We start from the raw sequence: 57671 nt of genomic DNA, 5'->3' as shown, positions 1-57671 counted from the left end.
TTCGTTCAGAATATCGGTAATACTTGCTGCTGACATATCAACTGATATGTCTTTCACATCTTTAACATCATCGGTCTGATAAATGAATACCACACTCGATTCTTCTTGCAATTGCCATAACAATTCAGACAGTTGCATGTTCTCCACCTGAACATTCAGCTTACCATTTTGGGCATGCACACTGGCACTTAATTGTAAAACTCCTACCAACAGGAACATTAGGGTCAGTTTCATAGCTCGAAACATTTTAATCCACTTCTGCTTTATTGAACAGAAGCATTCTGATTTTTTTTCCATAAATTTGTACTGGTTAGATTGTGTTACACATATAATTTAACTAACAGGGAAAATGATAGTTCCAGTATCATTTTCCCATTTTTCATTTATTATCTGACATGCCTTATTTTGGCATGTAATTTACAATCGGACACTACATGTCATGTCCCTACGGTTTTACTACAATAGCATTTTTATTGATTTCAAATCGAACACGATTCGTTAATTCCATTTGATCCAACAAAGTTTGTATGTCGCCATAGCGATTTGTACTGATAGAGAACCTTCTGTCTTTCAATTCTTCAGTTCGATAGAAAACAGAAACATCATACCATCTTGACAGGGAATTCATGATATCCTCCAAGCGTTCATCTTTAAACATCATTTTGCCTTTTACCCAGGCAGAATAGATGGAAGCATCTACTATCTGTTTCTTGAAAGCCTTGGTATTATTATTCAAAACCAACTGTTCATCAGGTTGAAGAACTTCGCTCATCTCACCCTTAAACACATGCACCTTCCCTTCATTCAGAGTCGCATAGGTAAATTCATCATCATCGTATGCCTTCACATTAAAGTGTGTTCCCAAAACCCTTACATCCATATTGTTCGTTCTCACAACAAATGGTTGCTCAGGATTCTTGGATACCTCAAAATAAGCTTCCCCTTCCAAATGCACAATTCTTTGTTTGCCTGTAAATTTGGAATGGAATCCCAACTGAGAACCGGAGTTTATCCAAACCTTTGTTCCATCTGATAGTACCACAAAGAACTCTCCATTACGAGGTACGTTTATTCTGTGATATTCTACTTTCTGGTTTTGAGCTTCGGAAGAAGAATATACAATTCTTCCTGAATCCAGCTCTGCTTTCGACTCTTTAAAGAGCAACAAAGTATCCTTACCAGTAAGTTCTATTTTTTCCTGATTGTCAATCTCCAAATAGGCCATAGAAGATCCTGGTAACAAATGATTCTCTTTCAATGTTTGCATATCAGAATAAATCCAATATCCGCCAGCCGCCAACATTGCAATTATCAAAACTGCAGCCACCGACTGCAGCCATTGTGGTATTCCAATTTTTCTTGTTTTATTGATTTGCAATTCAGCATCCACTCTCGATTTTACATGGTCTTTATCGAAACGGTGTATGTGCTGCTTTCTCCAATTGGCATACGCTCCACTTTTCAGAGATTCGAAAACTTCCTGATCCTGATCGCTTGCTTCTCCCTCATCAGTTAAAATGATTTTCGACCACTTTTCAGCTTTCTCGATATATTTTTCGGTAGATTCTTTCATCTTTTTCTTTAATTGCACCCGTATAACTCATGAGATTAAAAACAGGGTGATTCAGGTTTGATTTTTTTTTGAAAAAAGTTTTATTACCTAACTAAAATACAGAAAAGCAATGAGAAAGCTACTTATTCAAGCACTAGTAGAATGATCAGCTACCAATATACAGAATTGACAAGACATCCTGAACTTAGGAACGAAGTGAAGGATTTGTTCAATTTTGTGGAAGGACTATAAAATCTGATTGCCGACAGCTAAATACTGAAGGTTTTTCTAATGTTATACTTTTTCCTTGGAACTTAAAATTTGAAGTTTGAAACTTGGGTATTGTTACTTTTGCTACTTAAAAATTTCAGCAAGAATCATTAACACAAATACCTGGTCTTTCAATAATACTCTTAATTTGGCGTAACCATTTTTTTTCAGGGTTTTAACTGTGTTAATGGAAACATTAAGATTCTCTGCAATTTCAGGATTGCCATAACCATTAAGAGCCAGTTCGATTACTCTGCCAGTTTGTTCGGGTAGGTGTTTTACAGCTTCACTGATTAATCGGTAAGTTTCTTCCGCCGTAATGTAATTATTCACATCTTCTTCATCTCGAGGAGTTCCTTCGAGTGAAACGGTTCTTTTATTGCGAATATGGTTAAGAATTTTATTGCGAACCGCTGTATACAGGTATGCTCTGGTCTTAATAGGGGTAGTAAACTGTTCTCTCTTTTTCCACAATTCTACAAAAACTTCCTGCACGACATCACTCACCACATCTTCCTGAGAAATCATTTTGTAACCAAACAAACAAAGCGAATGAAACATACCATCGTATATTTCATTGAATACACTCTCATCTCCTTGAGTCAATTTTATAATATGGTCAGTACTTAGGTTCATTTCGCCTCAAATATAAGTGTTTTTTTAAGGGATTTGCAAATTCATCTTTTTAGAGTCAACAAATCCTAGTAACATATATCTTCAACTAGGATATGCTATTTTAGACGTCCGATATGATGTACTGTAGATGGAAACGACAGGAATTCTGCATCCAAAATACAGGTAAGCATATTGTTTGAAGCTCCTCAAATCAAATACACTCAATGGGTATTCGATGGCATTCTATTGTCCTGTAAAATAAAAAGGAGCAAACCCAATCGGTCTACTCCTTCAATTTATTTGGCTCCCTCTTTACTATAAAATTTAATTCCAGAAGGATCTCTCTTTTCCCTTAGTATTGCTTCGTATAACAGTGGAGCCATACTAAAACTATTTCTCAAGCTTCTGTTATTTCGAAATTAACTTTTCAACGTCATGATAAAAGCTTTCTACTTCTCCTACCGAACGAAGCAAAATCTTTCCATCTTTATCCAATAGAATCTTGGTTGGATATCCCTGAACATTATACTTTGCCACATAATCCTGCTCCCCTTTTCCTACTAAAACATTGGGCCAGTTCATTCCATTTTTTTCTATGCATTTCTGCACTTTTGTAAGAACTCTATCCTTGGCAAGTCCTAAAATCTGAAGCTTATCACTATGCTTGTCTCTAAATTTTTTCATTTCAGGAACTCCTGCCAAACATGCACCACACCATGTTCCCCAAAAATCAATAATCACATATTTTCCTCTCAACGACTCCAAATCAAAATCAGCTCCATCCATAATGTTCTTTCCCGAAATATTTGGAGCCTGTGCACCTACGCCTGTTGTTTTAAAGCCTTCAACTCTTTGCGCTAATGCTTTGTAGTAAAAAAGATCTTTGTACTTATCACTATCAACCGATTCCATTAAATCTGCAACCTTTTCCATTTCAATTTGAGAACGAATGATCATATCCTCCATTAACCAAAGACCAGCAATCGAGGAAGCATATTCCTCCAGAAATGCCAATCTTAAATCGTTCGTTTTACGACTCAACTCTTCAGCCTTTTTCTCATTCTTCTTCTTTTGGTCATCTGTTAATGTTGAATCTACTGCATTCTTAACTGCTAAATTAACTGTCTCATTCATCAAAGGATAAATCTTAGCATGTAACTTTGCCATTGTTTCATTTTCCTTATCACCATATGGATATGCATTGCAATAGTCTGTAGCTTCCCCTTTTACCTTGATGTCAGCCTCAGGATAAGCAATATAATACAACATCACTGCTTTGGTAGGGAAATATCCTCTGCCTGCCATCTTCATTAATTTATCGGTACGAAAAGACATACGCAACACCTCAGGTCCTTTGATTTTTGCTTTGTATTCGAATTTTCCTTTCTCAAATTTTATGGTATCAAACCTGAATCCACGTTCTGCACTTGCATCTTCATAGTACATCATGCCATTAATTTGATCCAATCCCTTTATGGTTCCGGATATTGTATATTCCTGAGCATCTACATTAGTAGCAGCTCCCAAACACAAAGCTATAAGAGCTAATCCTTTTAAAATTTGCTTTTTCATATTTCATTAAAATTCCTTAGTGATTCTACTAAATATATTTTTGTAACAACACTTCAAATGCTGGATCTGAAGGCCTGGTAGCAAATGCATCTATAAAGTTTCCTTGTTTATCAATCAACATAAAACGAGGCACCGATTGTAATTCATATTCCTTAAACTCGGTACGATTGCAAATAAACTGCTCTGAAGTTTTAGTATGCTTTGACAAATATTTATCCCATAAATTCTTATCGGAGTCAATGCTGATTGAGAGGAATTTCACAGTTTCATTTCCATATTTCTTTGCCAACTGCTCAAAATATGGCGATTCGGCCTTACAAGGGCCGCACCAGGTTGCCCAAACATCAATTACAACAAGTTTTCCTTTAAAATCAGATAATAAAATTTCCTTGCCCTCTTTGTTACAGATGGTCAAGCGAGGGGCTGCTTTCCCTGGCTGCAAATCATCATAGTTTTTAAAGGCTTTGCTGATGACCTCTTTGTATTCAACCTGTTCAATTTTACTCTCAATCTCAACCCTTTCTGAAAGAACTTCTGCAACAGGACCTTTATTTGAAAGATGATAAATCAATTCATTTGTTTTTATAAAATCAAGGATGGCCCGATCGACATTTTCCTCACCCAAATGTTCAACACATTCACCACAAATGCCTCGGTAGGTATCAAGATTCAAATAATCTGCATCTCCTCCTGACTGTATATATTTTTCTACATCAGCTTTGAAATATTTCTCTGCTTTTTGCGTAAATGCCGGCAATTCCTCTTTGGATAATTTTTTAAAATAAGCGGCATAGCCAGGGTAAGATAAATAGGAATTTGCAGCATCGAACATGATACGTCCCCTTTCCAGTTTTTTAAAACGATCACTTACTCCGTCTAGACTATTCAAGCTGGCTAAAGCTGACTTTACTTTCTCCTCTATTTTTATCTTTACTTCTTCTAAGGATGGGTCTCCTTTTAACAATTGACCTCCACTAAGGTACGATCCGCCTTTCGGAAAAGGCTTGGAACGAAGATAAAGACAGGCTTCTGCTCCTCTACCTGTAAAGGTTGCTGCCATTGGATCATTCAAATCACAAAACAAGCCGATGTCATCTCCTGGACTAAGATACAGAGTATTTCTTCCTAACCTAAAATAAGCAGGGGCATCCAGATTGAATATGATATCGAATTTATTTTGATCATCCAGATTAATTTGAATATTCTCCCTCAAAATATATGCTTGGGGCGTCTCAATTCCCATGCTCAACTCCGAAGCAAAATTCTTTAACTCGCCATGCAGGCGCACAGTTTTAGCATCCTCTTTGCAAGACACAAATGAAAGTGCCAAACAAAAAATTGCAATTCGTATTTTATGCATTGTATTTTGTTGTTAGTTTATTTAGAAGCAGGCTATGTTATGTATTCATTGCCTATCTTATGCTCAAAACCATAAGTTCAACTTAAGGTACAAAGATCCTCTCCACACATACCTGTTTTGGTATAAGTAGGTTGAATACCTTAACTTTAAAGAGAAAATCAAGAAGTCTTGACAGCCATAACTGCCTTGCAATAGTAGAACACCAGGTGTTTTGTATTCTACAATAAACACCTGGTGTATATTGTCATTTGATGCCTTACAGCATTCCGAATTTTATGATTTAATAAGTATTCTGCTCTAATACGCCTTCTGTTGTATTGATATCTGTATTTGGCAACGGACGAGCAAATTTTCTGGATTTCTTATCCAGTTGATAGGTGATTGGAGCTTGCGATCCTTCAATAACAGAAGATCCTATTGGATAAAATGTACGAGTCATAACCACATCATCAGAAGGATCTTCATTATTATTGAATCTTCTCACATCAAAGAAACGCTGTGTAAAAGGCAACTCCCTACGTCTCTCTTCCAAAATTTTGTTAATGCCTCAGCCTGGCTTGATGCAGATAAATTAATTACATCTTCCGAAGCCGTATTATCCATACGTTTCTCTCTTAGCTGGTTCACCGTTGTCAATGCTTCGTTCCAATTTCCTGTTCTTGCCTGGCATTCTGCTTTCACCAACAACATTTCACCTACGGTTGGTCCTGAAGGAATCTGATCTTTAAAGAAGAAAATATATCCGGGATAACTGATTGACATTCCCCGATCATAAGAATAATCCTCCACAATATGATATTTGTACCTTAAATCATAATCATGATCATAAAGATCCAATAAGTCAGGAGACGGAATATAAAACCAACTTCCGTACGTTAAGAAACGATAATAATACAGTTCTTTCCACTCCATTCTATCTGTCTGATCCGATTGGGCATCATGAGTGTAAGGATACCAGATTCTTTTTAATTCTCCATCAATGGTTTCTTCTGATACAATATCGGAGTAACGCATATCGGTGTTGTAATCCATCATTGCATTGTGATCAGCCAAAGCAGCCTCAGCATATGCCTGTGCCTTCGTGTAATCGTTCATTGTTAAATAAACTCTTGCTGCAAAAGCATTAATAGCCGGTGTACTGGCTCTCCAGCTTCTGTATTTTCCATCTTTCAATTTCAGGTCACGATCTAACTCCAAGGCCAGTTCCAAATCGGAAAGAATCAAATCCCAGGTTTCTTTCAAACTTGCTCTAGCCCCTGATTCCTCAAAGCTTGTTGAAGCTTTAATGGGAAGACCCAATTCACTCATATTTTCCTGGCTGTATGGCAAACAGTAGGTATTCACCATTTGGAAATAGCTGTAAGCACGTATAAAATGAGCCTCAGCCTTTAGACTTGCCTTCTCTTCTTCACTTCCACTCACTTTCCCTAAATTCTCAAGAATCAGGTTTGCATTAAAAATCTTCTTCCACTCTACAGGAAAATATGGTCTGTCGTCATCCGGAAGATAATTTACATCCCAGGTAGCATAATGAGCCATATTTACATTATAAATGGCATTCGAATTATCGAATAGATTTGTTAATAAACCATAATCATCTGAACCAAAAATCACATCATTATTTGGTTCACTTGAGAAAGAAGAATAACTATTCAATAAATTTTCTAAATGTTCCGTCGTTGCAGGAACCAGGGATGATGTTTTCGATGGTGGTTCACTAAGGAACTCATCGCAAGCAGATAGAAATATTGCTGTAAACATCACTATAAGTAAACTATATTTTTTCATTTGTATCGATTTTATATTTCAACTATAAACTAATCTTTACTCCTAGTGTATAGGTAGCCTGAGGTTTAAGAGTTCCAATCGGATATTCAGGATCTTCTCCGAAATCATTCCACAAGATGGTCCCCAGGTTATTCCCCTGTGCATAAACTTTAACTCTCTCGAACCCTAGCTTCGAAATTATCTGCTTTGGCAAATTGTACGACAAACTAGCTTCCTGGAATCTGATATGAGAAGCATTTTCAGTCAAGTAGGACATGTATGGAAAGAATCGGTCGTAGAAGTAATATCTTGGTTCATTCCCAGGAATCGGCACAATCTTATTAGGATCTCCATTAGCCACTTCCGAATACTTATTATTCACATTGGTATTTCCTCCTGTCATTGCAGGATAGTTAAAACTATGTCTGCGGTATACATGACCAAACTTACCCGTAACAATAAATGATAGGTCGAAATCGTAAATCTTAAATGAGTTGTGGAAACCTACAATGTAAGGAGCCACGGTTGTTCCTTCTGCCACCATAAATTTTCGAGCATCAGTACCCGGTGTCCATCGAGTCAGGCCATATGTATCACCATCAACACCTTTTACTGTAGGAACCATTTTAGGATCGGCCTCTGTTCCCAAATTTCTCATTCCTGCATACTCGAAAGACCAAAGTGTATTGGCATTCAATCCTTCAGAATAAGCATATGTCCCACCATTGTATAAATCATACTGACCATATGATGCTTTATAAAAACTTGTAATTTCATTCTTATTGTAAGCGAAATTAAAGTTTCCATTCCATTTTATATCATTTCCCAGAAGTGGCAAACTGGTGCCTATTTTCAATTCGATTCCCTTATTCACCATTTCTCCATTGTTGAATTTCTGGGAAGTTGTTCCATTCATGGAAGCAATGGATTGACTTACGATCAGATCTGTCCCTTTCTTGTGATAAACATCAATAGAACCGTGCAGTTTAGATTTTAGTACCGAGAAATCCAGACCAATATCCAATGATCTTGTTTTCTCCCAACGAAGGGTTGGGTTACCAAAACTAGAAACGTTGGCTGTCGTTTCGTTGGTATAAATATTGGCTGTACCACTCACCGAAATCAACGGCAAGAAAGAGGTAGACTTATCTACATTTCCATTATACCCATAAGTACCACGGAGGTTCAAACGATCTAACCACTCTACTCCTTTTAGAAAGTCTTCTTTTCCCATTTGCCAACCAAAATCAGTGGACCAAAATGGAGAATATCTATATTTTGGATCATCCGTAATCAAGTTGGATGCATCGGTTCTTATACTACCGGTAAGGGTGTATTTATCATTAAAAGTATAAGATAAATTGCCATACAGAGAGAAATATCTGTCAGTTGAATAGGAAAAGTAATGCTGAGGATCAAGGTTGATTGGATAAAAATATCTGGCATAAGTAATCGGGTAACCATTCCACATTTTTGTTGATGAAGAATAATCATTTAACAATCTACCTACCGTCAATTTGTCATCGTCGTATCCAATTACATCTGGTTCGCCTTTATATTCATATACCCTGCTTGACATTTCGGTACCTGCAACAAAGTTTATCGCATGCTTATCGGCAAAGGTTCTGTTGAAATTAACTTGATTTCTAAAATTGTAATTGCGAATAGTAGCCGAGTTTTGCTTTAACGCTCCACCTGAAGGCATGTTTGGCGTTACTACACCAGCATTTCTATCCCATGTAGAGGTTTCATTCACCATTCTTCGCATCGTGAACGAGTTCGCATCATATACTTTTTTGGTATCAGTTGTAAAATGCTCATACAAAATTTTGGTATTGTACGACAAGCCTTCCAACAACTTAAAATTAAGTCCTGCCTGTATTCTTGCATTTAAATCTTTGGTCGAAAAATCTCTTTGCTTAATTTCAGAGATTGGATTGTACGACCAATCGGAATTTGGAAAAGCAGTTTTTGGAACCAACTCATCAAGCACTGGTTTGTAATAATTCATATGACTCAAATCCGTCAAATTTCCATTTTCATCCATCAACATATCGTAAGGCTGAAGGTTTATGATATCACCAAGACTCACTCCATTATTTGTTTTGTCATTGTATTGCAGCATTCCTCCAAACTCAAAGTCTAACCATTTCGCCACTTCAATTTTGTTACGGAAATTAACCATGAACTTATCAACGCTGTTCTCCTTAAAATAATTCTTGTTGTTCTCGTACATGATGGAAAGAATATTAGACATTCTTTCGTTACCACCCGAAATGCTTAAATTATATTGCTGAGTAACAGGATTCTGCAGTAAATGATCCTTTATCTGAGATTGATTGTTTAAACCTGCCAATCGAGTCAATTCGGTATTCATTTCGGCTTCAGAAATTCGCCCCTGCTTAAACTCATTCATGGCTACAAAAGCTTGCGAATACCCTGAACCCACATCTGCTAAAGACTGAGATGGATATCCCCAGTAAACAGCACCTCCGAAAAGGTCAGAATTAAAACCTCTCTTTTCATACTCAATGGTTTCAGCACTGCTGGCACGTGGATTCACGTAATCCAAATCCAACTTGTTTCCTATTTTGAAAAAAGATGAAAATTCAATTCTGGCTTTTCCTTTTTTGGCTTTTTTGGTTGTGATTACAATTACTCCATTAGCTGATTTTGCCCCCCAAATAGAAGCTGCTGCAGCATCTTTCAATACAGTTACACTTGCCACATCATTTGGGTTGATACTTGAGAAATTTCCTTCAATCGGAAATCCATCAACAACAATTAAAGGCTGAGCATCAGCCAAAAGACTTGATTGACCACGAATCTCGAAATCAACTTCACCGTCGGCATTAACCGTAGTATTCACACCAGCCATCATACCTACCAATCGTTCTGAAATACTTGACGAAGGCTTCTCAATCTGCGAAATAGAAACCTTTTCAAAGGCACCTGTAGCTCTCTCTTTCGAAATGGTTTGGTAACCAGTTACCACAACCTCCGCCATCTGTTCGGTATCCGAAGTCAATGTAATATTTTGTTCGCTCTGACCGTAGTAAACAGCTTCCTGGGGCAACATCCCCACAAAAGAGAAAATCAAAACTGCCTTACCAGATTCAAGCTCCAAACTATAATTTCCATCAATATCAGTAGCAACACCGATATTGGTTCCTTTTATTACAACAGAAACTCCAGGTAGTGGTACACCCTGATCGTCGGTTACTTTTCCTTTAATGGTTTTCTTTTCTTGCTGCTCTGATTTTGGGGCAACATAAGGCTTTTGTTTTACAACTACAACCTTATCAATTACTTCATAAGTTAGATTTGTATTTTCTAAACATGAATTAAGTATTTCTTCCACGCTTGCCTCTTTTTCCGACACATTTATGTCCGTAATACTCTCAACATCATCCAAATCGTAAACAAAAGAGAATTCACTATTGTTTCGAATTTCCTCGAAAACCTCTATTAAAGTCTTATTTGTCAGCTTCATATCAAACCTCACATTCTGCGAATAAACACTGGCTGAAAGCTGGACAACACTTACTAATAATAGCATAAAAGTAATTTTCATAGCTAATAAAGGTTTGTAAAGTTTCTTGGGACAGAAACTCCGGTTTCCATTTTTTTGCATAAATTTGTATTTAGGGTTTAACAATTCAATTCCTTGCAGGGAATTGGGTTTTTATTCATGGAGCAGAGATTGTTGCAGCAAACTCTGCTTTTTTCTTGCTTAATTTTTTACAGTTATAATATTCGATTTAATTTCAAAATTCACTTTCCCTGTTTTCGAGATAATATCCAATATCTCATTAATGTCTTCATATCTTTTTACTTCAACCGAGAATCTCTTATTGATAACAGATTGATTCATAAAGAAAACCTTTACATTGTACCATCTCTCCAATTTTTCCATAATGGTTCCCAAACTGGCTTCTTTGAAATAGAAAACACCATCTTTCCATAAAGCATACATACTGGCATCAACATCTCGAACGAAAAAATGATTTTCATCTTTGGAAATAATGGCCTGCTGATCAGGTGCGATAATTACACTTTCGTTGTTCTTTCTCAATTTCACACTACCTTCAATCAAACTTGTAGTTATTGTATTTTGATCATGATAAGCTTCTACATTGAATTCTGTACCCAAAACTTCAATCTCTATATCTTTAACATCTACAATAAAAGGCTTTTGCTTGTTATGAGCTACATCGAAATAAACTTCACCAGCAATCCAAACTTTTCTTTGCACCTCACTAAACTGCACAGGATACTTAATCTCAGAATCAGAATTCAACCAAACCCTGGTGCCATCTGCAAGAGTTAGCTGGTACTCGCCACCTACAGGAACTTTTACCTGATTGTATAGCATACCCTCATGATTTGCTTGACCAGAAGCATAAGCCAATTTCCCTTTCTGGTTGCTTATTATAGTTCCATCCTTTTCTAAAATGCTATCGCTCTTCACATTTTCCAATTGAATGGTTCTTCCGTTGTGAAGTTGAAGTACAGCTTTTGATGAACCTGGCTCTATTTTCATTTCCGCCAACTCCTGTCCTATCTCAATATCCTTTGTAGAAATATGGTACAGGCCTGCAATCAAAACACCAATGATCAACACCGCGGCAATTCTCAGACTCCATTCTTTCAAGCGAATTACTTTTCTATCTGGTTTTATCTCCTCTCGAATCTTTATCCAAGCCGCTTTTTTATCCAAGGATTCCACATAAGCATTTCTTCTTTTGCGTTTCTCTCCTTGCTTAATTTGCTCGTACAAATTTTTATTATCGAGAGAACTATTCTTCCAATTCTCCAGCACTTGCATCTCATCAGGTGTCAAGTCATCAATGAATTCCCTCGAAATCAATTGAGCAATTTTATATTCGGTATATAAATTTTCCATTTAGAATTTTTGGTTTTCTATTAGTAAAACAATTAAAAAAATTTAGTAGATGAACACAAGGTGAAAAAAAATTACATTTTTTAACGATCACTTGCAATTTTATTGAGATTAATTGATAATCAGAGGCTGTGGAAAGTAATGAGTAATGAGTAATGAGTAATGAGTAATGAGTAATGAGTAATGAGTAATGAGTAATGAGTATGCAAAGTTCGAAACTTCTTTTCACTTCCGCTACTTTATACTTTATACTTTATACTTTATACTTGAACCTTCCAGCTACCCACTGATAACTGATAACTGATAACTGATAACTGATAACTGTTCATTGATCACTTTTACACCTCTCCAAGCAACAGAAGCAGTAAAAAGAAATAGTCTTTCAATTTAGTTCTTAAGGCTTTTAAGGAGTTGTACTTTAATGTTTTTACGGTATTAACCGAAACATCAAGTCTTTCTGCAATTTCCTGATTTTGTATACCTTGAAGGCTTAACATCATTACTCTTGCACTTTGCTTTGGCAATTCCTCTATTGCCTGTTGAAGAATTCTGTAGGTCTCTTCTTCTACAATCTGATTGTTGAAGTTTAGAAAATCCTCTTTGATTAAACTATCAGTGTATTGATTACCCAGCTTATCTCTTTTCAAATGATTTAAGCTTAGATTTTTTACCACCACATAAAGGAAGGATTTCAAAGAAGAAATGGTATCATATTTCTCTCGCGAATTCCAAAGTTTAATGAAAGCTTCCTGGGCAATATCTTCGGCAAGCGCATTGTCTTTTACATACTCTCGAGCTACAACACACATCGAAGGATACAGTTGATTAAAAAGCTCTTCAAAAGCTTTTACATCTCCTAATTTGATTTGATTAAAAAGTTGAGTAGTGGTCATAGTTCGTGGTTCTTCGGGTTCAAAAATAGAAATTGATTCTAACAAATCAAATTTGCCAGTTAAATCAATTAGTAAAAAAATTAGAATACAAACTACTATCCAAAAGGATAAAAGAAAGACCAACAATTCGTAAATCAGAAAAAGCCAGAATTGCCCATCTAAAATCGGAAACCAGAACCTACTATGTCTATTTCTTAGGCTAAGGACAAATTGTGAGTTAAAAATCGAAGGTGGATAGCACTCAAATACTCAGAAGGACAAGTCCATTTTATTTGTTAGGTTAATTGAACATTTCTGATATATCTAAAATTAAATTAGGGTACACATTTCCTAATTAATGTGTACCCTTTTTTATTCTAAACTCTTCAATAATTATTTACGAAGGATTATAATCTTCAGGAGCCAGTGGAATATCCCATTGTGGATTAAGGCGCAATACCGAATTTGAAATAGGTAGTATATAATATTCTGAATTGATAGGAGCTGTAAATACAGTTCCTGATTCAACAGGCGCAAGAGGAGTTTCGCCTACAGGCACTGCAGTGTATGTCATCAAGTGATGAGTCATCGTTGTCTTAGTCCATGGCTTGCCTGAATCATATGCGTCAAATCTTTTTAAATCAAGAAAACGCTTATATGATGGATTAGGCAATTCACGTCTTCGCTCATTTAGGATTTCATGTAATAATGCGTCTCCAGATAAGCTAGTTAATGCAGGTGTTCCTGTTTCGTAACGATACTCTCGTAATTTGTTTAAATCGGTTAAGGCATTTGCATCTTGTCCATTTCGAGCATACGCTTCGGCTCGCATAAGTAAAAGCTCTGGATAAGAAAATCCCGTAGTTAAACCTTCTCCTATTTTAGAAGCTCTGTAATACTGCTTTACAATTCCATCATCACCTCCAAACTCATCAGCATATCCTTTGGTCCAAAGCATGAACAATTTCTTTCTCATATCATTATCAGAAAATAATGCTTGATATTCTTGGGAAGCATACGATCTACTAGGTCGGCTAGGTGTTTTTCTATACAACAAAACTTCTTTACTATTCGATCTATTAAAATCAAGATCGGAACCACCATCATATTGAAGATCCAGCACCGTTTCAGAATCTACACCAGGAGGTGCTGTCATTCCATTATCGATATAAACAAATTTATTATAATCATAAATCATAGCATCTTCACCTCCTTTAGAAGATAAGGCATCAGCCAGGCACCTTCAGCATAATTTAACATTTTGGTAAAATCACCTTTAAACATGTAAAAGTATGCCAATGTTGCCTTTACTGTAACCTGATTATGACGCACTGAAGTACTAAAAGAAGGAACATCTTCCAAGGCAGAAAGAAGATCGGCTTCTACCAAATCGAAAACTTCCTGAGTAGTAGAAAGGTCAGGATTAACAGCTGTTGCATCAGCTGTTGTTCTAAATGGTATTGTTCTTGTATCATTGGCAGAACCCGGATTGTAAGCAGGGCCATATACCATACACGCATTTAAATAGTTCAATGCACGTCCGGCCTTTGCTTGGGCAATAACTTCTTTTCCATACCCTTCATTCTGACTTAGAAACTCTTCAACACCTTCAATTACATTGTTGTAATAATATGCAGCCTTATAGATACCCCAATCCCAAAAATAATCAGGATTAATAGGGTTATTATAAGGGCGATTAAATTTGTAAGCCATTAAACGATCAACATTAGGATTACTCACCTCCAATTCTGAAGCGAAAACATTCTCACTGTATTCATAATTATCTCCTAACATGGCAATACTACAACCATTGTTATTATCCATATAATCCCAAGCATAAACACTGGAGTTATTCAACAGTCGATCTAGTTCTTCTATTTTTGATGGAATTAATTTCCCCACAGGTTTCACATCAAGATACTCATCGCAAGATGTAAAAACCAGTGTTACTATTAACATATATAATAAATTCTTCATTTTCATTCTTTTAAACGATTAAAATTCAAATGACAAACCTGCATAAAACTCTTTCTTTAAAGGTAGTCCACGAGTTTCAGGGTCGATATCGACACCACTTGCTCTAAGTGTCATTAGATTTCTTCCTTGTACAAATACACGAGCCTTATTAAAGCCTACATGTTTTAATACACTTTTGGGTACATTATATGAAAAAGTGACATCACGCAGCTTAACGTAGTTTGCATTTAACACAAAGAAATCAGCCTTATCATACCACCATCCAGCTCCAAAATAAGACACTTTTGGATAAATTGTATTGGCCTCATCCTCTGGATTTTTCCATGCTTCTGCAGCATGTCGGTTCGTGATATTATTTCCTGTAAAAGCGTCTCCCCAAAATTTAGCTCCAAAACTTCCAACAAACATACAGGAAACCTCAAAACTCTTATATGAAAAACTGTTAGTCCAAGCAATATTGAATTTTGGAATAGAAGAGCCTAAGTAAACTAAGTCATCTTTTTTAATGCTATTGGGATGAATAATACTCCCTTCCGAATCATAGGCCTGAGCCTCACCTTGATCACTTAATGGAGCGCCTTTAAATCCCCACAATCCTTGCATTGCATAGCCTGCCTCATTAACTCCATATCCAGATGGCCATAGATAAGAAGTAGAATAAGGTCGATTTACATTGTATTCATTCACCTTGCTCTTGTTATAACTTGCATTTACAATTGTATTGTATAGGAAGTCTTTACTCTTAATCACATCAACATTTAAAGAAATCTCCAAACCTTTGTTAGTAATTTCTCCTGCATTTTTCGATAAGGATCGCACTCCTGTAGTTGAATCAATGGCATCTGGAGCTAACAAATCAGTGCTATGTTTTCTATATGCATCAACCGATAAGTTAATTCGGTTATTAAACATTGTTATATCGAAGCCTAAATTGGAAGTAGAGGTTCTTTCCCAACGCAATTGATTATTAGCCGGCGACTTAATTCTATACTCTATTCCCTGAGCTGTTTGGTTATAACCATATGATTCCAGAATCATGAAAGGACCTTCCGTCATAGAGATATTTCCATTGATACCATAAGATGCTCTCAAATTTAAACGACTGATAAATTCAACATCAAACCACTTCTCATTCGAAATTTTATATGTACCTCCTGCTGACCATGTTGGCTTATACCTGTATTTATCATCAGTTCCAAAGAAGTTTGTTAAATCTAATCTTATAGAACCACTTAGTAAAAAACGGTTATCATACTCATATGAACCATTTCCATACCAGGAAACAAAACGATTATCTCGATAATCTAATTCTCCTTCATAAATTCTAGGTAACATACTATTGTATCTACCCATCAGGTAATCTCCCCCATTCGAACCTGTATATGCATATATGTCGGAATTATCTACCGTTACAAAATCTCCAGAAATCGGATTGTACCCTACCTTGGTTGGGAGTATTGCATTATCAAATTGATCTCGGCGAATTTCATTCCCTGCAATAGCCGTTACACGGTGTATTCCTTCATTGAACGAACGGTTAAAACTTATCTGAGATCGGAAAGTATAGCTCTCATTAATATTCCTACTTTCATCTAATAAACCACCTTCCGGCAAGTAATGTTTTGAAGGATCTGTAGCAGAAGTTGCATCATTGTAACCTATTCTCATTACATGAGCATCAGCAGAGTAATACCCTCTTGTATTACTGTTACCTCGAGTCCATGCTCCTCCAATAGCTACATTTAGACCTTCTATTAATTCAAGACTTAGTTGCGCTGATAATCTTGCTTGTAAATCATTACTTTCATTGATACCCTCACGCATATCTTTCAAAGGACTGTATTCCCAAGATTTCATACCTACTTTACTTGCGTACACATTTTCTCTGGACGGACTTACATAAAAAGGAACATTATCAACAGGGTTACCATTTTCGTCTACGATATTGTCATATGGCTGCATATTATTGCCATACAACATGTTCGTTTTGGAAGCTTTACTCTTTCTATATACAATATTGGCTGAAGTTGAAAAAGTAATATATTTTTTAGGCTTCCATGTATTTTTGATATCAAAAATAAAACGACTACTCTTTGACATTAGCTCTTCTCCTTTTTCATCAAAGAAATTAATCGATGCATTAAACAAATTTCTCTCACCACCACCAGAAACATTTACATTATGCTGTTGTGTAAATCTGTTTCTTAAAGCATGTTCTTCAATTTGTTTATAAAGATTATTGCCTCTTAACTTATCGATCTCAGCCATAGCCTCGTCTCTTGTAATGATATTATAACTTGATTGCATCAATAGGTAATCAACATGAGACATACGTCTTGGACCAGGAGAATAATAATAAGGTGCACTATCAAATTTTGCAATCTGTGCATCTATATACTCTGAAGTTGTTGTAAGATTTAGGTCATTTAGATTGGTTTTTTGCGTAGTGCTAATCGTCCCTTTATATGAAACCTTAAAATCACCCTTGCTACCTTTCTTCGTAGTTACCACGATAACCCCATTTGCAGAACGCGCTCCATAAATAGAAGCTGCAACACCATCTTTCAAAATCGTAATGTTCTCAATATTATCCGAGTTAATACTATTCAGGTTGCCATCGTACGGAAAGCCATCCAACACGATTAGTGGTTGAGCCTCTGCCTCAAAAGTTGAAGCTCCGCGAATCGTAATATTCCCTTCATTATCAGTCACCAATCCAGTAGTCATCCCTTCAATAACCTGTGTTAAATCAGAAGTTAATTTGCTTTCTAAGGCTTCCTTTTTAATGGTACTAAACGAACCTGTTGCTCTCTCCTTCGAAATGGTTTGGTAACCAGTTACAACAACCTCTGCCATCTGCTCTGTATCCGAAGTTAATGTAATGTTCTGTACACTTTGTCCATTGTAAAAAACTTCCTGAGGCAACATCCCCACAAATGAGAAAATTAATACTGCCTCATCTGATTCCAGTTCCAAACTATAATTTCCATCAATATTTGTAGCAACACCAACTGAAGTACCTTTAATCACAATAGAAACTCCTGGAAGAGGCACTCCTTGATCGTCAGTTACTTTTCCTTTAATGGTTTTCTTTTCTTGCTGAACGGAAGTATCTACTTTTTCATCAACTTTTTGTTTTACCACTTCACGAGGGTACAATACAATCATCTTGTCCTCAACGCGATAATCGAGGCTGGTGTTTTTTAGTAGTTCATACAATACTTCATCTAAAGAGGCTCCCTTACATTCAATGGTAACATCCTCTAATTCCTTCACATACTCGTAATCATAGATAAAATCATAATCACACTGTTGTTTGATTTCTTCCAAAACTTTCTCAACACTAGCTGATTTCATTTGCATACTCAATGAGGTTTGTGAAAACAACTCATTGGCTTGCACACTTATAATTCCGAGTAAAAACAGAAATACACTTAGTTTCATGGTTAAGAGTATTTTTCGCAGCGGAGTGAATACACGCTCCCCACTGCCGGTAACACAATTTTTTTTCATAAATTTGAAATTGGGTTAGACACTTAGTTTAACTTGTCACAATTGAGTCCTTAGACTCTATTTTTCGGGGAACCTGGACCGTTCCCCGTTTTTTATTTAATCCACAGACTAAAGTCCATGGCCATTGCATTTGTTTATTTTTAGGACACATGATCTTGTATCCCTACAATTCTACTGTTTCACTTTTTTACTAACGAGTAGGTGATCATCTTCCAAGTGTAATTCTATTGGCGAAATTTCTTCAATCAAACCAATTAACTTATCTATATTCTCATACCTGTCTGTTACACCTGATATTCTTCTTTTTAACACGGCTTCGTCATCACAAATTACTTTTACTCCATACCAACGAGACATTTTTCTTAATACACTCTCCATAGGTTCACGATTGAAAACAAACTTTCCATCTTTCCATGCCGTGTATATACTCGTTTTCACCTCCCTCACTTCCATTTCGTTCGAAGCAAGATTCAATCCAACTTGCTCTCCTGGTTCAAGAATTACTTCTTTTGATTTTTTTGAAAACTGAACACTACCTTCAACCAATGTGGTTTGTATTTCGGCCTCATCCTGATAAGCCATCACATTAAACTCTGTCCCCAGTACCTCTACTTTCGAACCGTCATTCAAATACACATCAAAAGGTCTTTCTTTATCTTTGGCTACTGCAAAATAGGCTTCTCCACTTATCAACTTTACTTCACGTTTGCCTTTTCCAAACTTTTCAGGAAATTTAATTTCTGTTTGAGCATTCATCCAAATTTTGGTCCCATCAGACAATTGCATAAAATACTCCCCTTTTATTGGAGTTTTTATGGTATTGTATTTCAGCACTTCATCAGCTATCTCTCCTTGTTGATACACCAATTCATTATTTGTATTGCTCGCCAGTTTTTCTTTCCCAGATTTGATATCCTTCCCCTGGTAATCTTCCAGGTAAATGGTTTTTCCGTTCGACAATTCAAGAGTTGCCTTAGAACTTCCAGCTTCCACGATTACAGAGTCTTTAGTCCAATACACCTCATTAAGCATATAGGTAGTAACCAATAATGGAAGCATGATTACTGCAGCCCATTTCAAAACAGTTCTCAAACGAATTACTTTCGTTTTCAATTCGGGAACTTTCTTGGTAATCTTCTCCCAAGACTTCTCCTGATTAATTTTATCATATAATTCATGCTTCTTCTGAATTTGCTTCGAATCAGAAGCCAGCATATAACTTCTTTCGTTTCTTAATTTCCATTCAGCAAGTTTTTGCTGCTCTTCAAAGGTCAATTTTCCCACTTTTTCTTTGGAAATTAATTTTGCAATGTCGTATATCTCATTCATAGCTATGTGTGATTTTCTTTTTCTGATAGAGTGATCAATTCCATCTTTATAAAATCTTTTTATCAAGCACTTATCTTTTTTTTAGATACTGTTCTTTCTCCTGATTTTACTAAGAGACCACCAAATTGCAAAAGAGTGTTAGTTGTTTTTTGATTTTTTTAGAAAAAGTTGAAAGGAGTCTGGAAAAGTGAAATTAGTAATACAATATTCTAACACTTTATACTTGTGGACTGGAACGTGTAACTCGAAGCTTAATAATTTATTTCAAGCAGAATTGCCACCAAATATGCATACTTGCCCAATTTTTCGCGAAGTTCTTTATACGCATGCATTTTGTGAGATTTTACTGTATTAACTGTCAATCCCATGATATCAGCAATTTCCTGATTTTTTAATCCCAATAAACTGTATCGGATAATTTGTTGGCGTTGTTTGGGCAATTCACCAATGAATTTGTATAGCAATCGAGATACTTCTTCAGATAGAACTTGATCCAGGAAAAATTCTTCGGTTTCCAATTTGGGTAAGGATTCAGAAATGTATTTACTTTTCACCTGTTCATGTTTGATATTGTTCAAACACTTGTTTCGAACAGCTCTATACAAATACACCTTTAGAGTAATTTCGTTCTGATATTCATCCTGCTTTTCCCACAAGCTTACAAAAACCTCTTGTACCAAATCCTCACTCAAATTAATATCAGATACAAAAGTATTTGCAAATCCTACAAGACTCGCAAAATACTGATCGAATATTTTGCGAAAATTATCTCTGGTAAGTTTTATTTTATTGGTTTCGGTCAATGGTTGTGGGTTAAAAATTCGGCACTAAAATAAATAGTTTTATTTGAATCAGAAAAACTTCGTATGATTTCCTTACAACCATACCAAATCATTTAAGCACAAATATTGCGTAACATATCCACATTCATTTCACAATTATTTTCAATATCAACAATATTACTTATGTTTGTGATGTGCATACACCAGCACAACTTTTACACCAAAGAAAACCTCTAATATTTCTATTAAATCAATTCTCGGGTTTAATATTTTACCTATTTTTACCAACCCCTAGAAAATTTAACAATACTGATGTCTTTGCATCATTTTTTAAACAACAAGTACATTAACTAATGAAGAGATTATTTATTTTCTTATTTGCTGTATTATGTAATACCTATGTATTTGCCAATGGCAATTCAGAATGGATTCGCTATGCAGCAATTTCGCCAGATGGGGAAAAAATTGTTTTCACCAACCGAGGAGATTTGTATCTGGTATCGAGTAAGGGTGGCGAAGCTCGCCCATTAACCTTCCATAAGGCACACGACTACATGCCTGTTTGGAGCCACGACGGAAGCAAAATTGCATTTGCATCTAACCGTTTTGGAAACTTTGATGTGTACATTATGGATGCCAATGGTGGTGAAGCTACACGTTTGACTTATCACTCGAACAACGAAGTTCCTTATACTTTTACTCGCGACAATAAAAACATCTTATTTGGCGGTATCCGTTTGGATGATGTAAATCACAGACAGTATCCACATCGTTCACAAACCGAATTGTATCAAGTTCCAGCAAATGGTGGTCGTGTAGATCAAGTTTTTACAATTCCTGCTGAAGATGTAAAAATCAGCAAAGATGGAAAGCAGATGATTTACCATGATGTAAAAGGTGGCGAAGATGAATTTCGCAAGCATCATGTTTCATCAGTTACCAGAGATATCTGGACTTATGATGTAGCAACTGACAAACACAAAATGATCAGCTCTTTTAATGGTGAGGACCGAAATCCTGTATACAGTGCTGATGAAAAAAGCATTTACTACTTAAGCGAAGAAAGCGGATGTTATAACGTACACAAAATGGATCTTGCTACGCCTGAGCAAAACACACAGATTACATCCTTCAAAATGCATCCTGTTCGTTACCTAAGCATGTCTAACAATGGAACACTTTGCTATACTCACAATGGTGAATTGTTTACCATGACCAATGGCAAACAAGAAAAAGTAAATGTAAATGTTCGTACTGAGGACAAAGCCAATAACGAGCAAATTATTTCGGTTAATGGCAATGTAAAAGAAATGGCTATTTCGCCTGACGGAAAAGAGGTTGCCTATATTGTTAGAGGCGAAGTATTTGTTTCGTCGGTTGAAGGTAAAATGACCAAAAGAATTACAACTACTCCTGCTCAGGAAAGATTTGTAAGCTTCTCTCCTGACGGAAAAAGCATTCTTTATGCAAGCGAAAGAAATGCAAAATGGGGAATCTACGCAAGTAAAAAAGTAAGCGATACTGAACCTTACTTCTATGCTTCAACTTTAATTAAAGAAGAACCTGTAATTGTTAATGACAACGACAATTATCAGCCTAAATACTCACCTAACGGCGAAGAAATTGCTTTTATTGAGAACAGAAGTTCATTGAAGGTATTTAATATCAAAAGCAAAAAGATCCGCACCATTATGAATGGTGATCACTTGTTTTATATGGGTGAAGGAGATCAGTATTTTACCTGGAGTCCTGATAGCAAGTGGTTGTTGGTTGATTACTCTCCTGTTATAGCAAATGGTGAAGTTGTAATCATTTCGGCAGATGGCAAACAGAAAATGATTAACCTTACTGAGAGTGGTTATGGCGATAGCTATGCAAAATGGGTGAACAAAGGAAAACAAATGTTGTGGTTTAGCGATCGTCACGGGTTGCGTTCGTATGCAAACAGTGGGTCACGCCAGATGGATGTGTATACCATGTTCTTTACCAAAGATGCATGGGATCGTTTCAACATGAGCAAGGATGACTATGCTCTTCTTAAAGAAATTGAAAAGAAGGAAAAAGAAGAGAAAGAAAAAGCTAAAAAAGAAGAAGAAAAGAAAGACAAGAAAAAGTCGAAAAAAGACAAGGATAAAAAGGAAGAGGTAAAAAAAGACAGCTTGTTAACTTTTGATTGGGATGGTATGAAAGATCGCAAGAAAAGATTAACCATTCACTCTTCTAAATTAAGCGATGCTATTCTTTCTAAAGATGGTGAGACTTTGTACTACATTGCAAAATTCGATAAAGAATATAGCATCTGGAGTACCAAACTACGTACTAAAGAAACCAAAAAATTGATACCGATTGGTTCGAGTGGAGGTAGCCTGATTTGGGACAAGGAAATGAAAAACCTGTTCCTTTTATCGGATGGAACCATGTCGAAAGTTGATTTGGCAGGAAAGTCAACCAAACCAATTTCAGTAAATAGCGAAATGATTCTTGATGTTGCTGCAGAACGTCAGCAAATGTTCGATCATGTTTATGCTCGAAACAAAGGCATGTTCTACATTTCAGATTACCATGGAGTTGATTGGGATGCTTTAAGAGATAACTATGAGCCTAAACTAAAATCGCTTAGTAACGATTTTGAATTTGCACAATTGCTTTCTGAAATGTTGGGTGAACTGAATGTTTCACACTCAGGTGCACGTTATTACGGAGGAATTTACAATGGTGACAAAACTGCTTCTTTAGGAATCTTTATCGATTACAAATACAAAGGAAATGGTATCAAAATTACTGAAATCATGAAAGATGGTCCATTGGATAAGAAAAAATTCAATGTAAAACCGGGTATGATTATCGAGCAGATTGATGGAGTTAAAATTGGTAATGATGTTGATTTTGCCAAGTTCTTAAATCGCAAAGCTGGTAAATTTACTGCTCTTCACATTTTCGATCCTTCTACTAAAAAATACCAGGACATTACAGTAAAACCTATTTCATTAGGTACCGAATCTGATTTAATCTACAAGCGTTGGGTTAAAAAGAATGAAGAGGAAGTTGACCGTTTGAGTAATGGTAAACTTGCCTATGTTCACATTCCAGGAATGAACGACGGTGCTTACCGTAACACTTACGAAAAAGTAATGGGTAAATACTACGATCGCGATGGTATCATTATCGATACTCGTTTTAATGGTGGTGGTGACTTGGTTGGTGACATTACCATGTTCTTAACTGGCGAAACCTTTATGGAATATGCCATTGAAGATCGTACAGTTGGTTACGAACCAGGTTACCGTTGGACCAAGCCATCTGTAGCTATGATTAATGAGTCAAACTATAGTGATGGTCACTGTTTCTCATGCGCTTACAAAGACCTTGGCATTGGTAAACTAATTGGTATGCCTGTTCCTGGAACTTGTAGCTTCGCTGGTTGGGAAATGCTTCAAAATGATCGCGTACTTTGGGGATCGATTCCTGTAAGTGCGAAAAACAAAGCAGGAGAATGGTTGGAAAACAATCAAACGGTTCCTGATATTCAGGTTAAAAACATGCCTGAAACCATTACCAAAGGTGAAGACGAACAGCTAGAAGCTGCCGTTAAAGCTTTAATGGAAGAATGTGCTGAATAAGCAATAACCATAAAGATAAAAGTAAAGCCGCTGAATGTTCAGCGGCTTTTTTTGTATGATAATATCTCTCATACTGTTAATAAATTACATTCTAAATAAGGAATAAAACACAAATAAAGACTTATTTGTCTTATTTAAAAACTATTTTTATCACGTCTAAATTAAATTAGACCCATAAAAAGAAGATTGAATAAGATGATTAAGAATTTTTCTGAGTACCTGAAAGAGTTTGAACAAACTCTTAAATCAGTATTTTACGAACGAGATGACATTAACAAATTCAGCTTGAATAGAGGTTTCCCTCCATTGGTAATGCGTGAGATAATGGCCAGTGCTCCTTTATCGGTTGCCATTCCTGAGAATTATGGAGGAAGAGGTGCTAAAGTGAAAGAATGCTTGGGCATACTCTCTTCTGCTGCTTATGAATCATTGCCATTGGCATTAACATTAGGCATTAATATCGCACTATTTCTTGAACCTGTAGCCAAATATGCCAACAACACGGTAAAGGGAGGCATCTTTAAGCGCTTTTTGGAAAAACAGCAAATGGGTGGTTTAATGATTACCGAACCTGATTTTGGTAGCGATGCCTTAAACATGCAAACTCATTATACCCAAAAAGACGATCTTTACCACATTAAAGGGACTAAGCATTGGCAAGGCTTAACGGGATTGGCAGATTTTTGGCTGATCACATCAAGGCAGAAACATGAGCAGGGCAAATTGGATCGTGATATCGATTTCTTTATTTGCGATGTAACTCAAAAAAACCAACAAGTTGTGGTCGAAGAATATTTCGACAACCTGGGATTATACATGATTCCTTATGGAACCAACAAACTTGATGTTCAAATTCCAAAGGAATATAAATTGACACCCGAAAGTACCGGAGTTAAAATGATGTTGGACATTTTGCACCGTAGCAGAATGCAATTCCCAGGCATGGGATTGGGCTTTATCAAACGATTAATGGATGAAGCAATTGATCAATGTAAAACCAGAATTGTTGGAGGAAAAAGTTTACTTTCATTTGATCAGGTACAGCACCAAATTTCGAAAATACAAAGTGCTTACACCATATGTTCCGCCCTTTGCGTAAGAAGTAGCGATAAAAGTGGATTGGAAAACAATTTGGCAAGCGATGGTGTTGAGGCCAATAGCATAAAAACCGTGGTTACCGATTTAATGCAGGAATCAGCTCAAACCTTGGTGCAATTATCTGGAGCGAAAGGTTACCGATTAAGTCATATTGGAGGACGAGGAATTGTCGACAGTCGTCCATTCCAGATATTCGAAGGAGCAAATGAAATGCTCTACACTCAAATTTCGGATATGATTCTGAAGTTAATGAAGAAGAAAAAAGAGAGCAATCTTTTCCAGTTCTTGAAAGATTTTAATCTAACAGAAAAAGCATCCGAATATTTCAAGAAGGAAATTAACTTTTCAATTGATTTTAACCTTCCACAGCGCAAACAAGTAGATTTGGGAAAAGCTTTAAGCAGAATTGTATCGGCTGGTTTCGTTTTAAATCTGGAAGAAAAAGGATTTAGAAAAGATTTAATTAGCAACTGCATTAACTCCTTACAACATGATATCAGTAATTTAATCAACTCCTTTCAAATCAACAAAGGAGTATCAAGCATTGAGGATTATCAGGACGGAAGCTCTTGGTTAGAAATGGCATAAAACCAAATATTAACTCAGAGAGGGTGTTCAACATTATCAAACATCCTCTCCATAGTTCTCCCTTCTATTTTTTCTTAATGATAACTTGCTATCCAGTAATTAGCCTCCTTTTCTAAAAGTAGCTAAGCTTAACTTTTTAATGATAGAGAAATCCGGAAGTGATATCCTGAATTTACTTCATACAACCTATAATTTACACTAAATTGTATACCAAAGTCTATTTTAACAAAAAGACAAACACACCTCAATTATTTTAGTTTATTATTTATTAAACTAAAATTACACCCCTACATCATCAATGTTTATATAACTTAAACTTGAAGCAATTACAAAACTATTTTCCATTTAATCTCTGGACATTCACATGATATAGTCGTAAATTGGGTTTTCTATTCTAGCATAACTGCCCCATGATTTATGCTCACTTTCTGTGCATAAATAAATCTTAACATCAGTAATTCTTAAATCCACTTACAAGTGATTTCGCATTTGAATTTATAAAGTGTATTTATTCACCAAAAATAGTTAAGACATGAAAATTAGTGATAGTCAAAAAAAGGAGTTACAAAATGCCATAAAAGGAGAGGTTTTAATTCCTGGCAATGACAAATACGAAGAATCCAGGCAATTATGGAATGCAATGTTCGATAAAAAGCCAGCAATAATTATCAGATGTCGCAATAAAAAAGACATCGCTCATGCAGTAAATTTTGGTCGTGACAACAATTTATTGATAGCGGTTAAAAGTGGCGGGCACAATTCAGCAGGAACTGGATCTTGCGATAATGGTCTAATGATTGATTTGTCACCCATGCAAAATGTTGAGGTGGATGCAGAGAATAACATTGTTAAGGCTGAAGCAGGTTGTTTACTTTCGACCATAGATGCCGCTACGCAAAAATATGGTTTGGCAGTTTCCTCAGGCATGATCTCTCATACTGGTGTAGGTGGGCTTACTCTTGGGGGTGGTTTTGGTTGGATTAGCAGAAAACATGGGTTTTCCATTGACAATCTTCTTTCTGCTGAAGTGATTACTGCCAAAGGAGAAATTGTGACTGCCAGTGCTTCCGAAAATCCTGACTTATTTTGGGCCATTCGAGGGGGTGGCGGAAATTTTGGTGTGATAAGTTCTTTTGTATTTAAGGCAGCTAAAATAGGCACCGAAGTCCTTTCAGGACCCATAGTAAAAAGTTTCGATGATTTGAAGGAGTACATGCAATTCCATCGCGAATTTGTACGAACATTACCCGACGAAATGACCATTAATATGGTTGTAAGGCACGCTCCTCCTCTCCCTTTCATCCCTGAAAAATATCATGGCAAACTGGTTTTGCTACTACCTTTTGTTTGGTTGGGAGATCCTGATGAAGGACAAAAAATTATTCAAAATGTACGTGATTGTACGGAAACCATTGGTGATGGATCGGGAATGTACCCTTGGGCTGGCTGGCAAACCGCATTCGATGAGCTAAACTCTCATGGCGCTCGCAACTATTGGAAGTCACACCACATTACCGACCTTTCTGATGGTTTCATCGATGCCATTATAGAATATGCATTAAAATTCCCTACAACGGAATGTGAAATGTTTATTCCACATATGGAAGGTGCACCAAGTAGAATAGATCCTGCTGCTACAGCATTCCCTCATCGAAAAACTCCTTTCCTTCTTAATATTCATACCCGATGGAGAGATAGCAGTGATGATGAAAAGTGCTTACAATGGGTTAATGATTTTCACAAAGCAACCGAAGCTTTTGCCAAAGGAGTTTACGTTAATTTCATAAGTACCGAGGGGGTCGACAGGGTTAAAGATGCATATACCGCCCCTATTTGGTATCGATTAACGGAGTGCAAAAACAAATGGGATCCTGATAATCTTTTTAGGATGAATCAAAATATAACTCCTTCGAATCATAAATAGTCAAATAATAATCTTTACAAGAACCATCCAAATTTGGATGGTTTTTTTTATGTATCAAATGATAAACGCTCACCTGCTTTTATTTAATTAACAGTAAAAATTTTCTATATTTGATAGACCTCTATTTTTTTATAGAACCAGAAAACATAACAACCCAATAATGAACCTTTAAAAAATACAAAGATGAAATTTAAAATTACAGTCCTACTAATCCTTTCCTTTCTAACTGTGTTTGGAACTTTTGCCCAACAGAAAAAAGTAATCAAGCCTGAAACCATTTATATCGTAGATAATGAGATTGTAAGCCCGGACTTTTTGAAAAAACTGAACCCTAATCACATTAAGGAAATGAAAATGAGCATATCGGGTGAAGAAAAAGAAGCTCTCGTAAAAAAGTTTGGCAAAACATTAGAAGATAACCAGATTGTTGTTTTGGTTATGAAAACTGAGGAAGAAATCAAAAACACCAAAGCCACCAAAACAATAACGCCTGAAGAGGCTGCAGAAATGATGCGCAAAAATGCCGAAGAGGGTGCTAAAAAAATAAAAGAATCTACCTTGATAAATAGCGGCGATATGGCCAAAGATTTCACCCTCGAAATGCTTGATGGATCAAAGCTTAAGTTATCAGATCTTAAAGGAAAAGTGATATTGATCAACTTTTGGGCAACCTGGTGTGCTCCGTGCATGAAAGAACTTTATGAATTTCCAGAAAGAATTATCGAACCATTTGCTGACAAGGATTTTGTATTGCTTGCTATTTCTCGTGGAGAAGAACCTGATGTAGTTCGTAAAAAAATGGATAAACTAAAAAGCAGAGGTGTGGAGTTCAATGCCGGATTAGATCCAAAAGAAGAAATCTTTAAGCTTTATGCTACCAACTTGATTCCTCGTAACTTTTTGGTCGATCAAAACGGGAAAGTAGTGTACTCCTCGGTTGGTTACAGCAATGAAAAATTGAACGAATTGGTGAAGAAGATTGAGGAATTATTGAAATAGAAATACAATCAAATGTCCATGCGACAATTGCAAGAAAATTTAAATTAATGAAAACAGGACTTCATAGAGGTCCTGTTTTTATTTTAACACCGCATTATTCGAAAACCCTACATGTTTACTGACCTTTAGGACTTTAATTTAACAGTATCTACCTGGTTACCCAACCAGGTAAAATAGGTTGGTAGACCTACTCAAGACACTACCCCAACCTACTACAAAAACTAAGCATATTGACTATCGGTATTCATCCATCCTCCTAATCACTATTAAATAACAATATAAAGTCTTTGTAAAGGGATTATTGTTTTGTAAATTGACAAGCGGAAACAAAATACGTTGTGCATACATACCTATATGGGGATATAAAATCACATTTTAATTCAGATATAATCGAAATAAACACAATTGTTTTATTTACAAGTTACCGCACATTTTTAAGAAAAAGTGTCGTAGTACAAATGAATAGATATCATATCTTAAGTATTATAATTAAGATATTAGCTAAATAAAAATTAGAAGTAGTTCAGTAAGAATTGGAAAAGTAAGAGTTGAGATAAAGTCATAATTTATTGAGTTGATACATGAGGGATCAAGATATATTTGATTACATAGATAGAAAAATAAGCGAAGCGGAATTACCGGGAATTAAATTGTTAAAGAAAGAAATAACAGGGCATGGCTTCTCGCTTTTCGAGTATGAATATAATGGAGTAAAGATTAATTTGGTGATTGATAGAGGATTTTTAGAAGGAGAAATCTATAAGAATGGGAATTATATCTCTCTATCTGAATTTAATCCATTACTGAGGGATTTAGAAAAGAATATTGAAAACGCTGATTTGATTGTTAATTATATTATTAGAAGTCGGGATGTGATTTTTAAATGAAAGTGATAAACAAAAAAACATGCGGTAACAAAAGTAAACGTTGCACAATTAAGTAATATTTGTAAAAAATAAGAACAAAGCCTTAAGAGTATGCGGATTTGCAAGCTTTTAAGGCTTTGTTTTTACTGTTGGTTCTGTTTGTGTTTTAAATTTTCAAGGCCTTAAAACAAGCTCAAGAGAGTCATGATAACTTCTCAAAGAAGAAAATAAGACAATGGCCTGTTTGGTCATTGTTTCAGCTGTTTTGCTCATGAATTTCATTAGTTTTTTAAGGTTATAGGCAGTAGCAGACATGTGCATTACCTTGTTGGCCTGTGCAATTCCAATGGTGTTGATTTTCCGAAGACCCATAAACTGGGTTAAGGTTCCAAAAACAGGTTCGACCGCAGATTGCCGTTTGCCTTTCATGTATCTGCCGAACTTGCTGCGAACCCTTTTGTTGTTACGCTCATACTCTTCTTTGTAAACAGTAATGGCGATCCTCTTTTCAAAACTCTTGCCAATACATTTTTGTTTTATCGGACAGTTTTTACAATCACTTCTTTTGGTCAGGTAATGATCCTGAAGAGAAAGACATATTGCTTCATTACAAATCCAAGACATGGTCTTGGATTTACATTGATACATTTAAATTGTACTTAAAAATTATAGCGAATCCCTGTTTGTACACCAATTGAGTATGGTTTATAATCATATTGTCTACTCCTGTTAATTGAGTTCAGGTAATATTTAAAACTAGGTTCAAGACCAATTCTAACTTTAGGACTTAACTGATACTCGAATCCCAAACCAAATAAGGAGCTGAAATTGGTAGTTCTTAAATTCTCTATTTCTCCAATCTTTCGTTTCGATCCTGAAGTCTGGTAAACACCATTCTCAACAATCCAGTTGGCACCGAAACCTCCACTTAAATAAACGCCCAATCTCTTTTGTGTTAAATTGTATCGTAACAAAATTGGCACCTCTATGGTTTCGAAGCTTTGCATCAAATCATCTGATGAGCTATAAGTAGAAGCTGCCAAATATTCAGCATTGGTTCTATCCTCTACACTTCCGACTGTATAATTGATTTTCCCAGCAGTTGTATGCGATGGCAGAAAGCTTCTCTCCTGTCTGTTAATTTCATTCGCTTCTCCTTCAGCAATCGGATCTGCAAATGCCATGTTCATTCTGGAACCTCCCATGTCCTGACCAACACGATTGTACATGAAACCAGTTTGTAAAGCCAGCTTCTCACCTAAAGCATAGTTCACTTTAACTCCTCCACCAAAACTAACAATCCCGCTATTTGCACTTGTAGCTGATTCTTCGTTAGAGTATGCCGAAGAAATTTGTCCAATAATGGCCCAGCGATTCTTTCTTAATTCATCCTTCTTGGATTGCTCCATTGCCAAAAGGTTATTCATAACAATCAAGTCTTCTGCACTTAATTGTATGGCTTCCGTTTTTTTAGCATTCTGATATTGCAAACTCTCAGGAATTTGGTTAGATGCATTGAGCAATTGTTTAATCCCTAAAGGAATGCTATTTAATAAAGATTCTTTCTCAAACTGGTTCTCTTTACTTGATAATTCTGGTTGAACGATATGCTTTGCAAAATTCGATGCGTTTTCTGCAATAAATACACCATTTCCTTTCTCTTCACCCTTTGCCTCATTCTTTTCACTCGTCTCACCCAATGTTTCTGGCTGATTTAATGGATTTGATGATGAAGAATTATCACTTAATTGCTCGATAGGAAAACCTCCCGGTTCAGAAATAAACAAGTCACGATTTGCAATTCCAAAAAACAACAGAACAGAAGCTGCCAAAGCAGCAGAAATAAAAAGGATTACCCCTCTCCTTTTTCTTCGAGCATCTGCCATCTTCTCACCAATTGCATTCCAGACTTCAGGATTTGGTTCAACGCTCATTCCTTTCAATCCATCGGCAAACAGACTATCGATATGTTTGTTCTCGTCTAGCATATTTTCAGCTTGTTCTCTTTTTCACTTAAATAATCATTCACTTTTTGCTTTAAAATTGCTCTTCCCCGAGCCAGGTTCGATTTCGAAGTCCCTACAGTAATATTCATTACCTCAGAAATCTCGTTGTGGGTGTATCCATCTAAAACATATAAACTAAACACCATTTGGTACCTATCAGGCAAGCCCTGAACCATCTGTAAAAGAACTTCCAATGGAATGTTCGTGTTTTGAATTGATTCTTCAGCTTCCGAATCGGGATCGGGTTCCCAAACCTCATCAACCACTTGCATATTTTTCGATTTGCGGAACTTTTCCAAAGCTGTATTAACCATTATTCTGCGAATCCAACCTTCAAAAGAACCTTTAAACTGATAAGATTTAATATTTTGAAAAACTTTAATAAATCCATCTTGCAAAGTATCTTCAGCTTCACTTAAATCATTGGAATACCGCAAACACACACCCAACATTTTGGGTGCAAACGCCCGATAAAGCAATTCTTGCGCTTTAGATTTACCTTTCGAGCATTCTTTTACTATTTGTTCTAATTCTCGGTTTTCCAAAGTGGTTAACGTCTTTTGCGATCCTGATTCATTAAATAGTTGTGTAAAGTGCGATAAGGTTGCGCTAAAATTACAACTTTTTTATCTGACATTTAAAATCCACTGAATTTAAAGCAAATAGAACCATCAAATTTTAAAAATGAAAAAATTAAAGCAACCATTTTAATGTTCCTTCATCATGCAAGTGTAAAAGCTTTTAAAGAGACATACCCGGGAGTTTTGTCTCAACAATTTATTAAATCAGAAAAATCAGGATTACTGATAAAAAATTAAAACAAATGAATAATTTAAAAACCATAGGGGCATTGCTAATTTTAGCAGTAAGTATTGTTGCATGTGACAGTAATGATTTCGACAACACACCAAGTCTACAGGCAATTGGTGATGTGTATGTAAGAGTTAAAAAAAGTGGTGATGACACAGTGTATGCACCGGTATTTTACACCTATTCAAATTTCTCGATGAGCAAAGTTGATGTAGAAGGTCCAACGGATAGCAATATTGAGAAAAACTTAAGCCAATACAATAACAAAATGGCTTTTAGAGCGGTTCCTACTGAAAATGATTTTACAACCGATGATGTAGAGAATGGAATTTATCAGTTTGACATTACCGCTGAAGATCTTGAAACCTATACCATTAGCGACAAATTACTGGAAGATAGACTTGAACCAGTTAAAATTACAGAGTTTAACTACGACAAAACATTACACTCTATCCAGATTGACTGGGAGGATGTAGAGGACAGAGATGTTTATGTAGTTAAAATTCATAATCAAATGGATGGAGAAATCATTTATGTTTCAGATCGATTGCTAGCATCAAATCATAGAGTAACTGCAGATGGTACTAACAACTGGTCTGATTTCACTACTGAAGAAGGTGCAACCTATGTAGTTGGGGTTTATGCCTACAAATTCGAACTTCCTTCTGCGGCATCAGGCTATGATATCAATTGTGAATCGGTTGAATACCGTGAGATTGAATGGTAATTGAAAATTCTTGATACTTGTGCAAGCAATTTACTTTGCCATTCTGGAAATTCAGAAATGTTAAAGGTATAAGCGACAAGCAGCAAACTCTCAAGAATACTTAAATGATTAAATAATCGCATAATCAATGCTGTGAGCTGTATGCTACAAAATAATTTTCAACGAAAAAACTCGCTCTCCTTTCGAAGAGCGAGTTTTATTTTAATCGCTAATAATTGAACCAGATGTTCGGTTTTTATGGAAATTAATACAAGGCTTAATCAAACTTGATGATTAAAACCCGATACCTAAAATTAGGTTTGCAGTCTCTGCTTGTGGGTTAATAGCAACTTTAGCCCAGGCATTTAATGAAAAACTCTCTGTAATTTTAATTTTTCTGGTAGCTGTAGCTCCGATATTTACAAAACCAAAACTCTCACCATAAACCTGATCTTCGAAAGCATTTAAACCTGCGAATAACGAAATCTTTTCTCCACCAATAGTTACTGGATATCCAAATTCAACGTAAGTTGAATAGTTTTGGTCACCATTCTCATCTAAATCGCGACCATAAAGCATAGTACTTACCGAAAGACTTAAAGGAAATTTCTCAGTAAAATAGAAGTTAAAACTTGCATCAATCAGGTGGTTTGTTGTAGCTCTATCCAAATCAAGATAGTTGTAATCATCAATAGAAGCTCTATCGCGGTTTGCAAATAAATCCCAAACTGCAATGTTAAAATGATCGTTAAACTTATATCCTACGTGAAAATCGAACTCTGAGTAGGTATTATCAAATCCATATCCACCCCAAGCTCCAAAAGTGAAGTTGTTGTTGGTATATGCAAGATCCATTTCGAAATTGGCTGTATTGCTTACCATGATACCTCTCCAGTAATGGCGGGTAGTTACCGATGGACTAACTGTTACTTTTCCTTGTGCATTTACGTTCATATTAGACGCAAATAGTATTATAAGAGTAAATAATACTGATAGTTTTAAAACTGATTTTTTCATTAGATTAATATTTTATGGGCTGTAGAGATCCAGAAGGTCTCGATTTCAAGATCTCCACAGGGTTAAAAATGTAGTAGTGTTATTTAATTCTGAGTGTTATGATTGTATCAATTATCCTAAAATTTTACATTTACCTAGCTTTGAAATCAAATCTTCGCTGATAACTAATAACTGATAACTGACTTACAAGCTCATGAATAAGAATGCTGCTACTGCTGCTCCTACGATAGGTGCAATAACTGGAACCAAAGAATATCCCCAGTCGCTACCACCTTTGTTATTCATAGGAAGAATAGCATGCATGATTCTAGGACCAAGATCTCTTGCAGGGTTAATTGCATAACCAGTAGTTCCACCTAAAGAAAGTCCAATAGCAACTACTAAAAGAGCAACAGGTAAAGCACCTAAAGTACCCAATCCAACCTTAGCTCCCTCAACACCCGCAGCTTCGAAAGAAGGACCTGCCAAATAGAAGATTACAAACATCAATACAAATGTTCCGATAATTTCGCTTATCGCATTACTACCGAAATTACGAATAGCAGGACCAGTTGAGAAGCAAGCTAACTTAGCTCCACCATCTTCAGTTGAGTTAAAGTGGTCGCGATACATTAGCCAAACAAGGAATGCTCCGAATGCCGCACCTGCCATTTGTGCAACGATAAAAAGACCTACCTTTGACCAAGCAAACATACCTGCTACAGCCAAACCTACTGTTACAGCTGGGTTAATATGTGCTCCAGAAATCGGACCTGCAACAGCTACTGCAGTAAATACTGCTAATCCCCATCCCATTGTGATTACAATCCAACCACTGTTATTTCCTTTGGTATTATTCAATACAACGTTTGCTACTACACCGTTACCTAATAATATCAGCAACATTGTTCCTATAAATTCTGCAATAAATTCACTCATGACTTTATGGTTTATTTAGTAATTGTTAATGTAAAGAATGCCGGAACTCACTCTCCTTCAGTTCTTCCTTCTCATTTCCGGCATTGGTTTAAAAATATTTAACCTGAGATCAATCCTATCAACCAATATCAGGTTATTAGATGTTGAAAATTAAGCTTCTGTATCCCAATTTTTCGAACGACCAAGGGCTTTATCCCAGCCTTTAATCAAGTTCTCAGATTTGTCCTTAGGCATTTCAGGCTCGAACTTGCGATCCATTGCCCACTGGCTTTTAATTTCGTCAACACTATCCCAATATCCAACTGCTAAACCTGCCAAGTATGCAGCACCTAGTGCAGTAGTTTCAAGAGTTTTCGGGCGGTAAACTGGTGCATCTAATACATCCGACTGGAATTGCATTAATAGGTTGTTAATTGCAGCACCTCCATCAACACGTAATTCCTTAATTTCGATTCCAGCATCAGCTTCCATAGCCTTTAATACGTCTCTGGTTTGGAAAGCGATACCTTCTAAAGCAGCTCTTGCGATGTGAGCAGAAGTAGATCCTCTTGTTAATCCAACAATTGTACCTCTGGCGTACTGATCCCAATGAGGAGCTCCTAAACCTGTAAGAGCAGGAACAAGAAATACACCACCATTATCTTCTACTGAACCAGCCAATTGTTCCACTTCTGGAGACGATTTGATAATTCCTAATCCATCGCGTAGCCATTGTACGATAGCTCCTCCCATGAAAATACTTCCTTCCAAACAGTAAGTAGTTTCACCATTAATTTGCCATCCAATGGTAGTTAATAAGTTGTTGTTTGATTTTACTGGAGTAGTTCCGGTATTGCAAAGCATGAAACATCCTGTTCCATAGGTATTCTTCACCGATCCTGGCTTAATACACATCTGACCGAAAGTAGCAGCTTGCTGGTCACCTGCAATACCAGAAATAGGTACCTCATGTGCGAAAAGAGTAGTTACTGTATGTCCGTATACTTCTGAAGAAGATTTAACTTCTGGAAGAATGCTGGCAGGAATGTCTAGAAGTTCCAACATGTCCTTATCCCACTCCAAAGTTTTGATGTTATAAAGTAAAGTTCTACTTGCGTTGGTTACATCTGTTACATGCACTTCCCCTTGAGTCAATTTCCAGATTAACCAGCTATCGATAGTACCAAATGCCAATTTACCAGCTTCCGCTTTTTCGCGAGCTCCTTCAACATTATCAAGAATCCACTTTACTTTAGTTCCTGAGAAGTAAGAATCGATAATCAAACCTGTTTTATCCTGAATCATATCGGCATGACCTTGTGCCTTTAATTCATCACAGTATTTAGATGTACGGCGATCTTGCCAAACGATTGCGTTGTAAATTGGTTCACTGGTTTCGCGATCCCAAACAACTGTTGTCTCTCTCTGGTTAGTGATACCAATCCCCGCAATGTTTTTACCGTTAGCTCCAGCCTGGGTAATTGCTTCAGCTGCTACACCTGCTTGTGTAGACCAAATCTCGTTCGCATCATGCTCTACCCATCCTGCTGAGGGAATATTTGGGTAAATTCCTTCTGTGCCACGCTCACCATCTCGCCTTTTTTATTGAAAACGATTGCTCTGGAACTTGTAGTTCCTTGGTCTAAAGCTAAAATAAACTTGTCTTCCATAATTCAATTAATTTGGGTTATTGTGTTATAAAAATTTGTGTCTTTCCGAGTACTCAATTCCAATAGCTTACATATTGTAAACGATTGCAATTTCATGATAAAAATTTTTAATCCTTCGGATTAAACGCACAAATCCATATTTATACAGATTTGATTAGGGTTTTAGGTAATATGTAACACATCACATTCAATAGAAAATGTAGGACTATGAGAGCAAGGCAATATCGTGCCAAAACTAACAAATTGATTAATAATATTGTAACAATTAATAAAATCAGTAGTTATAAATAACAGACTAAGAACTACCTTTAATAAAACCCTAGCTCAATTTGTCCTACATTTTTTTCATTTCAATATGTACTGGGCTGCCAAATCATTAAATTTCTTTATCTGATCATCCTCCCATTGTTTATCGTATCCAAGTTCTTTTGCCATTAACTCCGCAACTTTTGGAGCCATTCTAACACTTTCTTTTGCATCAAGAAGTAAAGCACGAGTTCTGCGAGATAAAACATCTTCTACTGTTCTGGCCATTTCATACCTTGCAGCCCAAACAACTTGTGCGTTCAATACTTTAAGCTCTTTGCTTAAATATTCATTCAGGCCATCTTCTTGATTTGCCAAATCCAAAATCTTCTCCTCATCCGAGCCATAGAAATACATCGGATTGCTTAAATCTGGATTTTCTTTATATCCGTGAATTCGTAAATTTCTTGTAACTGATTTTTTCTGCTCTAAACCGGCTGTTTTAGCAACAGTATTCATTACATCTTCAGCCATTTGGCGATAAGTTGTCCATTTCCCACCAGTTAAAGTTACCATGCCTGATTCAGACACAACAATCTTATGTCCTCTTGAAATCTCTTTGGTTTTTGCCCCTTCTTGGGTTGGAGCAGCCAGTGGTCTCAAGCCAGCAAATACACTTCTTACATCTGATCTTTTAGGTGGTTTTTCCAGGAATCTACCTGCAGTTTCCAATATAAAATCAACTTCCTCTTCCAACGCCTTCGGTTCCAATTCTGCTTTATCCTTGTGCACATCAGTTGTACCAACCACTACTTTGTTGTGCCATGGTACTGCGAATAATACACGTCCGTCACTTGTTTTTGGAATCATAACAGCATAATCGCCTGGAACAAATTCCTTATCTAATACCAAGTGAACACCTTGACTCACCTTTACGATATCTTTCGCTTTGGGTTCGTCCATTTTAATAATTTTATCAACAAAGACTCCAGTGGCATTTAAAATAGCCTTCCCTTCTATTGTGTAAGTCTCATTACTTTCCAGGTCTGTAGCCTTTACTGCAGTGATTTTACCATTGTTTTTCACTACTCCGGTAACTTTCATATAGTTGATAGCCACTCCTCCATTCTCCACAAATGTTTGGCACATGTTTATTGCCAATCTGGAATCATCAAACTGCCCATCATGATAAACTACTCCACCGCTAAGCTTTTCACTTTTAAGAGTTGGTATGTACTTAAGCGTTCTTTTCTTTGAAAATGGTAAAGATCTTCCATAACCTAACTTTCCAGCCATTAAATCATAGAGCGTTAAGCCTAAAGTATAATATGGAGTTCCCCACCAAGTATAATTTGGAATGATAAAAGATTGATCTTTTACCAAGTGAGGAGCATTTTTCTTTAATAGCCCTCTCTCACGTAAAGCTTCAAGAACCAAAGAAATATTTCCTTGAGCAAGATATCTTACGCCACCATGAACCAATTTTGTACTTCTGCTTGAAGTACCTTTAGCGAAATCATCTTGCTCAAGAAGTAAGGTTTTGTAACCACGTGTCGAAGACTCAATGGCTGCACCCAAACCAGATGCTCCTCCACCAACAATGATCACATCCCATTTCTGATTTGCACTCTTTACTTCTCTTAACATCTTTCCTCTATCCATGACTGTACAACCTATTGATTCTTCTACAATTCCTTTTCCCAATATTCCCAAATACTTCCTTTCGCTTCTTCTTCATCCTGAGTAACCTGTTCTTTTTGTCCAGACAAAATATCTAAGAAAAAAGAATAAAGGCGATCCCCCATTTTCATATCAAATCTTACTTCTTCCATAGTAGTATTAAAATATAAATCCGAATACATAGTACATTGTTTTACTATGTACCATTGTCAAAAAAAACGGAAGCATTCTTCCTATTCATTTAAGCAAGCTTAAAAAAGGATATTCCTATTCGAACTTGACACTTACAAAGCTAAATAAAATACTTAGTTATGCAAGGTGCTTTGCAAAGAAATAGTCTATATTAATTTAGTCTAAAATACAAAACCATCTCACAAACCCCATATTCACTGCCGAAGGCGCATTTTATTTTTTTTAAACGACAATTGTAAAAAAATAAAAAAGAGACCTATTCCATTTAGAAAGGGTCTCTTTTCCTTAAAAAAATCTATTTAAACAGGTCTGATATTGCCTTTGAATTTAAATTTGATAAAGGGAAACTTGCTTGCTTCTAGCTAAGCAAGTTTCGCTTATATAAAAGCAATCTCTTAAAAATTAACTTGAATTCTTCCTTTAAGAACTCCAATGTTTTTATCTAATGGGTGCTTCTGATTATCAACATCCATATAGTCATAATTCAAGCGGAACATTACATTAGAACTTAAGTAGTAATTTACAGCTAAGCTATAAGTATCAGCTTTTCCACCCTGAATACTCATGTTACCAGCTCCACCTAAAGCAGCATTTAAATCTGCAGGGCCATAAGCTCCGTTAAAATAAGTTCCATCAATATCATTCAAATCTGTATGATCGTAACGTACAAGAAATTCGAAAGCACCAGCTTTAGGTCTATTAATGTATGCTGTTGATGAATTATACTTGTAGTTATCTCCTAACAAAAATCCAGCTTGTACATAGTAAGCCTTAGTTTCGATATCACGAAGCTCACCATACCAATCAGGATAATCCTGAGGTTTTACTGGCCATGCATAAGTAACGTAGTATAAAGGACCATCTTTCATTAATCTTGACACATAATCATCATCACGAGTAACTTTAGCTTGAGTATATTCAGCCTGTAACATAAAAGGACCATTCAATGCTAAAGTCTGGAAATTAAATCTCATATCTGACTGTGCTCCATTCATTGTAGCATTTAAAAACTTGTGCTCAGGACCTGCTGCAAATTCAACTACACGGTTGTAATCATCATCGTTGAAGCTTTCGCTAAAACCATTAGCTTCAGGTTTTCTATAGGTAAAAGATCCACCTACCTGGAATACAAAATCATCATTTTGAATTGGAGTATAAGCAACTTTAGAAGTTGTAGAAAACCCTTGATCACCTTTATTGTTGTTATCAACTGTACCTGCAAAAATACCTGTTGATCCATAGAATTTTTGAGTATAATAAGTATATCCCAAACCAACTCCACGACCAATACCCATTGCTTGAGTTGTATTAGAAGCACCAATAAATCTTAGGTTTTTACTTGACTCTGCAGCTTCAATTCCAAATGGCTCAAAGAAGTTACCCACAGTAAAAGTACTGTTCTTTTTGTGGTGATATCTTAAGAATGCATCTTTAATTTTCACCTCATCATTACCAAAACCAACATTAATCTTAGCACTCCATTTTCCCCATCTTACACTTGTTCCAAATCGAATATCATTAATTGACACATCAGAACTTAAATCAGTAACATCATCAAAATAGTGAACACCATCCATGTAAATTCTACCATTAATACTTACCTGGTATTCTTTATCTGCAGAAGTCAATTTAATTCCTCCATTCGGATTTTCTACTGAGATTTTATTTTCCTGAGCATTTGCTCCTGAAGCTAACACTCCCGTTAATAAGGCAGCTATATATAATTTTTTAAACATATTACTTTTGTTTAATAATTTGTAAATAGAAATTGATTAGTATCCTAAAGCGTCTAATACCTCTTGAGCAGTACCAATTACTTCACGCTTCTGGTAATTCATAGAAAGGTCTGTTAGGTTAGTAAATCCACCATCGATAAACATATTTGAATTTACATCGTAATTAAAGTTTCCTTGTACAGTTCTATTTGGATCTTCGAAACGTGAAACACCACCGTAGAAGTAATCTCCATTATATTTTCTTAACTGATCTTCAGTATCGAATGAGTATGCATGAATAAGCATTCCTGCTCTGTGATACATTTCACACATCCAAGGTTCAGTAAGATCTGGGTATCCATTAGGCTTACCTTCGATTGAAGGACCGACAATATGACAATTGTATTCTACTGAAAAGTTGATAAATTCAGCCAAAGACTCAATTGTATTAGATGGTCTTACATATGAAGCACTTTCATCTTCCCATAATAACATACATTTTGGTACTCCTGGTAATTCTCTTTCAAGATTAACAATTGATTGTCTTGAAAAAGACTGTAAAATGAATCGTCCATTTGTGTTTGCTACGTCAACTTTTCCTGGTGTTGTTGGAATAGTTTTAGGAGAAGCAGTTACATTCCAACCTTCTGCAGTTAAGAATTTTGCCAAATCAGCTTCCATACCTGAGAATAGGTAAGGCTCTTTAGTCTCAGCATATACACCTGGACGGTTACCATTGTCCTGTGGATCAGCTTCGAATTCATAATATCCTGCCCACTCTCCAGCTTCAGTAAGTCTGGTCATATCTTTCACAGGCTCTCCATTCACATCTCTTTTAATTCTGTATCCTTCTGCAATTTTCATTACTTCTTCAAGAGTAGAAATTTTCTCTCCAACAAATGATTCTCTTGCATTTTCAGGTACCGCAACATTGAACCAAGCGCCTGCATCAAGTTTTCTCAACTCAGCCAAAGTAAAATAGCTTACTGGATAATCTTCTTTACCTGGGAAAACACTCTCAATATTTGATGTTCTTCTTAAGTTATCATCATGAAGAGCTAACAATACACCATCTTTTGTTCTTTGTAAGTCAATTTCAAGATAGTCAGCCCCCATATTTCTTGCCCAACGGAAAGCAGCTTCTGTCTCTTCAGGAGCCCAAAAAGTTGAACCTCTATGTGCAATTACAATATCATTCTTAACGTAATCTCTTACGACTTTAGCTTCAGCACTTAGCTCCTTTAATGGATAAGTTTTGTAGTAGTTAAATTCATTGTAATCTGGTGTATCATCTTCACACCCTGCTAAGCCTATAGAACATAAGGCCATCGCACCTAATATTAGGTTCTTAAAATTAAATTTTTCCATATTATTTAAATTTTGAAGGTTAATTTCTATTTGTGATTAAATCTTTACTTCCGAATTTTAATGATGTATTCCGTTGTGTCCTCTTATTTCTTGTATCCACGAAATGGCAATAAAAAGAATAGATAATACACAAGCTCCAAGAAGAACTATAAATCCGCCTGTCCAACTCCATTTGTCAACAACTGCACCCATTGCAATATTGGCAAAAAGAGCACCGCCCATATATCCAAACAATCCAGTTAAACCAGCAGCGGTGCCTGCAGCTTTTTTAGGAACCAAATCAAGAGCATGAACACCAATAAGCATAACTGGACCATAGATTAAGAAACCAATACAAACCAATGCGATTGAATTTGCTACTATAGAGTCACTTGTCCAGTACATGAAAACTGAAATGGTAACAAATACCATATAAATAATACTTACTGGAGCACGTTTTCCTTTAAATACACTATCACTTAAATATCCACACAAAAGAGTCCCTGGTATTCCAGCCCATTCGTAAGCAAAATATGCCCAACCTGTTTCTTCAATTGAAAAACCTTTAGCCTCTTCCAGATATAATGGAGCCCAATCTAACACCCCGTAGCGCACCAAATAAACAAAAGCATTCGCTATAGCAATCATCCACAAAAGTCGGTTCTTAATGATATACTCTAGAAAAATTTGCTTTGCAGACATTTCTTCTTCAAACTTCTCTGAGTATGAATCGGGATAATCATTTTTATATTTTTCAATGTTTGGTAAACCACATGATTGAGGTGTATCTCTTATTAATAACCAAGCAATAAATGCAACAAATAATGCTACTATACCAGGAAAGTATAGTTTGGCCTGCCAATCAACAAAAATTGCCACACCTAAAATTGCCAAAGGTCCTATAATTCCTCCTCCAACATTATGAGCTACATTCCAAATCGACATCTTAGTTCCGCGTTCACGAATAGAAAACCAGTGCACCATAACACGACCACAAGGAGGCCATCCCATTCCCTGAAACCATCCGTTCAACAACAACAGAACAAACATGATGGCAATTGATGATGTTGCAACTGGTAGTATCCCCATAGCAATCATTGTAATTGCTGACAATACCAACCCAAGAGTTAAGAAACGACGAGCATTACTTCTGTCCGAAACATTTCCCATTATGAACTTACTCAATCCATATGCAATAGATACTCCTGATAATGCGAATCCTAACTCTGTTTTAGAATATCCTAAATTCACTAAATCTGGCATTGCCAATGAGAATACCTTTCTCACAAGGTAATAACCTGCATATCCCAAGAAAATCCCAACAAACACTTGCAGACGCAATCGTTTGTAAACCGGGTCAATTTTGTTCTCAGGCAACAACTCTTTATGAGCAGCTGGCTTTAAAAATCCAATCATTTTAAAATAAATTAATGGTTATTGTAATTTTGAATATTATTAATTTTCACATGAGCATTATTTACAACTCGCACTTCCAAAAATCCCAAATACTCCATAAACAACATTATTCTGTTTCATTAATACACTTCTATTTGAATCAATTATCTCAGAAAAAAGTATATAAACGACTCCCTAATTGTTCATCAAATTTGATATCTCTAATAGTGGTATTGAATAATAAATCCTAATACATAGCACATTGTTTAACTATGTATGTGGGATAAAAAAAATGTCCATCTCAATTCTATGTGTTAAGTCAACATCACTCGTATGTTAATTTAACGTTAAGTGAACGCGACAAAGCTAAATAAAATACTTAGTAATACAAGGTGCATAGTTAAAAAAGATATTATTTATAATTATTCCAAAAAACTCTCTTTATCAAAACACTTATAGTGCTTATATATAGATTACTGAAAATAAAAAAGGGGTTATTTCAAATTTGAAATAACCCCTTTTTTATTTATTAGTACTTTTATTCATCTGCATCTATCCAATTTTGAGATCTACTAACAGCCTTCTCCCAATATTTTTTATGATGCTTCACTATTTCTTCATCCATCTTCACCTCAAACTCTTTGTCCAGCTTCCAATAATCTTGAATCTCTTCTACACTATTCCAAAATCCCACACCTAAACCAGCCAAATAAGCTGCTCCAACTGCTGTAATTTCTTTAATTTCTGGTCTTACAATTGGCAAACCTAAAAAATCAGCTTGATATTGAAGCAAGGTATCATTTGCCATTAATCCACCACCTCTTAATTGCTCCACTTTTATGCCTGAATCCGCTTCCATTGTTTTCAAAACATCTGATGAACGATGAGCAATACATTCTAAGGAAGCACGAGCAATATGACCAATACTAGTTCCCATGTTTAATCCCCAAAATGTTCCTCGGGCATATTGATCCCAATAAGGTGCACCTAATCCTGTAAAAGCAGGAACAATATAAACACCTCCATTATCTTCTTCGGTTAATGCAAGTAATTCAATCTCCTCAATGGAATGTATTAGGTTTAAGCTATCACGCAACCATTGCACAACAGCACCGCCAATAAAAACACTTCCTTCCAAAGCATAAGTAGGTTTATCTCCAATTCCCCAAGCTATTGTCGTAATCAAATCATTTTTTGATTCTACAGGCTCATTGCCGGTATTCATCAACATAAAACAACCTGTATTGTAGGTATTCTTCACCATTCCCTTCTCAAAACAAGCTTGTCCAAAAAGTGCTGCCTGCTGATCACCGCAAATTCCAGAAATAGGAATCTCCTCACCAAACATTGATCTTCGAGTATGCCCGTAAACCTCACTAGATGAACACACTTTGGGAAGAAGCGATTCTGGAATATCAAGCAGCTCCAATAACTCCTTATCCCAACACAAATCATGGATATTATAAAGCATTGTACGACTAGCATTCGATACATCGGTAATATGAAGTTCTCCTTTTGTTAATTTCCAAATTAACCAGCTATCCACAGTTCCAAAGGCGAGTTTTCCATTTTCTGCCTTTTCTCTGGCTCCTTCAATGTTATTTAGCAACCACTGTATTTTGGTAGCAGAAAAGAAAGCATCTAAAATTAGTCCTGTCTTATCTTTGATCTTTTGTGAATATCCCTTCTCTTTTAATTTATCACAAAGGTGTGATGTTCTTCTATCCTGCCAAACTATTGCATTATTAATTGGTTCACCAGTTTCTCTATCCCAAATAATTGTTGTTTCTCTTTGATTGGTAATTCCAATCCCTGCAATATCTTTTCCTGTTAGTCCAGTTTTTGACAATACCTCCTCTGCAACTGATGCTTGCGAATACCAAATTTCCTTGGCATCTTGCTCAATCCATCCTGGCTTAGGATAATATTGCTCATATTCCTTCTGAACTTGCGCAACAATTTCGCCTTTTTTATTAAATAAAATTGCTTTTGAAATTGACGTTCCCTGATCTAAGGATAAAATATAATCTCTCATTCCTCTGGTAATTAATTGCATTTAACAGTTTTACGCGTTCTCCTTTATCCTTGTAATAGATAGATTTAAGGAATCAACATACTCTCTCATTACTTCCAAATGCGAAGCACCTTCATTGGTAAGTTTGTAGTATTTTCTTGGAATACCAGTATCCATTTCCGCCCATTCCGAAGTAACCAACTTCTCTTTTTTGAGTCGGTTTAAAAGTGGGTAAATTGTACCCTCTGCAATTTCTAGGGAAGTAAATTGATTCATTTCACTAATTAATTCGTAACCATAACATGGTTTCGACCTTAACAATAGGAGAATAATGTATTCCAACAGTCCCTTTTTAAATTGAGACTTCCATTTTGTTATAAAGTATTCGTTGATTTCGTGATTCATGGTGTAACAAACATATAAAAAAATACATAGTTTTACAAGATATCTTGCAAGAGTATAGTCTTAAAATGCATACTGGTATTCCAAGATATATACTAACTACTTAATAGATACCTCTACTCTGAATTTTGGCTTTTTTTGCTGATCCGAAAGATTTCTTAAATCCGCTGTTTTCACAATAAAATTATCCTGTGAGACATTCAAACTATCCAATAGGTAACTCGTTATTTCTTTATTTCTCGTATCAATCAACGAATCAAGCATTTGATTAGCTTTTACATTTCCAACCTTTTCAATACAAAGTTCTTCCAAGGTTTTTGAAATTTCAGCACTATCCTTAACCAAATAACTTCTAAACTCCAGAGATTGATTCGCCCAATTTTCTAATTTCTTACTTTTCAGATTTGGAACTTCTTCAGACTTATATTTGAAATAATCACTCACACAATCTTCAAGAACCAAATAATTTCTTTCTTGGTTTATATCTGTTTCTTGAGTAAAGGAGAAGACCAATTCATTCTTCTTCTGTAAAATTTCTGAAATATCCTTTAAAGTTGATTTTTCTTTATTGCCTAGCGAAACACTCGAATAATTTAATTGAATTATTTCAATATTTTCTGGGTTTGTACCAGTGATGTTTCCAAGAATACCAAATGGTTTAGCTGCAGTCTTTACCAAGAAATTCATTAATGTTTTCCAGATAATCTTGCCCAGCTTAAAATCTGGCTCATTTGGGTTACCCGATACTGGCAAATCAAATTGGATGATATCATTTTGATCTTTTAGCAGGTACAAAGCCAATCTAACTGGAGCCTTTATGGTATTTGGATCCTTTGTTTTATTCCCAAAGTCAAACTCTGAAATTTTAATATTGTTTTGATTGTCCAAATGATTAGGACTAATATCGATCTTACAATCGTAGTTTAAGTTACCTTGAGTTATCGGTCTTGCAATATAAAACTCTGTGTATGGTGAGAAACTCATTAATTCCAATCCGGTAACTTTAGTTTTCAAATTAAAATCGTAAACTTCCTGCAAATTGAAATTTAAGTTTCCCTTCAACTCTCCTTCTCCATTTAAGTGCATTGAGTAATCCAAAGGTACATTATTTGCTGTTTCTGTTATTTTACCAATATTCAGTGCAATATCTTTAATATCATAAACAAAATCACGATTTAAAGTTTTATCGGAAAATTGTAACAAACCACCTTTAACAATTACACTATCAACAGCATAAAACAACGATTGATCCTGTTTTAGCGAATCCTGCTTAACTTCTGATAATTCATTAGTATCAACGGCCATTATAGGTTCAAAAACCCTTTCAATATTAGTATTCTCTTTAAACAAAGTAGCATATATTTCAGGATCATTTATGACAACCTTCCCTATTTGGTAATGAGATGTACCAATATTTAAGGAATCTAGATTTACACTTGTAGATTTTGCTGCAAGAAAGCGATTTCCTTCCAAATCATTTAATGAGAAATTCTGCAAACTGGTATTTCCTTTAACAAATACATCCATAAAATCCGTCATACTTCCATTTATTTTTAGAGATGTATTTATTTTCCCTTCCATACTCGAAATCTTCATATAATCCTTGGCATAAGCCATGAAAGGTTGAATATTAATATCATTAACCTTTAAATCAATCATATATCTTTTCTTGGTATGATCTACATTTGCATTGATACCAACATTCCCCTCTCCTCCAATGGAAAAATCTACTCCCATCTCCGATTTTTGATTGTCCCAAGCAATCAATGGCAGGTTCAGATTAATATTTTTTAAATCAAGCAAATTATCTTTCTGCTTATCAAAGTATCCGATGTAGCCATTTTTTATCTCAATATCATAAATAGAAAATTTAGTGGTTTTACTCTCTTGATTCATCTGAACGCTGTCAGTTGTTTCCTCTTCGCTCACCAATAAATCATCAAAGTTAAATCCAACACTATCCTGAATAACAGATATATTTAATCCATCCAAATAAATTTGTGATACCGAATATTCTCCGGAAATCAACTTCCATGGGGAGACATTAACATACAACTCATTAAATGACACAAACTGATCTGTATTATTGCTTTCATACAAGCGAAAACCATTTACCCGAACTGATACTTTTGCGTAATTAAAGTGCAATTCTGAAATTTCAAGTTTTCTGCCGATAAGCTCTTCCGAATGATTAACAAGGTAGTTTTTTACTATTGTTGATAGGAAAAAGAATAACAACACTATTATTGTCAGAATTGACAATAATATGATCTTTTTTCTGGATAATCTTTTCATTTATTTATACTATTATTTCAATTGTCAGATGGAACTTCCCATTCCTAAATAATCATACCCACATGTACCAACACAATAGAGATAATAATTATTTACTCATGGACGTTTCATACTTCTTATTTAAATTGATAAATCAAAACTAGCAATAGTTTATGATTTATTATACTTCCTATAAAATTTTATAAAAAAAGGAGCTCTCGCCTCCTCCTGATTTTAACCCCAAATTATTAATGATTATAAACATGAATATCTCTTTGTGGGAACGGAATTCCAACATCGTTCTTATCAAATTCCTTTTTCACTGTTTCTTGCATGTAAAAGAATACTTCCCAGTAATCAGCTGCATTAACCCAAGCACGAACTGCAAAGTTCACCGAACTATCAGCCAATTCTGATACTGCAATAAAATGAGCAGGATCTTTTAGCACCTTTGGATGATTTGCCAATAATCCTTCCAAAATTCCTTTTGCTTTATCTATATCATCAGAATAACCAATTCCAAATTTCATATCAACTCTTCGATTAGGTTGAGTTGAATAATTTATCATTGATCCAGTAGATAAACCACCATTAGGAATAATAATGGTCTTGTTATCAGGCGAAAGTAGAATGGTATTGAATAGCTGAATTTCCTTAACTACTCCAAGGTAACCTTGAGCCTCTAACAAATCGCCAACCTTAAATGGTTTGAAAATTAGAATTATTACTCCACCAGCAAAGTTCTGCAAAGTTCCAGACAAAGCCATACCAATTGCCAAACCCGCAGCACCCAATATTGCTATAAATGAAGTCATTTGCACACCAATCATGCCTACAACAGCAATGAAAAGCATAATCTTCAGCATAATAGATAGAATACTAACAATGAATGGCTTTAAAGTAGGATCCAATTCATTCTTATCCATTATTTTTCCAATCCCTTTGGTAATTACCTTAATAATCCAAAGACCGATTATAAGGGTAATAACAGCCAACAGAAGTTTCGGTGCATATTCCAAAGCCATAGTCCACAACTGGTCCGATTTCTCAAACATCTTATTCAAATCCATAATTAATTGGTTTTATATAAATAATCTCTTATTATTTGGTCAAACTGTAAAGTTTAAGCATAAAAAAAATCCCAAATGGAATTTCATAGATTAAATTTAAATAAAAATTAGCGTAAATTAAAACCTATACATCTTTAATTTATTGTGAATTGTTGAAAAATAAATGTAAGTTTTATTTAGCTTTTCTTAAACAATATAAAGCAAAAAAGCAATTAACAACATAACACATTCATAATTAACAAGGTAATTTTCTATAGAAACAGAATGTTTGTTTATGATTTTACACTTGAAGATTAAAAAAATATGCACAAAAAAAAGAGGCTTACGCCTCTTTTCTTCTTCTGTCAGAATATCTTTTTCCATCGCTTTTTCCTCTGCGATCTTTGGAAGAATCTCTCCTGCCGTACCCTCTATCTCTGCGATCTCCTCTATCACGATCACCTCGCGAACGTCCTTTGCGAGGACCTCCATCTGAAGTTGGTCTATCACCTGACACTTCGATTCTGATTTTTCTGCCACCAATTACAGCGCCAGCAAAACCTTTAATAATATCATCGGTAAATCCTTTATCAACATCAAAGAATGAGAAAACACCTTTCAAATCAACTCTACCAACATTTTTACCTCGAACTCCACATTGTTTGTGAATCAGGTTTAACAAGCGAGGTACATCAATGCCGTCTTTCTTACCAATATTGATAAACATGCGGTCTTCGCCTTTGTTGTCTTCTTTTTTGTTTCTGCGTTGAGTAGTTGATTTTAGATTCAAATCATCTGCATTCTTGTAATATTCCCAAAAACGGTTGAATTCCAAGGAAACAAAACGCTTGATTAAATCTTCACGACTTAAGGCTTCCAACTCTTCGTTAATCCCATCAATAAATGGTGTAATTTCTTCCTCTTCAACCTCAACTTGGTTTACACGCTGCATAAAGTTCATCAACTGTCTTTCGCAAACCTCCTTACCTACAGGAATTCTCACCTGCTCGAAATCGGTTTTTAATCTTCTAGAAAGATCTTTTACTTTACGCTCCTCTCTTGGAGTAACTAAGGCAATTGAGATTCCTTTCTTTCCTGCACGTGCTGTACGACCGCTTCGGTGAGTATAGAATTCCAACTCATCAGGCAAGTTGTAATGAATTACGTGAGAAAGATCATCCACATCGATACCACGTGCCGCAACATCAGTCGCAACCAATAATTGCAATGAGCGGTTTTTAAAGTTACGCATCACCCTGTCGCGCTGTACCTGGGTTAAATCGCCATGCAAAGCATCGGCATTGTAACCATCTTTCATTAACAATTCGGCAACTTCCTGAGTTTCCTTTCTGGTTCTACAAAAAATAATACCGTAAATGTCTGGGAAAAAATCTACAACACGTTTCAAAACATTGTAACGGTCGCGATTGTTCAACATGTAATATTGATGAGAAATATTCTTGTTGGTTGTATTTGCTTTTCCTACAGTTACCTCAGTAGGATCTGTCATGTAATTTTTAGAGATTCGTCGAACTTCTGGTGGCATAGTTGCCGAAAACAACCAAGTCACTTTATCTTCGGATGTAGAAGACAAGATGGCATCAATGTCTTCCTTAAATCCCATGTTCAACATTTCATCTGCCTCATCAAGAATTAAATATTCAACAGCAGATAAATTAACAGCCTTCCTTCTAATTAAATCAAGAAGACGCCCTGGGGTAGCCACAATTACGTGTGCTCCTCTTTTCAGTTTTCGAATTTGCTCTTCGATACTTGCACCCCCGTACACATTCACAACGTTCAGGTTTAAGATATTCTTTGAGAATGTCTTAAGATCGTCTGCAATTTGGATTCCCAATTCTCTTGTTGGAGATAGAATCAAAGCTTGCGGTATTTTCACCTGTGGCTCGATAAGCTCAAGCAAAGGTAAACCGAAAGCCGCCGTTTTTCCTGTTCCGGTCTGAGCCAATCCTACAAAATCAGATCTTCCGTCGAGAAGAACCGGGATTGCTTGTTCTTGGATAGGAGTTGGGGTTTCGAAGCCTAATTCGGAAATAGCTTCTAGTATGGCCTTTGATAGACCAAGATTTTCAAATGAATTCATTCTATAATTTTTATGAGCCGCAAAGGTAGCAATTAAAATAGGAAGTAAAGCCTATTTTGAATAGAATGATATAAATTAAATTCCTTTAGTTAATTTTCTGATTTTTAAATAGAAAGAATAAGATCTTTTATCCATCAATTACTCTATTTCTTCTTTAATTAATATGATATATTATAATCGAGGTAATTCTTGAAATAATATAATATTTCATGAGCTCATTTCAATATCAAAAAATAGAGTTACATATTGTCGGGAGATGAAATTATACAAAAAAACCGCCTCGCAATGCGAAACGGTTTGTATCTAATTTTTTTGATTTCTTTATTTTACCAGCATAAAAACTACTTCGGATTTTATTACTGATGGCAATTCAATTTTACGAAGTTCCAAACTTCTCATCCAGCCTGCAATTTCCTTTTCCTTCAAGCTATATAGCACTTCTCTAAATTCATCGATCTGATCATCGTTGTAGTCGTTTTCTTCGAAGTTTTTGTAAGCATCTAGTTCCTCATCTTCATAATAAATGATCTCTTCAGACATTTTATTCAAAAGGTCGGTTTCACAAATTTCATGTGCACCACAACACTCTTCCATTGGCTCTGCCACTGGCTCTTCTTCAATCTCCCCCTTATGCGCTCTTAGCTTTTGTCCAATCCAGGTAGAAAGGAATGCAATTGCAGCAATCACTACAAGCGATATCAATAAAACTTCCATGCTTGCAAAACTAAAAATTAAGATCTATTAAATCAAGATATCTAGATATACTTTTTAATACAAAGTTCTTCATTCTCTTTCGTGCATACAACAAAACCATGAATCACAAGATCATATCCAGTCATTCATGGTTTTGTATTTTTAGGTTTTTACAGTCTATTGCTTTCCCGTAGCCTTTTCGTATTGTTTTTTGAAAAGATTTCTTTGATTGGTCATGAACTCTAGTTCTTTCTCTAATCTCTTTTTCTCTTTTCTCAGCCAACCTAACTTGTCATCTTTTTCTTTTATCTGTTCCATTAAAGCTGAAACTTCACTTTCTTTCCGCGCAACAGCTTCGCTGGATTTTTTCTTTTCAGTTTCAAGTTTCTTTTTGTCCCATTCTGCCTCAACTCCAGCTGCTTTTAAATCTTGTGCCAACTTGGTAGAATCAGATTTTAAAGTTTCAATTTGTTTCTTCAAATCAGATATTGCTCCTTCGTTACTGCTATTCTGATTAATCAGATTGTTATATTTTGAAAGTGTTTCCTCCAATCTTGATTTTAAAGCAGTTGTATCCGATGCCAATCCCATCAATTCAGTACTTAACTCATCGATTTCGGTATTCTTTTTAGCATTGCTTTCGGCCATACTGTTTTTCATCTCGTTAAACTCTGCCAATGTTTTATCCAACTTAAAATTTAACTGAGTGATTTGCTGTTTCTTTTTTGAGTTCTCCTTATCTAAGGCAGATACTTTTGCATCGCTTCTACGCTTTGCATATTCAAGCTCTTCGTACTTTTTCTTTGAAACAACACATGATGTTAGCATTAAGGATGCCAAAGACAGAACAAGCAATTTACTTCTCATAGGACTTATATTTTAATTTCGTAGTTGATTATCTATAACAGAAATACAAGCGAAGATATTTTTTATTCAACAAAAAATAAATATTTCTGACCAAAATTAACATTTTTTAAAAGTATTCTCGTCAGAATCGCTTTTCTTGCACTTATATTAACATATCTTTGTGTATCATGATTACCAAATACATTTTGGCAAAGAATTTGAAAAACAGAAAAGAAACAATCCTACATATCATGCAAAAATTTAAATTATTGCTTGTAATGCTATGTGCATTCTCGCTAACAGGTTTTTCGCAGGAAAACGAAAGCAAAGAAGACAATTCTGGTATTATTAGAATTGTTGGTAAACTAACCAACAAACAAAATAACCAACCAATACCATTTGCCAATGTTGGTGTAATTGGATCGTATATTGGAGCCGCATCAAATTTGGACGGAATTTTTGAGTTTAAAATTCCTGGGAAATATAACGAACAAATGATTCAAGCTTCTGCAGTCGGTTTTTCTACTTTTACAGCAAAGGTCTCTGAATGTTCTCAAGTAGATACCCTTGAGATTGTGTTAACACCAAAAAATTATAATATTGGTGAAGTTGAAGTAATGGCTGAATCGCTGGTTCTGCAAAAAAGAATTAAAACTGCACTTGAAAAAATTCCTGAGAACTACCTTCAAACTCCTTTCAACTACGATGTTTATTACAGATCTGAAAAACTTGAGAACGAAGAACTGAACAGACTTCGTGAAGCTGCTGTTAGAATTTATGACGATAAAGGATATCAGCGTGCTGACGCATACCAAGTTTTCAAAGAGCGTGGATATAAATTCCTGCAGGTACGCAAAAACTTCGAACCAGCTTCTTTGGCCGACGGATCGACCTTTTTAGACGAGTTGCTTGAAATGGATATCGTAAGAAGTCGTGGTAATGTTTTAAATGGAAATCACATTAGTTTTTACGACTTAAAATTAGATCAGATTACAGAGTATGAGAATGATTCAATTTGGGTAATTAGTTATAAAAGCAAACGTCCGATGCTAAGTAATACAGGCGATTATTATGCAAAAAATTATTCTGGTAAATTGTACATTAAAACCAAAGATTACGCAGTAATTAAGAACGAAACGCATGTTGTTGCTACAAATTATTCTCCACAAGGAAGAAGCTTTTACGTAAATGAGAACAGACAGAAGTGGGAACCTTTAAAAATCGAATATAATTTTAGTGTGACTTACAAACAACACTCTGGTAGATATTACTTAAGCTATGTAAATTACAAGCGTCATCACGAATTGAAAGAAAAAGAAACTGGAATTCCAAAATCGCTTGATATCAATACAGAAATGCTAATCACAAAGATTAACACCGAAAATCCAGAAATAATTGAAAAAAGAGCATATTACGAAGATATGCCTTACGACAAGAATTTTTGGGAATCTTATAATATTATTTTTGATGGAGAATAAAGAAAGAGGCGAAAGCCTCTTTTTTTTATTAGTGTCTTACAATAGTGTAGACCATCTGATCCATAAATTGTCCGTTTTTATAGATTGCAGACCTTTGAACTGACTCCAATTCAAAACCTGCTTTTCCCAGCACTATAGATGAAGCTTTATTATCCGAAAAAACATAAGCATAGAGTCTAACAATAGGAAAGTTTTGAAATGCCAGTTCGACCATTTCCTTCACCACATTGGTCATTATTCCCCTGTTCCAATATTCCTCACCCAACCAATAACCCAGTTCAGCTGATTTTCTATAAACATCCTTTTGTCTTTCAATCCCAATTGCACCAATCACTTTATTATTAAGAGTTATTGCCAGATTATATGAATCAATGGTTCTATTAGCAAAACGCACCCAATTAACGGCATCAGAGTAAGTGTATGGTTTTGGAAAGCTATCCTTCAAAAACTTAGCAACGGCAGGATTATCAGCATATTTTACCAAATTATCTTCATCTCCTTTTTGCCATTTTCTTAATACAACATTTTGTACACCTATCTTTACTGATTCCATGAAACTACATTTAAAATTGAAAACCCTACAACAACTACCTAACAAGTTCTTGAAAATATTGATGCAACGCAATTTTCAGACATAAAAAAACCGCCTTATAATTAAGACGGTTTACAAATTATTTAGATTTGAAAATTACTCTTCTGTATTTTCAACCTCTTCTTCTTTGTCAAGATCTTCAAGAAGATTGTTCTCTTGTAGCAAATTATACCACTGGAATATTTTCTTCATATCTGATACATACACACGATCTTCGTCGTAGTTAGGCAAAACTTCTGCCATGTATTCTTTCAATTCATTTCCTGAAGCTTTATGGCTAACTGCTTTTCCTCCGTTTTCTTTCTCTTTAATGTTTTTGAAAACGTCGGCCAATGGCACATCTCCTTCATCTGTAAAAATTGCGATATCTTCCAAAGCACTAATTTTTGAAGTTGCATAAGCTGGCATTCTTTTTTTATCAACCAACGACTCAACAATCAAAGCATTTTTTGCATTCGATACCATTTTAAAAAGACCCGAATGTCCTGATATAGCTAATATTCCTTTCAACATATTTTCAAATTTTAATTTTGGAAGCACAAATTTATAATTCCATAGTATTATACAAAACTATTTGGCCAAAAATAGTTTAAAAGCTTTCGTTTTATGCAAATCCTCGCTCTTTCTTAATTTTCTCAAATGCTTCATTCACTTTCTGAAACTTCTCTTTAGCAGCCTCTTGAACATCTTCTCCAAGATAACTCACCTTATCTGGATGATATTTTACAGCCATTTTTTTGTAGGCCTTTTTCACTTCTTCATCAGTGGCATCTTTGGTTAATCCAAGAATCTTATAACTCGAATCAGTATCCTGCACAAACATGGACTTGATAGAAGAATAATCATTCCCCTGAATTCCCAAATAGTATGATATCTTATCAATAATTGCCTGTTCTGAACTTGAGATCGATCCATCAGCCTGTGCAATTCCAAACAAGAAATGCATCAATTGTAATCTCGAAGAATAATCAAGATGAGCCTGTACTTGTCTGCAAACTTCTTCAACCGGAATGTTCTGTTTTAAGATATCCTTTAGCATTCCAATTGCTTCTGTTGCGCGCCCAACACCAAAGCTTTTCACCAAATTGGCTTTTACGTAATCCAATTCTGATCGAAGCACCTTACCGTCAGCTTTCATTACTGCGGCAACAAGCACTAGTAGGCTCATGACGAAATCTCCCTGGCGAGTTTGACCTGCTACCTTACCTCCTTCTATTTCAATTGTATCAAAAGCAGAACCAACAAGATATCCCAAAATACCTCCAATTGGTCCAAGAAAAGCCCAACCTAATCCTCCGGCTATCCATTTTCCATATTTACCCATAAATGGCAATCAATTTTTATTGTATAATAAATATCTGGACGAAAAAAACCAGAAAGCTTTAAAGATAGCATAATTCAGCTTTTTTCTTAGATCTATAGCAAAACCTTAACAAAGTTTAACACGCATAAGTTCCTTATGAATTTCCATAATTTGAGGTAGAATTAAACCTGAATTGTTATAAATCACAAAATCTGATTTCTCTATTTTCACGCTTTCGGCAAGCTGATTCTTCATGCGTTCCTTAACCGCATTTGCATCAACTCCATCTCTATCCATTACTCGCTTAACTCTTAGTTCTTCATCTGCTGTCACACAAATAATCTTATCAAAATTCTTGTACAAACCGGTATCAAACAATATTGCAGATTCTTGTATTACATATGGCGATTGCTGTTTTTCGCTCCAGCTTTGAAAATCATTTCGAACAACAGGATGAACTATAGCATTTACATCCTGTAATGCCTTTGGATTGTTAAAAATAATATCGGCAAGATATTTTCGATTAAGAAAGTGATCCTTAGTATATACATCGGGACCAAATCTTTCAATTAATTTGGTCTTGATTTCATCGCTTTCTATCATTAAACGCTTGGCCTCCCTATCGGAAACATACACCGGAATTCCCAACAATTTAAATACTTCGGCAACAATAGATTTTCCAGTACCAATTCCTCCTGTTAATCCAATTTTCAGCATGACACATTGTTATTGAACCGACTTACGTTTCTCAATTAGGAAATTAACGGTTTGAGGATAAAAACGAACATTTGAAACAAAATCAGGACTGCGTTTTAACTCAACCCTCAACTTGTTTCCATCACCTTGTATGGCTTCTAAATAATCAACCCTCACATCAAAATGATCTTCAGTAATATTTTCGTATTTATTCATTCCTACAAAATACGATAGTTTCACATCTCCAGGGAATAAACGCAACAAAACCGAATCAGGCAAATTATCAACCTTTATTGAAACATTTTTGTTAGCCTCTGTAAATCGCTCAACGGGAATATTAACTGTAAGCTTTTTAGGTGAGAAACTAACACCTTCAATTTTCTCAAAATCAACCTCCCTCTTCGTATCTTTCTTCAAACCTGATAACTCTAACAGTTCTGTTTTAGCAATATGTATCGAGTCAATTAAAGATTGAGGTCCTTTTACCAATATACTGTCGAATTCTTGAAGAATCGCTCCTCCTTTCATAAACTGTTGTTCATAATTCAGTTTCAAATCCAATACGACTGGTACTTTCTTCTCTAAAATTGGTGAAAATTGAAAACGAATGGTGTCCGGACTAATAGCTTCCAAACGAATACCTGTCGACAATTCCTTCTCAATCCTCTCTTTTATATTTGAGGTAAGCAAAGTGTAATTATTCAGCGAACTCCCCTCAATTCTTTTGTTTGTATATTTATTCACATCGAAAGGATTGGATAAAAAAGCTGTACTTAACTTGTAACGAAGCAAGTCGAAACCATAAGCACTTACACGCAAGCTTAGCTTCTTTGGAAGATCATTGGTAAGTATCTTATTTTCCGGAAAGTTGATATAATATACAGGGTAATTGATACTCGTTGTATATTCTTTACTCAGTGCATTCAAAAACC

The 57671-nt window shown here is 35.6% G+C and carries 44 protein-coding genes and 1 pseudogene (2 of these 45 running past the window's edge); 7 read left to right on the top strand and 38 right to left on the bottom strand.

Annotation, left to right across the window (positions count from 1 at the left end):
• The 15 genes from JCM15579_RS06575 to JCM15579_RS06510 all read right to left on the bottom strand — a co-directional run.
• Positions 1-234, bottom strand: partial view of a carboxypeptidase-like regulatory domain-containing protein gene (locus JCM15579_RS06575; RefSeq protein ID WP_172677379.1) — the beginning only. It extends 903 nt beyond the left edge of the window; only the first 234 of its 1137 coding nucleotides appear in the window; the start codon lies at positions 232-234; its stop codon lies off the left edge, out of view.
• 211 nt (positions 235-445) lie between these two features.
• The gene (locus tag JCM15579_RS06570) at positions 446-1573 is read right to left on the bottom strand and encodes a FecR family protein (protein ID WP_054717499.1); all 1128 of its coding nucleotides are present in this window, start codon (positions 1571-1573) and stop codon (positions 446-448) included.
• Between the two features lie 333 nt (positions 1574-1906).
• A complete protein-coding gene (locus tag JCM15579_RS06565) occupies positions 1907-2458 on the bottom strand; it encodes an RNA polymerase sigma factor (RefSeq protein ID WP_054717496.1) in 552 nt (183 codons plus the stop codon).
• A gap of 387 nt (positions 2459-2845) precedes the next feature.
• Positions 2846-4009: a TlpA disulfide reductase family protein gene (locus JCM15579_RS06560; protein WP_054717493.1), complete on the bottom strand. Its 1164-nt coding sequence runs from the start codon at positions 4007-4009 to the stop codon at positions 2846-2848.
• Between the two features lie 28 nt (positions 4010-4037).
• Positions 4038-5369, bottom strand: a complete 1332-nt coding sequence (locus JCM15579_RS06555) for a TlpA family protein disulfide reductase (RefSeq protein ID WP_054717490.1) — start codon at positions 5367-5369, stop codon at positions 4038-4040.
• A 280-nt stretch (positions 5370-5649) separates the two neighbouring features.
• Positions 5650-5853 carry a hypothetical protein gene (locus tag JCM15579_RS21825; RefSeq protein ID WP_262493491.1) on the bottom strand — a complete coding sequence of 68 codons (204 nt, stop codon included), beginning with the start codon at positions 5851-5853 and terminating at the stop codon, positions 5650-5652.
• Positions 5850-7157, bottom strand: coding sequence for a RagB/SusD family nutrient uptake outer membrane protein (locus JCM15579_RS06550; RefSeq protein ID WP_218186083.1), 1308 nt, complete (start codon positions 7155-7157; stop codon positions 5850-5852). The genes JCM15579_RS21825 and JCM15579_RS06550 overlap by 4 nt, the downstream gene beginning before the upstream one ends.
• 22 nt (positions 7158-7179) lie before the next feature.
• Complete coding sequence (locus JCM15579_RS06545) at positions 7180-10695, bottom strand: SusC/RagA family TonB-linked outer membrane protein (protein WP_218186082.1); 3516 nt, start codon at positions 10693-10695, stop codon at positions 7180-7182.
• Positions 10696-10869: 174 nt separating this feature from the next.
• The gene (locus tag JCM15579_RS06540; RefSeq protein ID WP_054717484.1) at positions 10870-12042 is read right to left on the bottom strand and encodes a FecR family protein; all 1173 of its coding nucleotides are present in this window, start codon (positions 12040-12042) and stop codon (positions 10870-10872) included.
• A gap of 335 nt (positions 12043-12377) precedes the next feature.
• Positions 12378-12932 (bottom strand): RNA polymerase sigma factor, encoded by a 555-nt coding sequence (locus JCM15579_RS06535; RefSeq protein WP_054717481.1) that lies wholly within the window; start codon positions 12930-12932, stop codon positions 12378-12380.
• Between the two features lie 376 nt (positions 12933-13308).
• Positions 13309-14109: a RagB/SusD family nutrient uptake outer membrane protein gene (locus JCM15579_RS06530; protein ID WP_054717478.1), complete on the bottom strand. Its 801-nt coding sequence runs from the start codon at positions 14107-14109 to the stop codon at positions 13309-13311.
• Positions 14106-14888, bottom strand: a complete 783-nt coding sequence (locus JCM15579_RS06525) for a RagB/SusD family nutrient uptake outer membrane protein (protein ID WP_172677378.1) — start codon at positions 14886-14888, stop codon at positions 14106-14108. The genes JCM15579_RS06530 and JCM15579_RS06525 overlap by 4 nt, the downstream gene beginning before the upstream one ends.
• Positions 14889-14906: 18 nt before the next feature.
• Positions 14907-18401 carry a SusC/RagA family TonB-linked outer membrane protein gene (locus tag JCM15579_RS06520; protein WP_054717472.1) on the bottom strand — a complete coding sequence of 1165 codons (3495 nt, stop codon included), beginning with the start codon at positions 18399-18401 and terminating at the stop codon, positions 14907-14909.
• 171 nt (positions 18402-18572) lie between these two features.
• Positions 18573-19730, bottom strand: coding sequence for a FecR family protein (locus tag JCM15579_RS06515; protein ID WP_157471365.1), 1158 nt, complete (start codon positions 19728-19730; stop codon positions 18573-18575).
• A 251-nt stretch (positions 19731-19981) separates the two neighbouring features.
• Complete coding sequence (locus JCM15579_RS06510; protein WP_054717466.1) at positions 19982-20533, bottom strand: RNA polymerase sigma-70 factor; 552 nt, start codon at positions 20531-20533, stop codon at positions 19982-19984.
• 332 nt (positions 20534-20865) lie between these two features.
• Between JCM15579_RS06510 and JCM15579_RS06505 the strand changes: the two genes are divergently transcribed.
• The 5 genes from JCM15579_RS06505 to JCM15579_RS06485 all read left to right on the top strand — a co-directional run bounded on the left by JCM15579_RS06505 (position 20866) and on the right by JCM15579_RS06485 (position 29628).
• Complete coding sequence (locus JCM15579_RS06505) at positions 20866-24132, top strand: S41 family peptidase (protein ID WP_054717463.1); 3267 nt, start codon at positions 20866-20868, stop codon at positions 24130-24132.
• A 195-nt stretch (positions 24133-24327) separates the two neighbouring features.
• On the top strand, positions 24328-25818 hold the full coding sequence (locus JCM15579_RS06500; protein WP_054717460.1) for an acyl-CoA dehydrogenase family protein: 1491 nt from the start codon (positions 24328-24330) through the stop codon (positions 25816-25818).
• A 532-nt stretch (positions 25819-26350) separates the two neighbouring features.
• Positions 26351-27742 (top strand): FAD-binding oxidoreductase, encoded by a 1392-nt coding sequence (locus JCM15579_RS06495; RefSeq protein WP_054717458.1) that lies wholly within the window; start codon positions 26351-26353, stop codon positions 27740-27742.
• Between the two features lie 183 nt (positions 27743-27925).
• A complete protein-coding gene (locus tag JCM15579_RS06490) occupies positions 27926-28741 on the top strand; it encodes a TlpA family protein disulfide reductase (protein WP_083464565.1) in 816 nt (271 codons plus the stop codon).
• 581 nt (positions 28742-29322) lie between these two features.
• Positions 29323-29628, top strand: coding sequence for a hypothetical protein (locus tag JCM15579_RS06485; protein WP_054717454.1), 306 nt, complete (start codon positions 29323-29325; stop codon positions 29626-29628).
• A 153-nt stretch (positions 29629-29781) separates the two neighbouring features.
• Here JCM15579_RS06485 and JCM15579_RS06480 read toward each other — a convergent pair whose 3' ends face one another.
• Genes JCM15579_RS06480 through JCM15579_RS06470 form a run of 3 tightly spaced genes read right to left on the bottom strand, consistent with a single transcriptional unit; the run spans position 29782 to position 32158 of the window.
• On the bottom strand, positions 29782-30231 hold the full coding sequence (locus JCM15579_RS06480) for a transposase (protein ID WP_054717451.1): 450 nt from the start codon (positions 30229-30231) through the stop codon (positions 29782-29784).
• A gap of 35 nt (positions 30232-30266) precedes the next feature.
• Complete coding sequence (locus tag JCM15579_RS06475) at positions 30267-31595, bottom strand: outer membrane beta-barrel protein (RefSeq protein WP_054717448.1); 1329 nt, start codon at positions 31593-31595, stop codon at positions 30267-30269.
• Entirely contained in the window at positions 31589-32158 is a 570-nt protein-coding gene (locus tag JCM15579_RS06470) for an RNA polymerase sigma factor (RefSeq protein WP_054717445.1), read from the bottom strand. Before JCM15579_RS06470 ends, JCM15579_RS06475 begins: the two co-directional genes overlap by 7 nt.
• 278 nt (positions 32159-32436) lie before the next feature.
• Here JCM15579_RS06470 and JCM15579_RS06465 point away from each other — a divergent pair, with 278 nt between their 5' ends.
• Positions 32437-33150 carry a hypothetical protein gene (locus JCM15579_RS06465; protein ID WP_054717443.1) on the top strand — a complete coding sequence of 238 codons (714 nt, stop codon included), beginning with the start codon at positions 32437-32439 and terminating at the stop codon, positions 33148-33150.
• Between the two features lie 273 nt (positions 33151-33423).
• Here JCM15579_RS06465 and JCM15579_RS06460 read toward each other — a convergent pair whose 3' ends face one another.
• The 15 genes and pseudogenes from JCM15579_RS06460 to JCM15579_RS06395 all read right to left on the bottom strand — a co-directional run bounded on the left by JCM15579_RS06460 (position 33424) and on the right by JCM15579_RS06395 (position 52691).
• Positions 33424-34146 (bottom strand): TorF family putative porin, encoded by a 723-nt coding sequence (locus tag JCM15579_RS06460; protein ID WP_157471363.1) that lies wholly within the window; start codon positions 34144-34146, stop codon positions 33424-33426.
• Positions 34147-34329: 183 nt separating this feature from the next.
• Entirely contained in the window at positions 34330-35064 is a 735-nt protein-coding gene (locus JCM15579_RS06455; protein ID WP_054717440.1) for an MIP/aquaporin family protein, read from the bottom strand.
• A 150-nt stretch (positions 35065-35214) separates the two neighbouring features.
• Positions 35215-36713, bottom strand: a pseudogene (gene glpK / locus JCM15579_RS06450) (glycerol kinase GlpK).
• Positions 36714-37058: 345 nt separating this feature from the next.
• On the bottom strand, positions 37059-38621 hold the full coding sequence (locus JCM15579_RS06445; RefSeq protein ID WP_054717614.1) for a glycerol-3-phosphate dehydrogenase/oxidase: 1563 nt from the start codon (positions 38619-38621) through the stop codon (positions 37059-37061).
• Positions 38622-38644: 23 nt separating this feature from the next.
• Positions 38645-38821, bottom strand: coding sequence for a hypothetical protein (locus JCM15579_RS20165; protein ID WP_157471361.1), 177 nt, complete (start codon positions 38819-38821; stop codon positions 38645-38647).
• A 405-nt stretch (positions 38822-39226) separates the two neighbouring features.
• Complete coding sequence (locus JCM15579_RS06440) at positions 39227-40567, bottom strand: OprO/OprP family phosphate-selective porin (protein WP_054717438.1); 1341 nt, start codon at positions 40565-40567, stop codon at positions 39227-39229.
• Positions 40568-40603: 36 nt separating this feature from the next.
• On the bottom strand, positions 40604-41914 hold the full coding sequence (locus tag JCM15579_RS06435; RefSeq protein ID WP_054717436.1) for a glycerophosphodiester phosphodiesterase family protein: 1311 nt from the start codon (positions 41912-41914) through the stop codon (positions 40604-40606).
• Positions 41915-41971: 57 nt separating this feature from the next.
• The gene (gene glpT / locus JCM15579_RS06430; protein ID WP_054717431.1) at positions 41972-43309 is read right to left on the bottom strand and encodes a glycerol-3-phosphate transporter; all 1338 of its coding nucleotides are present in this window, start codon (positions 43307-43309) and stop codon (positions 41972-41974) included.
• Positions 43310-43826: 517 nt separating this feature from the next.
• Complete coding sequence (glpK, locus tag JCM15579_RS06425) at positions 43827-45323, bottom strand: glycerol kinase GlpK (protein WP_054717611.1); 1497 nt, start codon at positions 45321-45323, stop codon at positions 43827-43829.
• Between the two features lie 30 nt (positions 45324-45353).
• Positions 45354-45707 (bottom strand): PadR family transcriptional regulator, encoded by a 354-nt coding sequence (locus tag JCM15579_RS06420; protein ID WP_218186081.1) that lies wholly within the window; start codon positions 45705-45707, stop codon positions 45354-45356.
• A gap of 96 nt (positions 45708-45803) precedes the next feature.
• Positions 45804-47999: a DUF748 domain-containing protein gene (locus JCM15579_RS06415; RefSeq protein WP_054717428.1), complete on the bottom strand. Its 2196-nt coding sequence runs from the start codon at positions 47997-47999 to the stop codon at positions 45804-45806.
• 227 nt (positions 48000-48226) lie between these two features.
• Positions 48227-49048: a mechanosensitive ion channel family protein gene (locus JCM15579_RS06410; protein ID WP_054717424.1), complete on the bottom strand. Its 822-nt coding sequence runs from the start codon at positions 49046-49048 to the stop codon at positions 48227-48229.
• 322 nt (positions 49049-49370) lie between these two features.
• On the bottom strand, positions 49371-51131 hold the full coding sequence (locus JCM15579_RS06405; protein WP_054717421.1) for a DEAD/DEAH box helicase: 1761 nt from the start codon (positions 51129-51131) through the stop codon (positions 49371-49373).
• Between the two features lie 321 nt (positions 51132-51452).
• A complete protein-coding gene (locus tag JCM15579_RS06400) occupies positions 51453-51845 on the bottom strand; it encodes a hypothetical protein (protein ID WP_054717418.1) in 393 nt (130 codons plus the stop codon).
• 156 nt (positions 51846-52001) lie between these two features.
• Complete coding sequence (locus tag JCM15579_RS06395; RefSeq protein WP_054717415.1) at positions 52002-52691, bottom strand: hypothetical protein; 690 nt, start codon at positions 52689-52691, stop codon at positions 52002-52004.
• Between the two features lie 230 nt (positions 52692-52921).
• Here JCM15579_RS06395 and JCM15579_RS06390 point away from each other — a divergent pair, with 230 nt between their 5' ends.
• Complete coding sequence (locus JCM15579_RS06390) at positions 52922-54148, top strand: carboxypeptidase-like regulatory domain-containing protein (RefSeq protein WP_172677377.1); 1227 nt, start codon at positions 52922-52924, stop codon at positions 54146-54148.
• Positions 54149-54176: 28 nt separating this feature from the next.
• On the opposite strand, the gene JCM15579_RS06385 is transcribed toward JCM15579_RS06390, so the two are convergent.
• The 5 genes from JCM15579_RS06385 to JCM15579_RS06365 all read right to left on the bottom strand — a co-directional run.
• A complete protein-coding gene (locus JCM15579_RS06385) occupies positions 54177-54701 on the bottom strand; it encodes a GNAT family N-acetyltransferase (RefSeq protein ID WP_054717408.1) in 525 nt (174 codons plus the stop codon).
• Positions 54702-54836: 135 nt separating this feature from the next.
• Entirely contained in the window at positions 54837-55253 is a 417-nt protein-coding gene (locus JCM15579_RS06380; protein WP_054717406.1) for a DUF5606 family protein, read from the bottom strand.
• Between the two features lie 91 nt (positions 55254-55344).
• Positions 55345-56064 (bottom strand): TerB family tellurite resistance protein, encoded by a 720-nt coding sequence (locus JCM15579_RS06375; RefSeq protein ID WP_054717403.1) that lies wholly within the window; start codon positions 56062-56064, stop codon positions 55345-55347.
• A gap of 105 nt (positions 56065-56169) precedes the next feature.
• Positions 56170-56760 carry a dephospho-CoA kinase gene (gene coaE, locus JCM15579_RS06370; RefSeq protein ID WP_054717401.1) on the bottom strand — a complete coding sequence of 197 codons (591 nt, stop codon included), beginning with the start codon at positions 56758-56760 and terminating at the stop codon, positions 56170-56172.
• Between the two features lie 9 nt (positions 56761-56769).
• Positions 56770-57671, bottom strand: the 3' portion of a protein-coding gene (locus tag JCM15579_RS06365; RefSeq protein ID WP_054717398.1) for a CdaR family protein. It continues 112 nt past the right edge of the window; 902 of the gene's 1014 nt are visible here — the last part of the coding sequence; its start codon lies beyond the right edge, outside the window; its stop codon occupies positions 56770-56772.

Origin of the sequence: Marinifilum fragile JCM 15579, assembly GCF_001310955.1 — a bacterium.
In the GTDB taxonomy this organism is placed as follows: domain Bacteria; phylum Bacteroidota; class Bacteroidia; order Bacteroidales; family Marinifilaceae; genus Marinifilum; species Marinifilum fragile.
Note: the sequence above shows the minus strand (reverse complement) of the source record. Positions and strands in the feature narration are given on the sequence as shown.

Excerpts from the sequence above, each read along its gene's own strand:
- JCM15579_RS06570 (WP_054717499.1), bottom strand. The coding sequence starts at position 1,573 with ATGAAAGAATCTACCGAAAAATATATCGAGAAAGCTGAAAAGTGGTCG.
- JCM15579_RS06565 (WP_054717496.1), bottom strand. The coding sequence starts at position 2,458 with ATGAACCTAAGTACTGACCATATTATAAAATTGACTCAAGGAGATGAG.
- JCM15579_RS06560 (WP_054717493.1), bottom strand. The coding sequence starts at position 4,009 with ATGAAAAAGCAAATTTTAAAAGGATTAGCTCTTATAGCTTTGTGTTTG.
- JCM15579_RS06555 (WP_054717490.1), bottom strand. The coding sequence starts at position 5,369 with ATGCATAAAATACGAATTGCAATTTTTTGTTTGGCACTTTCATTTGTG.
- JCM15579_RS06550 (WP_218186083.1), bottom strand. The coding sequence starts at position 7,157 with ATGAAAAAATATAGTTTACTTATAGTGATGTTTACAGCAATATTTCTA.
- JCM15579_RS06545 (WP_218186082.1), bottom strand. The coding sequence starts at position 10,695 with ATGCTATTATTAGTAAGTGTTGTCCAGCTTTCAGCCAGTGTTTATTCG.
- JCM15579_RS06540 (WP_054717484.1), bottom strand. The coding sequence starts at position 12,042 with ATGGAAAATTTATATACCGAATATAAAATTGCTCAATTGATTTCGAGG.
- JCM15579_RS06535 (WP_054717481.1), bottom strand. The coding sequence starts at position 12,932 with ATGACCACTACTCAACTTTTTAATCAAATCAAATTAGGAGATGTAAAA.
- JCM15579_RS06530 (WP_054717478.1), bottom strand. The coding sequence starts at position 14,109 with ATGATTTATGATTATAATAAATTTGTTTATATCGATAATGGAATGACA.
- JCM15579_RS06525 (WP_172677378.1), bottom strand. The coding sequence starts at position 14,888 with ATGAAGAATTTATTATATATGTTAATAGTAACACTGGTTTTTACATCT.
- JCM15579_RS06520 (WP_054717472.1), bottom strand. The coding sequence starts at position 18,401 with ATGAAAAAAAATTGTGTTACCGGCAGTGGGGAGCGTGTATTCACTCCG.
- JCM15579_RS06515 (WP_157471365.1), bottom strand. The coding sequence starts at position 19,730 with ATGAATGAGATATACGACATTGCAAAATTAATTTCCAAAGAAAAAGTG.
- JCM15579_RS06505 (WP_054717463.1), top strand. The coding sequence starts at position 20,866 with ATGAAGAGATTATTTATTTTCTTATTTGCTGTATTATGTAATACCTAT.
- JCM15579_RS06500 (WP_054717460.1), top strand. The coding sequence starts at position 24,328 with ATGATTAAGAATTTTTCTGAGTACCTGAAAGAGTTTGAACAAACTCTT.
- JCM15579_RS06495 (WP_054717458.1), top strand. The coding sequence starts at position 26,351 with ATGAAAATTAGTGATAGTCAAAAAAAGGAGTTACAAAATGCCATAAAA.
- JCM15579_RS06490 (WP_083464565.1), top strand. The coding sequence starts at position 27,926 with ATGAAATTTAAAATTACAGTCCTACTAATCCTTTCCTTTCTAACTGTG.
- JCM15579_RS06485 (WP_054717454.1), top strand. The coding sequence starts at position 29,323 with ATGAGGGATCAAGATATATTTGATTACATAGATAGAAAAATAAGCGAA.
- JCM15579_RS06480 (WP_054717451.1), bottom strand. The coding sequence starts at position 30,231 with ATGTCTTGGATTTGTAATGAAGCAATATGTCTTTCTCTTCAGGATCAT.
- JCM15579_RS06475 (WP_054717448.1), bottom strand. The coding sequence starts at position 31,595 with ATGCTAGACGAGAACAAACATATCGATAGTCTGTTTGCCGATGGATTG.
- JCM15579_RS06465 (WP_054717443.1), top strand. The coding sequence starts at position 32,437 with ATGAATAATTTAAAAACCATAGGGGCATTGCTAATTTTAGCAGTAAGT.
- JCM15579_RS06460 (WP_157471363.1), bottom strand. The coding sequence starts at position 34,146 with ATGAAAAAATCAGTTTTAAAACTATCAGTATTATTTACTCTTATAATA.
- JCM15579_RS06455 (WP_054717440.1), bottom strand. The coding sequence starts at position 35,064 with ATGAGTGAATTTATTGCAGAATTTATAGGAACAATGTTGCTGATATTA.
- JCM15579_RS06445 (WP_054717614.1), bottom strand. The coding sequence starts at position 38,621 with ATGGATAGAGGAAAGATGTTAAGAGAAGTAAAGAGTGCAAATCAGAAA.
- JCM15579_RS20165 (WP_157471361.1), bottom strand. The coding sequence starts at position 38,821 with ATGTATTCGGATTTATATTTTAATACTACTATGGAAGAAGTAAGATTT.
- JCM15579_RS06440 (WP_054717438.1), bottom strand. The coding sequence starts at position 40,567 with ATGTTTAAAAAATTATATATAGCTGCCTTATTAACGGGAGTGTTAGCT.
- JCM15579_RS06435 (WP_054717436.1), bottom strand. The coding sequence starts at position 41,914 with ATGGAAAAATTTAATTTTAAGAACCTAATATTAGGTGCGATGGCCTTA.
- glpT (WP_054717431.1), bottom strand. The coding sequence starts at position 43,309 with ATGATTGGATTTTTAAAGCCAGCTGCTCATAAAGAGTTGTTGCCTGAG.
- glpK (WP_054717611.1), bottom strand. The coding sequence starts at position 45,323 with ATGAGAGATTATATTTTATCCTTAGATCAGGGAACGTCAATTTCAAAA.
- JCM15579_RS06420 (WP_218186081.1), bottom strand. The coding sequence starts at position 45,707 with ATGAATCACGAAATCAACGAATACTTTATAACAAAATGGAAGTCTCAA.
- JCM15579_RS06415 (WP_054717428.1), bottom strand. The coding sequence starts at position 47,999 with ATGAAAAGATTATCCAGAAAAAAGATCATATTATTGTCAATTCTGACA.
- JCM15579_RS06410 (WP_054717424.1), bottom strand. The coding sequence starts at position 49,048 with ATGGATTTGAATAAGATGTTTGAGAAATCGGACCAGTTGTGGACTATG.
- JCM15579_RS06405 (WP_054717421.1), bottom strand. The coding sequence starts at position 51,131 with ATGAATTCATTTGAAAATCTTGGTCTATCAAAGGCCATACTAGAAGCT.
- JCM15579_RS06400 (WP_054717418.1), bottom strand. The coding sequence starts at position 51,845 with ATGGAAGTTTTATTGATATCGCTTGTAGTGATTGCTGCAATTGCATTC.
- JCM15579_RS06395 (WP_054717415.1), bottom strand. The coding sequence starts at position 52,691 with ATGAGAAGTAAATTGCTTGTTCTGTCTTTGGCATCCTTAATGCTAACA.
- JCM15579_RS06390 (WP_172677377.1), top strand. The coding sequence starts at position 52,922 with ATGCAAAAATTTAAATTATTGCTTGTAATGCTATGTGCATTCTCGCTA.
- JCM15579_RS06385 (WP_054717408.1), bottom strand. The coding sequence starts at position 54,701 with ATGGAATCAGTAAAGATAGGTGTACAAAATGTTGTATTAAGAAAATGG.
- JCM15579_RS06380 (WP_054717406.1), bottom strand. The coding sequence starts at position 55,253 with ATGTTGAAAGGAATATTAGCTATATCAGGACATTCGGGTCTTTTTAAA.
- JCM15579_RS06375 (WP_054717403.1), bottom strand. The coding sequence starts at position 56,064 with ATGGGTAAATATGGAAAATGGATAGCCGGAGGATTAGGTTGGGCTTTT.
- coaE (WP_054717401.1), bottom strand. The coding sequence starts at position 56,760 with ATGCTGAAAATTGGATTAACAGGAGGAATTGGTACTGGAAAATCTATT.